This is a genomic window from Streptomyces sp. NPDC055506, from assembly GCF_053643595.1.
On record NZ_JBSHKH010000026.1, the window covers coordinates 1 to 57,171 of the forward strand.

General features: G+C 71.2%; 51 protein-coding genes and 1 pseudogene (1 of these 52 only partly in view). 33 read left to right on the forward strand and 19 right to left on the reverse strand.

What is annotated here, in order from left to right; genetic code table 11:
• Positions 1 to 71 precede the first annotated feature (71 nt).
• A complete protein-coding gene (gene ileS, locus ACWIF2_RS12840; protein WP_454360202.1) occupies positions 72 to 3,215 on the reverse strand; it encodes an isoleucine--tRNA ligase in 3,144 nt (1,047 codons plus the stop codon).
• A gap of 615 nt (positions 3,216 to 3,830) precedes the next feature.
• Between ileS and ACWIF2_RS12845 the strand changes: the two genes are divergently transcribed.
• The 6 genes from ACWIF2_RS12845 to ACWIF2_RS12870 all read left to right on the forward strand — a co-directional run bounded on the left by ACWIF2_RS12845 (position 3,831) and on the right by ACWIF2_RS12870 (position 9,856).
• The gene (locus ACWIF2_RS12845; protein ID WP_454360203.1) at positions 3,831 to 5,216 is read left to right on the forward strand and encodes a TraR/DksA family transcriptional regulator; all 1,386 of its coding nucleotides are present in this window, start codon (positions 3,831 to 3,833) and stop codon (positions 5,214 to 5,216) included.
• An 89-nt stretch (positions 5,217 to 5,305) separates the two neighbouring features.
• Entirely contained in the window at positions 5,306 to 5,920 is a 615-nt protein-coding gene (lspA, locus tag ACWIF2_RS12850; protein ID WP_454360204.1) for a signal peptidase II, read from the forward strand.
• Between the two features lie 45 nt (positions 5,921 to 5,965).
• Positions 5,966 to 6,910: an RluA family pseudouridine synthase gene (locus tag ACWIF2_RS12855; RefSeq protein ID WP_114251536.1), complete on the forward strand. Its 945-nt coding sequence runs from the start codon at positions 5,966 to 5,968 to the stop codon at positions 6,908 to 6,910.
• Positions 6,907 to 7,377, forward strand: a complete 471-nt coding sequence (locus ACWIF2_RS12860; RefSeq protein ID WP_454360205.1) for a GNAT family N-acetyltransferase — start codon at positions 6,907 to 6,909, stop codon at positions 7,375 to 7,377. The genes ACWIF2_RS12855 and ACWIF2_RS12860 overlap by 4 nt, the downstream gene beginning before the upstream one ends.
• Positions 7,378 to 7,472: 95 nt before the next feature.
• A complete protein-coding gene (locus tag ACWIF2_RS12865) occupies positions 7,473 to 9,059 on the forward strand; it encodes a Na+/H+ antiporter (protein WP_454360206.1) in 1,587 nt (528 codons plus the stop codon).
• Between the two features lie 56 nt (positions 9,060 to 9,115).
• Positions 9,116 to 9,856, forward strand: coding sequence for an SDR family NAD(P)-dependent oxidoreductase (locus tag ACWIF2_RS12870; protein ID WP_454360207.1), 741 nt, complete (start codon positions 9,116 to 9,118; stop codon positions 9,854 to 9,856).
• A gap of 74 nt (positions 9,857 to 9,930) precedes the next feature.
• Here the strand turns inward: ACWIF2_RS12870 and ACWIF2_RS12875 are convergent, their stop codons facing one another.
• A complete protein-coding gene (locus ACWIF2_RS12875; RefSeq protein WP_454360208.1) occupies positions 9,931 to 11,061 on the reverse strand; it encodes a mechanosensitive ion channel family protein in 1,131 nt (376 codons plus the stop codon).
• Between the two features lie 62 nt (positions 11,062 to 11,123).
• Between ACWIF2_RS12875 and ACWIF2_RS12880 the strand changes: the two genes are divergently transcribed.
• Positions 11,124 to 11,738, forward strand: coding sequence for a dienelactone hydrolase family protein (locus ACWIF2_RS12880; protein WP_454360265.1), 615 nt, complete (start codon positions 11,124 to 11,126; stop codon positions 11,736 to 11,738).
• 15 nt (positions 11,739 to 11,753) lie between these two features.
• On the opposite strand, the gene ACWIF2_RS12885 is transcribed toward ACWIF2_RS12880, so the two are convergent.
• From ACWIF2_RS12885 to ACWIF2_RS12905, 5 genes are all read right to left on the reverse strand, one after another.
• Positions 11,754 to 12,110: a hypothetical protein gene (locus ACWIF2_RS12885; protein ID WP_454360209.1), complete on the reverse strand. Its 357-nt coding sequence runs from the start codon at positions 12,108 to 12,110 to the stop codon at positions 11,754 to 11,756.
• 115 nt (positions 12,111 to 12,225) lie between these two features.
• The gene (locus ACWIF2_RS12890; RefSeq protein ID WP_454360210.1) at positions 12,226 to 13,896 is read right to left on the reverse strand and encodes an alkaline phosphatase D family protein; all 1,671 of its coding nucleotides are present in this window, start codon (positions 13,894 to 13,896) and stop codon (positions 12,226 to 12,228) included.
• A 92-nt stretch (positions 13,897 to 13,988) separates the two neighbouring features.
• Positions 13,989 to 14,807: a thioredoxin domain-containing protein gene (locus ACWIF2_RS12895; protein WP_454360211.1), complete on the reverse strand. Its 819-nt coding sequence runs from the start codon at positions 14,805 to 14,807 to the stop codon at positions 13,989 to 13,991.
• Between the two features lie 102 nt (positions 14,808 to 14,909).
• Complete coding sequence (locus ACWIF2_RS12900; protein ID WP_454360212.1) at positions 14,910 to 15,605, reverse strand: hypothetical protein; 696 nt, start codon at positions 15,603 to 15,605, stop codon at positions 14,910 to 14,912.
• An 81-nt stretch (positions 15,606 to 15,686) separates the two neighbouring features.
• Positions 15,687 to 17,012, reverse strand: coding sequence for a DUF2252 domain-containing protein (locus tag ACWIF2_RS12905; protein ID WP_454360213.1), 1,326 nt, complete (start codon positions 17,010 to 17,012; stop codon positions 15,687 to 15,689).
• A gap of 216 nt (positions 17,013 to 17,228) precedes the next feature.
• Here ACWIF2_RS12905 and dnaE point away from each other — a divergent pair, with 216 nt between their 5' ends.
• Complete coding sequence (gene dnaE, locus ACWIF2_RS12910) at positions 17,229 to 20,768, forward strand: DNA polymerase III subunit alpha (RefSeq protein WP_454360214.1); 3,540 nt, start codon at positions 17,229 to 17,231, stop codon at positions 20,766 to 20,768.
• A 95-nt stretch (positions 20,769 to 20,863) separates the two neighbouring features.
• Here dnaE and ACWIF2_RS12915 read toward each other — a convergent pair whose 3' ends face one another.
• Positions 20,864 to 21,025, reverse strand: coding sequence for a hypothetical protein (locus ACWIF2_RS12915; RefSeq protein WP_454360215.1), 162 nt, complete (start codon positions 21,023 to 21,025; stop codon positions 20,864 to 20,866).
• 222 nt (positions 21,026 to 21,247) lie between these two features.
• Between ACWIF2_RS12915 and ACWIF2_RS12920 the strand changes: the two genes are divergently transcribed.
• From ACWIF2_RS12920 to ACWIF2_RS12935, 4 genes are all read left to right on the forward strand, one after another.
• A complete protein-coding gene (locus ACWIF2_RS12920) occupies positions 21,248 to 22,459 on the forward strand; it encodes an NYN domain-containing protein (RefSeq protein ID WP_454360216.1) in 1,212 nt (403 codons plus the stop codon).
• A 122-nt stretch (positions 22,460 to 22,581) separates the two neighbouring features.
• A complete protein-coding gene (locus tag ACWIF2_RS12925; RefSeq protein WP_382499059.1) occupies positions 22,582 to 23,556 on the forward strand; it encodes an ABC transporter ATP-binding protein in 975 nt (324 codons plus the stop codon).
• A gap of 107 nt (positions 23,557 to 23,663) precedes the next feature.
• Entirely contained in the window at positions 23,664 to 24,485 is an 822-nt protein-coding gene (locus ACWIF2_RS12930) for an ABC transporter permease (protein WP_454360217.1), read from the forward strand.
• A gap of 56 nt (positions 24,486 to 24,541) precedes the next feature.
• Positions 24,542 to 25,255, forward strand: coding sequence for an AAA family ATPase (locus ACWIF2_RS12935; RefSeq protein WP_454360218.1), 714 nt, complete (start codon positions 24,542 to 24,544; stop codon positions 25,253 to 25,255).
• A 109-nt stretch (positions 25,256 to 25,364) separates the two neighbouring features.
• On the opposite strand, the gene ybaK is transcribed toward ACWIF2_RS12935, so the two are convergent.
• The 4 genes from ybaK to ACWIF2_RS12955 form a co-directional block, all read right to left on the reverse strand.
• A complete protein-coding gene (gene ybaK / locus ACWIF2_RS12940; RefSeq protein WP_454360219.1) occupies positions 25,365 to 25,868 on the reverse strand; it encodes a Cys-tRNA(Pro) deacylase in 504 nt (167 codons plus the stop codon).
• Positions 25,869 to 25,879: 11 nt separating this feature from the next.
• On the reverse strand, positions 25,880 to 26,620 hold the full coding sequence (locus tag ACWIF2_RS12945; RefSeq protein WP_189729016.1) for an LON peptidase substrate-binding domain-containing protein: 741 nt from the start codon (positions 26,618 to 26,620) through the stop codon (positions 25,880 to 25,882).
• Between the two features lie 11 nt (positions 26,621 to 26,631).
• Positions 26,632 to 27,663: a hypothetical protein gene (locus ACWIF2_RS12950; RefSeq protein ID WP_454360220.1), complete on the reverse strand. Its 1,032-nt coding sequence runs from the start codon at positions 27,661 to 27,663 to the stop codon at positions 26,632 to 26,634.
• Between the two features lie 121 nt (positions 27,664 to 27,784).
• Complete coding sequence (locus ACWIF2_RS12955; RefSeq protein ID WP_454360221.1) at positions 27,785 to 29,362, reverse strand: oxidoreductase; 1,578 nt, start codon at positions 29,360 to 29,362, stop codon at positions 27,785 to 27,787.
• 178 nt (positions 29,363 to 29,540) lie between these two features.
• Here ACWIF2_RS12955 and hisD point away from each other — a divergent pair, with 178 nt between their 5' ends.
• From hisD to hisF, 8 genes are read left to right on the forward strand one after another with little or no spacing between them, the layout of a single operon-like run.
• A complete protein-coding gene (gene hisD, locus ACWIF2_RS12960) occupies positions 29,541 to 30,866 on the forward strand; it encodes a histidinol dehydrogenase (RefSeq protein ID WP_454360222.1) in 1,326 nt (441 codons plus the stop codon).
• A complete protein-coding gene (locus ACWIF2_RS12965; RefSeq protein WP_454360223.1) occupies positions 30,863 to 31,969 on the forward strand; it encodes a histidinol-phosphate transaminase in 1,107 nt (368 codons plus the stop codon). Before hisD ends, ACWIF2_RS12965 begins: the two co-directional genes overlap by 4 nt.
• Positions 31,966 to 32,559 carry an imidazoleglycerol-phosphate dehydratase HisB gene (hisB, locus tag ACWIF2_RS12970; protein WP_030248649.1) on the forward strand — a complete coding sequence of 198 codons (594 nt, stop codon included), beginning with the start codon at positions 31,966 to 31,968 and terminating at the stop codon, positions 32,557 to 32,559. Before ACWIF2_RS12965 ends, hisB begins: the two co-directional genes overlap by 4 nt.
• Positions 32,556 to 32,720, forward strand: coding sequence for a hypothetical protein (locus ACWIF2_RS12975; protein WP_355826654.1), 165 nt, complete (start codon positions 32,556 to 32,558; stop codon positions 32,718 to 32,720). Before hisB ends, ACWIF2_RS12975 begins: the two co-directional genes overlap by 4 nt.
• Positions 32,717 to 33,361, forward strand: a complete 645-nt coding sequence (hisH, locus tag ACWIF2_RS12980) for an imidazole glycerol phosphate synthase subunit HisH (RefSeq protein WP_454360224.1) — start codon at positions 32,717 to 32,719, stop codon at positions 33,359 to 33,361. The genes ACWIF2_RS12975 and hisH overlap by 4 nt, the downstream gene beginning before the upstream one ends.
• Before the next feature lies 1 nt (position 33,362).
• Entirely contained in the window at positions 33,363 to 34,091 is a 729-nt protein-coding gene (priA, locus tag ACWIF2_RS12985; protein ID WP_454360225.1) for a bifunctional 1-(5-phosphoribosyl)-5-((5-phosphoribosylamino)methylideneamino)imidazole-4-carboxamide isomerase/phosphoribosylanthranilate isomerase PriA, read from the forward strand.
• Complete coding sequence (locus ACWIF2_RS12990; RefSeq protein WP_454360226.1) at positions 34,088 to 34,492, forward strand: RidA family protein; 405 nt, start codon at positions 34,088 to 34,090, stop codon at positions 34,490 to 34,492. The genes priA and ACWIF2_RS12990 overlap by 4 nt, the downstream gene beginning before the upstream one ends.
• Positions 34,489 to 35,244, forward strand: a complete 756-nt coding sequence (gene hisF, locus ACWIF2_RS12995; protein WP_454360227.1) for an imidazole glycerol phosphate synthase subunit HisF — start codon at positions 34,489 to 34,491, stop codon at positions 35,242 to 35,244. The genes ACWIF2_RS12990 and hisF overlap by 4 nt, the downstream gene beginning before the upstream one ends.
• A 69-nt stretch (positions 35,245 to 35,313) precedes the next feature.
• Here hisF and ACWIF2_RS13000 read toward each other — a convergent pair whose 3' ends face one another.
• The gene (locus ACWIF2_RS13000; protein WP_454360228.1) at positions 35,314 to 35,949 is read right to left on the reverse strand and encodes a TIGR03085 family metal-binding protein; all 636 of its coding nucleotides are present in this window, start codon (positions 35,947 to 35,949) and stop codon (positions 35,314 to 35,316) included.
• Between the two features lie 83 nt (positions 35,950 to 36,032).
• Between ACWIF2_RS13000 and hisI the strand changes: the two genes are divergently transcribed.
• From hisI to lgt, 11 genes are all read left to right on the forward strand, one after another.
• Complete coding sequence (gene hisI, locus ACWIF2_RS13005; protein ID WP_454360229.1) at positions 36,033 to 36,419, forward strand: phosphoribosyl-AMP cyclohydrolase; 387 nt, start codon at positions 36,033 to 36,035, stop codon at positions 36,417 to 36,419.
• Between the two features lie 11 nt (positions 36,420 to 36,430).
• Complete coding sequence (locus tag ACWIF2_RS13010) at positions 36,431 to 37,912, forward strand: anthranilate synthase component I (protein WP_454360230.1); 1,482 nt, start codon at positions 36,431 to 36,433, stop codon at positions 37,910 to 37,912.
• Positions 37,913 to 37,953: 41 nt separating this feature from the next.
• Positions 37,954 to 38,595, forward strand: a complete 642-nt coding sequence (locus tag ACWIF2_RS13015; RefSeq protein WP_454360231.1) for a TIGR02234 family membrane protein — start codon at positions 37,954 to 37,956, stop codon at positions 38,593 to 38,595.
• Positions 38,596 to 38,719: 124 nt separating this feature from the next.
• On the forward strand, positions 38,720 to 38,971 hold the full coding sequence (locus tag ACWIF2_RS13020; RefSeq protein ID WP_454360232.1) for an HGxxPAAW family protein: 252 nt from the start codon (positions 38,720 to 38,722) through the stop codon (positions 38,969 to 38,971).
• An 83-nt stretch (positions 38,972 to 39,054) separates the two neighbouring features.
• The gene (locus tag ACWIF2_RS13025; protein WP_454360233.1) at positions 39,055 to 39,489 is read left to right on the forward strand and encodes a DUF2752 domain-containing protein; all 435 of its coding nucleotides are present in this window, start codon (positions 39,055 to 39,057) and stop codon (positions 39,487 to 39,489) included.
• Positions 39,490 to 39,674: 185 nt separating this feature from the next.
• Positions 39,675 to 40,484: an indole-3-glycerol phosphate synthase TrpC gene (gene trpC / locus ACWIF2_RS13030; protein WP_454360234.1), complete on the forward strand. Its 810-nt coding sequence runs from the start codon at positions 39,675 to 39,677 to the stop codon at positions 40,482 to 40,484.
• 21 nt (positions 40,485 to 40,505) lie between these two features.
• Entirely contained in the window at positions 40,506 to 40,730 is a 225-nt protein-coding gene (gene trpM, locus ACWIF2_RS13035; protein WP_454360235.1) for a tryptophan biosynthesis modulator TrpM, read from the forward strand.
• Between the two features lie 59 nt (positions 40,731 to 40,789).
• Entirely contained in the window at positions 40,790 to 42,076 is a 1,287-nt protein-coding gene (gene trpB, locus ACWIF2_RS13040; RefSeq protein WP_454360236.1) for a tryptophan synthase subunit beta, read from the forward strand.
• Positions 42,073 to 42,891: a tryptophan synthase subunit alpha gene (gene trpA / locus ACWIF2_RS13045; RefSeq protein ID WP_454360237.1), complete on the forward strand. Its 819-nt coding sequence runs from the start codon at positions 42,073 to 42,075 to the stop codon at positions 42,889 to 42,891. Before trpB ends, trpA begins: the two co-directional genes overlap by 4 nt.
• 86 nt (positions 42,892 to 42,977) lie before the next feature.
• Entirely contained in the window at positions 42,978 to 43,754 is a 777-nt protein-coding gene (locus tag ACWIF2_RS13050) for a DsbA family protein (RefSeq protein WP_454360238.1), read from the forward strand.
• A gap of 84 nt (positions 43,755 to 43,838) precedes the next feature.
• Positions 43,839 to 44,783 (forward strand): prolipoprotein diacylglyceryl transferase, encoded by a 945-nt coding sequence (gene lgt / locus ACWIF2_RS13055; protein WP_454360239.1) that lies wholly within the window; start codon positions 43,839 to 43,841, stop codon positions 44,781 to 44,783.
• A 66-nt stretch (positions 44,784 to 44,849) separates the two neighbouring features.
• On the opposite strand, the gene ACWIF2_RS13060 is transcribed toward lgt, so the two are convergent.
• The 6 genes and pseudogenes from ACWIF2_RS13060 to ACWIF2_RS13085 form a co-directional block, all read right to left on the reverse strand.
• Positions 44,850 to 45,674 carry an HpcH/HpaI aldolase/citrate lyase family protein gene (locus ACWIF2_RS13060; RefSeq protein ID WP_454360240.1) on the reverse strand — a complete coding sequence of 275 codons (825 nt, stop codon included), beginning with the start codon at positions 45,672 to 45,674 and terminating at the stop codon, positions 44,850 to 44,852.
• Positions 45,671 to 46,870 (reverse strand): CaiB/BaiF CoA transferase family protein, encoded by a 1,200-nt coding sequence (locus ACWIF2_RS13065; RefSeq protein ID WP_454360241.1) that lies wholly within the window; start codon positions 46,868 to 46,870, stop codon positions 45,671 to 45,673. Before ACWIF2_RS13065 ends, ACWIF2_RS13060 begins: the two co-directional genes overlap by 4 nt.
• Positions 46,867 to 48,314 (reverse strand): annotated as a pseudogene (locus tag ACWIF2_RS13070) (ADP-ribosylglycohydrolase family protein). Before ACWIF2_RS13070 ends, ACWIF2_RS13065 begins: the two are co-directional and overlap by 4 nt.
• A complete protein-coding gene (locus tag ACWIF2_RS13075) occupies positions 48,302 to 49,471 on the reverse strand; it encodes an ADP-ribosylglycohydrolase family protein (RefSeq protein ID WP_454360242.1) in 1,170 nt (389 codons plus the stop codon). Before ACWIF2_RS13075 ends, ACWIF2_RS13070 begins: the two are co-directional and overlap by 13 nt.
• Positions 49,472 to 49,478: 7 nt before the next feature.
• Positions 49,479 to 50,621: an ADP-ribosylglycohydrolase family protein gene (locus ACWIF2_RS13080; RefSeq protein WP_454360243.1), complete on the reverse strand. Its 1,143-nt coding sequence runs from the start codon at positions 50,619 to 50,621 to the stop codon at positions 49,479 to 49,481.
• A gap of 65 nt (positions 50,622 to 50,686) precedes the next feature.
• On the reverse strand, positions 50,687 to 51,703 hold the full coding sequence (locus ACWIF2_RS13085; RefSeq protein WP_454360244.1) for an ADP-ribosylglycohydrolase family protein: 1,017 nt from the start codon (positions 51,701 to 51,703) through the stop codon (positions 50,687 to 50,689).
• A gap of 226 nt (positions 51,704 to 51,929) precedes the next feature.
• Between ACWIF2_RS13085 and ACWIF2_RS13090 the strand changes: the two genes are divergently transcribed.
• Positions 51,930 to 52,661: a VIT1/CCC1 transporter family protein gene (locus ACWIF2_RS13090; protein ID WP_454360245.1), complete on the forward strand. Its 732-nt coding sequence runs from the start codon at positions 51,930 to 51,932 to the stop codon at positions 52,659 to 52,661.
• Positions 52,662 to 53,045: 384 nt separating this feature from the next.
• Positions 53,046 to 57,171: the 5' portion of a glutamate synthase large subunit gene (gene gltB / locus ACWIF2_RS13095; RefSeq protein ID WP_454360266.1), read on the forward strand. Its footprint extends 485 nt past the window's final position; only the first 4,126 of its 4,611 coding nucleotides appear in the window; it begins with the start codon at positions 53,046 to 53,048; its stop codon lies off the right edge, out of view.

Sequence of the window (57,171 nt, forward strand, 5' to 3'; positions counted from 1 at the left end):
TCGTGCGTACGCAACGCCGAAGGCCCGGTCCCGCCAAGATCTTTGGCGGGACCGGGCCTTCGGGCTGAGCGTTACGCCTTGCGCAGGCGGAACGTCAGGGACAGACCCTCGTCGGTGAAGGTCTCGCCGTAGGCGTCGTCCGCCTCGCCCTGAGCGAAGTCCGTGGCGAGGACCTCGTCGGCGATCAGGCCGGCGTGACCGGTCAGGGCCGCGACCGTCGCCTCGTCCGTGGCGGTCCAGCGCAGCGCGATGCGGTCGGCCACGTCGAGGCCGCTGTTCTTGCGGGCCTCCTGGATCAGCCGGATCGCGTCACGGGCCAGACCCGCACGCCGGAGTTCCTCGGTGATCTCCAGGTCGAGGGCGACCGTGGCACCCGAGTCCGACGCCACCGACCAGCCCTCGCGCGGCGTCTCCGTGATGATCACCTCGTCGGGGGCGAGCGTGATGGTCTCGCCGTCGACCTCCACCGACGCCGTCCCCTCGCGCAGGGCCAGGGACAGGCCGGCCGCGTCCGCGTTCGCGATGGCCTTGGCCACGTCCTGGACGCGCTTGCCGAACCGCTTGCCCAGGGCGCGGAAGTTGGCCTTGGCCGTGGTGTCGACCAGGGAGCCGCCGACGTCGCTCAGCGTCGCGAGCGATTCGACGTTCAGCTCCTCCGTGATCTGCGTGCGCAGTCCGGCGTCCAGCGCGTCGAAGCCCGACGCGGCGATCAGGGCCCGGGAGAGCGGCTGCCGCGTCTTGACGCCCGACTCCGCGCGCGTGGCACGGCCCAGCTCCACGAGCCGGCGCACCAGCACCATCTGCTTCGACAGCTCCGGGTCGATGGCCGTGAGGTCCGCCTCGGGCCAGGAGGACAGATGAACCGACTCCGGGGCGCCCGGGGTGACCGGAACGATCAGGTCCTGCCAGACCCGCTCGGTGATGAACGGGGTCAGCGGGGCCATGAGCTGCGTCACCGTCTCGACGACCTCGTGCAGCGTGCGCAGCGCCGCCTTGTCGCCCTGCCAGAAGCGGCGACGGGAGCGGCGGACGTACCAGTTCGACAGGTCGTCGACGAACGCGGACAGCAGCTTGCCGGCGCGCTGGGTGTCGTAGGCGTCGAGGGCCTGGGTGACCTGGTCGGTGAGCGCGTGCAGTTCGGACAGCAGCCAGCGGTCCAGCACCGGGCGGTCGGCCGGGGCCGGGTCGGCCTCGGACGGGGCCCAGCCCGACGTACGGGCGTACAGGGCCTGGAAGGCGACCGTGTTCCAGTAGGTGAGGAGCGTCTTGCGGACGACCTCCTGGATGGTGCCGTGGCCGACCCGGCGGGCCGCCCAGGGGGAGCCGCCTGCCGCCATGAACCAGCGGACCGCGTCGGCGCCGTGCCGGTCCATGAGCGGGATGGGCTCCAGGGTGTTGCCCAGGTGCTTGGACATCTTGCGGCCGTCCTCGGCGAGGATGTGGCCGAGGCAGACCACGTTCTCGTAGGACGACTTGTCGAAGACCAGGGTGCCGACCGCCATCAGCGTGTAGAACCAGCCGCGGGTCTGGTCGATGGCCTCGCAGATGAACTGCGCCGGGTAGCGGGCCTCGAAGGTCTCCTTGTTCTTGTACGGGTAGCCCCACTGCGCGAACGGCATCGAACCCGAGTCGTACCAGGCGTCGATGACCTCGGGCACGCGCGTGGCCGTGCTGCCGCACCCGTCCTGCGGGCAGGCGAAGGTGACCGCGTCGATGTAGGGGCGGTGCGGGTCCAGGCCCGACTGGTCGGTGCCGGTCAGCTCGGTCAGCTCGGTGAGGGAGCCGACGCAGGTGAGGTGGTCGTCCTCGCAGCGCCAGATGGGCAGCGGCGTGCCCCAGTAGCGGTTGCGGGACAGCGCCCAGTCGATGTTGTTGTCCAGCCAGTCGCCGTACCGGCCGTGCTTGACCGTGTCCGGGAACCAGTTGGTGTTCTCGTTCTCCGCGAGGAGACGGTCCTTGATCTCCGTGGTGCGGATGTACCAGGAGGGCTGCGCGTAGTAGAGCAGCGCGGTGTGGCAGCGCCAGCAGTGCGGGTAGCTGTGCTCGTACGGGATGTGCCGGAAGAGCAGGCCGCGGCTGTCGAGGTCCTCGGTGAGCTTCTCGTCGGCCTTCTTGAAGAAGACGCCGCCGACGAGCGGGACGTCCTCCTCGAAGGTGCCGTCCGGGCGGACCGGGTTCACGACCGGCAGGCCGTAGGAGCGGCAGACCTTGAGGTCGTCCTCACCGAAGGCGGGGGACTGGTGGACCAGACCCGTGCCGTCCTCGGTCGTGACGTACTCGGCGTTGACGACGAAGTGGGCCTCGGCCGGGAACTCCACCAGCTCGAACGGGCGCTGGTACGTCCAGCGCTCCATCTCGGCGCCCGTGAAGGTCTGGCCGGTGGTCTCCCAGCCCTCGCCGAGGGCCTTGGCGAGCAGCGGCTCGGCGACGACCAGCTTCTCCTCACCGTTGGTCGCCACGACGTAGGTGACCTCGGGGTGGGCGGCGACGGCCGTGTTGGAGACCAGGGTCCAGGGCGTGGTCGTCCACACCAGGAGCGCGGCCTCGCCGGCCAGCGGGCCGGAGGTGAGCGGGAAGCGGACGAACACGGACGGGTCCACGACCGTCTCGTAGCCCTGCGCCAGCTCGTGGTCGGACAGGCCCGTGCCGCAGCGGGGGCACCAGGGGGCGACGCGGTGGTCCTGGACCAGCAGGCCCTTGTTGAAGATCTCCTTCAGCGACCACCAGACCGACTCGATGTACGCCGGGTCCATGGTGCGGTAGGGGTCGTTGAGGTCGGTCCAGAACCCCATGCGGGTGGTGAGCTCTTCGAAGGCGTTGGTGTGCCGGGTGACCGACTCGCGGCACTTCGCGTTGAACTCGGCGATGCCGTACGCCTCGATGTCCTGCTTGCCGGAGAAGCCGAGCTCCTTCTCCACCGCCAGCTCCACCGGGAGGCCGTGGCAGTCCCAGCCGGCCTTGCGGGCGACGTGGTAGCCGCGCATGGTGCGGAACCGGGGGAAGACGTCCTTGAAGACGCGGGCCTCGATGTGGTGGGCGCCGGGCATGCCGTTGGCCGTGGGCGGGCCCTCGTAGTAGACCCACTCCGGGCGGCCCTCGGACTGCTCCAGGCTCTTGTTGAAGATCTTCTGCTCGTCCCAGAAGGCGAGCACGGTGTGCTCGAGGGCGGGCAGGTCGACCTGGGCGGGTACCTGGCGGTACGTCGGCGATGTCATCAGCGGGCTTCCTCCGGCGGACTTGCTGCCTTCCGTCCGGAGGGACGAGAGCTACGTCATTGCCTGCGCCGCCTTCGGCGCGCTCCCGCGGTACCACCCTCCTTGGCCCTCCGGTGCGGGGTGTGCGCCGGTGAGCCCCCTCATTGGGGTCGCGATGCCGGCTCTACTGGCCGCTGCTGTTCGGCTGCGGCTTTCTTCCGGCGGCTCCGGGGTGATCTTCACGTCGCGCTCGCCCCCGGGCTTCCACCGTCCCCGGGTCGCTCTGGGCTGCCTACGCCGCTACTCGTCCCCATCCACGCTTTTCGCTCCGCCCAGTGTACGGCGCCGGGCGGACAGCGGCCGACCGCTTTTCGGGGCCGCTGGGGACGGGGTGGTGCAAGAGGTGACGTTTGGGTTTGATGACCCGAATGGAGTGGTATAGGTGTTCGGATCCTGGGACGTCCGGCTCGGCGGATTACCGGGCGGGGAGCTGGGCACAACGGATGCAGGTTCGCCGCGCGGCATGCGCGAGGCGGGCGAATCGGGCGGTGTGCCCCGTTGCCGCGGGACTCAAGTCGATTTATCGTCCCAGCACGATTCGCGAGCAAGATCACAATATGTGAAGGGGCCGCGGCCATGGTGGCGAAGAAGACCGCCGTACAGCAGCCGGCGTCCGGCAGGTCCGCGGAGGCCTCCGGCGGTGCGCCCAAGGACCCGGGCGGGAAGAAGACCGCCCAGGGAGGCTCGGCGGGGCGGGCGGCGAAGGGGGCGACCGAGAAGGCGACCGAGGGGACGAAGGCGGCTGTCACCAGGACCAAGGCGGCGGTCAAGAAGGTGACGGCCAAGAAGACCGCGGCGGGAAAGGCCGTGGCCAGGAAGGTCGTGGCGAAGACGGCGGCGGCCGCCGCGGCCAAGGGGCCGGGCGAAAAAACCGAGGCCGGGAAGACGGCGGTCGAGAAGACTGGGGCCGACAGGGCTGAGGCCGATAAGGCTGAGGCCGCGAATGCAGGGCTCGAGGGGACTGCGGCCAAGAAGGCGGGGACCAAGAAGACGGCGGTCAGGAAGTCGACGGCCAAGAAGGCCGCGGCCGACAAGGCCGCCGGCGCGAAAGTCGCGGGCAAGAAGGCGGCGGCCAAGAAGGCGGCTGCCGATGCGGAGCAGAAGGCCGCGGGTAAGAAGGCGGCTGCCGGCGAGGCCGGGGAGAAGAAGGCCGCAGGCAAGAAGGCGGCTGCTCAGGAGACGGCGGGGAAGAAGGCTGCTGTCGGCGAGAGCGCGGGGAAGAAGGCAGTGGCCAAGAAGGCCGCCGTCGGTGAGGTCGCGGAGAAGAAGGCCGCGGTCAAGAGGGCGAAGGCCGCCAAGGCCGTCGCCGCTGAGAAGGGCGTCGGGGCCGAGGGCGTGCGCGCCGGAGGCAAGAGCACCACCACGAAGAGCGCGGCCGGGAAGGGCACTGCCCGGACCGGAGCGGTCACACAGGACAAGGCCGGCCACAGCACGGCCGAGAAGGCGGGCGCGGCCGAGGCCGCGACGCAGACGGGAGCGACCACGGTGGGTGCGAAGAAGACTCCTGGCGCGGCGACGGCGGCCAAGACCGCCGTCCCGAAGGCACGGGTCGCCGCGGCGGAGCCCGGTGAGCTCGCGGTACGCCCCGGGGAGGACCCCTGGACGGAAGCGGAGGTCGAGGAGGCGCGTGCCGAGCTGACGTCCGAGGAGACTCGGCTGCGTGAGGAGATCACGTCGTCGGAGCGCTCGCTCGCCGGTCTGATGCGCGACTCCGGGGACGGAGCGGGCGACGACCAGGCGGACACCGGCACCAAGAACATCACTCGCGAGCACGAGCTGGCCCTGGCCGCCAACGCGCGCGAGATGCTCATCCAGACCGAGCGCGCCCTGGACCGCCTCGACTCGGGCACCTACGGCCTGTGCGAGAACTGCGGCAACCCCATCGGCAAGGCCCGGATGCAGGCCTTCCCGCGGGCCACGCTGTGCGTGGAGTGCAAGCAGAAGCAGGAGCGCAGGTACTGACCGACGGCCGAATGCCGCCTGAGCACGTGGGGCCCACAGGGTGTGTCGTACCCTCGTCCTCAGTCAGGCACCTAGGTTGAGGGACTCACGTGGCAGAGGCGGAGCGCATCATCGGTACGCCGGACACACCGGATGCCGCCGGGGACGGGCGGGAGCGGCCCGAGGACACGGCGTCGGGGGAGCGCTCCGACTCCGAGGCCACGGACACGCGGCCCCGGGGCAAGCGCCGTATCGCGGTGCTGTTCGCCGTCGCCTCGTTCGCGTACGCCCTCGACCTGATCACCAAGATGATCGTGGTGGCCAAGCTGGAGCACCACCCGCCGATCGAGATCATCGGGGACTGGCTGAAGTTCGAGGCGATCCGCAACGCGGGTGCGGCCTTCGGCTTCGGCGAGGCCTTCACGGTGATCTTCACCATGATCGCGGCGGCCGTGATCGTCGTCATCGCCCGGCTCGCCCGCAAGCTCTACAGCCTGCCCTGGGCGCTCGCGCTCGGAATGCTGCTCGGCGGGGCGCTGGGCAACCTCACGGACCGGATCTTCCGGGCGCCGGGTGTCTTCGAGGGCGCGGTCGTGGACTTCATCGCGCCCAAGCACTTCGCCGTCTTCAACCTGGCCGACTCGGCGATCGTGTGCGGCGGCATCCTGATCGTGCTGCTGTCGTTCAAGGGGCTCGACCCGGACGGCACCGTCCACAAGGACTGACAGGCGCCGTACGGGGCTGTCGGACCCGTCCGGCATACTCGACGGGTGAGCACGATTCCCGAGATCCGTACCCTGCCCGTGCCCGATGGCCTGGAGGGCGAGCGCGTCGACGCCGCCATCTCCCGCATGTTCGGCTTCTCCCGGACCAAGGCGGCCGAACTCGCCGCCGCGGGGAAGGTCACGGTCGACGGGTCGGTGGTCGGCAAGTCGGAGCGTGTGCACGGCGGCGCCTGGCTTGAGGTGGAGATGCCGCAGGCGCCCGCGCCGGTGCAGGTGGTGGCCGAGCCGGTCGAGGGCATGGAGATCGTGCACGACGACGATGACGTGGTCGTGATCGTCAAGCCCGTGGGTGTCGCCGCGCACCCGTCGCCGGGCTGGACCGGGCCGACCGTCATCGGGGGCCTGGCCGCCGCCGGGTACCGGATCTCCACCTCCGGCGCCGCGGAGCGCCAGGGCATCGTGCACCGCCTCGACGTCGGCACCTCCGGCCTGATGGTCGTGGCCAAGTCGGAGTACGCGTACACCTCGCTGAAGCGCCAGTTCAAGGAGCGCACGGTCGACAAGCGGTACCACACGCTCGTCCAGGGCCACCCCGACCCGACCAGCGGCACCATCGACGCGCCCATCGGCCGTCACCCGCACCACGACTACAAGTGGGCGGTCACCGCCGAGGGCAAGCCGTCCGTCACGCACTACGACCTCATCGAGGCCTTCCGCGCGGCATCGCTCCTCGATGTGAAGCTGGAGACCGGCCGCACCCACCAGATCCGCGTCCACATGGCCGCCCACCGGCACCCCTGCGTCGGCGACCTGACCTACGGCGCCGACCCGACCCTCGCCAAGCGCCTCGGCCTGACCCGCCAGTGGCTGCACGCGGTGCGCCTCGGCTTCGAGCACCCCGGGGACGGGCAGTGGGCGGAGTTCTCCTGCGACTACCCGGAGGACCTGCAGAAGGCCCTGGACCAGGTCCGGGAGGAGACGTACGCATGAGCACTGCGCGCTACGCGGTGCGCGTCGCGGAGGACCCCGCCGACCGTGAGGCGTGCTTCGCGGTGCGCAAGGAGGTCTTCGTCGGCGAGCAGGGCGTGCCGGAGGACCTCGAGTACGACGCGTACGACGCGGGGGCGGTGCACGTCCTGGCCGTTCAGGAGGACGGCCTGCCGCTCGGGACCGGGCGGCTGTTGTACGGCGAGGCGGCCGTGGCGCAGACCGGGGCCGACCCGTCCGTGGGCTCCCTGGGCCGGCTCGCCGTGACCGGCCGGGCGCGCGGCCTCGGTGTCGGGGTCGCCCTGGTGCGGGCCATCGAGGACGCCGCACGGGCGCGCGGGCTCGCGGCCGTGGACCTGCACGCCCAGACGCACGCGCTCGGCTTCTACGCACGGCTCGGCTACGAGGCGTACGGGCCGGAGTACCTGGAGGCGGGCATCCCGCACCAGGGGATGCGGCGTTCGCTCTAGCCGCTCGCCGCGGGTGCCGAAACGGTTTGTCCGTGGAGTTGCGTGGCAGGCTTGAGGTCAGTCGTGTGACCGTCTGACCTCCCGGAGCGCTGACCGTGGATCAGTTGGCCCTGTTGTTCGTGCTGCTGCTCGGGGCCGTGATCAGCGTCCCGGTCGGGGACCGGCTGGGAGTGCCCGCGCCGGTGCTGATGACGCTCCTGGGCATAGTCCTCGCGCTGCTCGAGTTCGTACCGAACGTCGAGATCCCGCCGGACCTCATCCTGCCGCTGCTGCTGCCGCCCCTGCTGTACGCCGCCGTGCGCCGCACGTCATGGCGGCAGTTCGCGGCGAACAAGAGACCGATCTTCCTGCTGGCCGTGGCGCTGGTGTTCGTCACCATGGCCTGTGTGGCCGCCACCGCCGACGCGATCGTGCCGGGGCTGCCGCTGGCCGCGGCGTTCGCGCTCGGTGCGCTGGTCGCGCCGCCGGACCCGGTCGCGGCGACCGCCGTCGCCGGGCAGCTCGGGCTGCCGCGCCGGCTGGTGTCGATCCTGGAGGGCGAGGGGCTGTTCAACGATGTGACGGCCATCGTCCTCTACCACGTGGCGATCGCCGCCGCCGTCAGCGGGACGTTCTCGCCCTGGCAGGCCGGGCTCGATCTGGTGCTGTCGGCCGTGGTGGGGGTGGTCGTGGGCATCGGGCTGGGCTGGGGCGCGAACAAGCTGATGGAACTGCTAGGGGACGCGACCCTGCAGATCGGGCTGACCCTGCTGGTGCCGTACGCCTCGTACGTCATGGCCGAGGAACTGCACGGGTCCGGGGTGCTCGCCGTGCTCACCACCGCGGTGTTCCTCGCGGAGTACGGGTCCGACGCCGACGACGTCATGACACGGCTGGCCGGGCACACGTTCTGGAACATCGTCGACACCCTTGTCACCGGCGTCGCCTTCGGGCTCGTGGGTCTTGAGCTGCACAACGCCATCCGCACCGCGTCGGGCCGGTGGGGCGAACTGCTCGGCTGGGCGGCGGTGGTGGTGGCCGTCGTCGTGTTCGTACGGCTGCTGTGGCTGCTGCCGGCGACGTGGCTGACCAAACGGCTGCACGCGCGGCGGGACTACGACGAGGACATCCCGGTGAGCTGGCGCGAGACGGTGGTCATGTGGTGGTCGGGGATGCGCGGAGTGGCCTCGGTGGCGCTGGTGCTGGCCATTCCGCTGGAGACGGACGCGGGGGCGCCGTTTCCCAACCGGGACGAGCTCATCTTCATCGCGTTCGGGGTGATCGTGGCGACGCTGGTGGTGCAGGGGCTGACGTTGCCGTGGCTGGTGCGGCGGCTGGGCGTGAAGGCCGACACGGACCAGGAGAAGGAACTCGCGAAGGAACTGGCGATCCGGGCGTCCAAGGCGGCGAAGCGGAGGCTGCGCGAGATCGAGGAGGAAGAGGAGCTCCCGGAGGAGTTGTCCGAGCAGATGCTGCGGCGGGCCTTCGACATCGGGGTGCGGATCAGTCCGGAGGTCGCTGAGGACGAGCGGCGGGAGGCTTCCCGGGAGCGCGCGCGGCGGGTGAAGCGGGTGCGGCGGATCCAGCAGGAGATGCTGAGCGCGGCTCGGCACGAGGTGCTGGCGGCGCGGAGCGAGCCGGGGGCCGATCCGGAGGTCGTGGACCGGGTGTTGCGCCATCTCGACGTGCGGTCGATGCGGTGAGTGGTTTCCCGGCGGGGTCTTCGCCGTCGGCGGCTGACGGGTCGTAGGGTCGTCGTATGGCGCGCAATGTTGTGATCAGTGGTGGAGGGACCGGGATCGGGCTCGCGGCGGCGCGGGCCTTCGCCGCGGGCGGGGATCAGGTTCTGTTGCTCGGGCGGCGGGCCGACGTGCTGGAGAAGACCGGGGTGCCGGGGGCGCGGACGTATGCGGCGGATCTCACCGAGCCGGCGGACGTGCGGGGTGTGGCCGCTTTCGTGGAGCGGGAGTTCGGGGCCGTGGACGTCCTCGTGCACAGCGCCGGGGGCAACGGGCTGCTCGAACCGGGCCCCGGGCCTGACGATCCGCTGGAGGCCGTCGCGCACAGCTGGACCGTGAACTTCCGGCTCAACACCCTGACCGCCGTACTGCTCACCGAGGCTCTGAAGCCGCGTCTCGCCGAGCCCGGCGGGCGGGTGCTGTTCCTCGGTTCCATCGCCGCCTACCGGGGATCAGGAAGCGGTGCGTACGCGGCGGCCAAGGCGGGACTGCATCCCTACGCCCATGATCTGGCCCGGCAGCTGGGGCCGCGCGGCATCACGGTGAACGTGGTCGCGCCCGGCTATGTCGAGGACACCGAGTTCTTCGGGGACGCGATGAGCGAGGAGCGGCGGGCGCGGCTCGTCGAGGAGACCTCGACCGGGCGGGCCGGGACCCCCGGTGACGTCGTCGAGACCCTGCACTGGCTGGCCTCCCAGGGTGCCGGGCACATCACCTCCCAGATCATCCAGGTCAACGGCGGGGCCGAACGCGGTCACTGATCGCACGGGAAGGGGCTGCCCACGATACGGGCAGCCCCTTCCTGTCGGCCTTCCCACCGGCGTCGTCGGCTTCGTCAGCGCTCCGGCCTCGCCGAGCCGTGATAGCGGCGCTGCTGGGGCGGGACGCCGTCCTGCGACGGGCGGTGGCCGTTGCCGTTCCAGGACGGCGGCAGGATCGCGTCCGCCGTGTTGACCCGGGGGAGGGCGTACGGGTGCTCGTCGCTCAGCCAGCGGATCATCTCCTCGCGCACCGTGACCCGCACCGTCCAGATGTCGTCCGCGTCCTTGGCCGTCACCAGGGCCCGCACCTGCAAGGTGCTCGGGGTGGTGTCCGTGACGCACAGGTTGTAGGCGCGGCCGTCCCAGGCCGGGCACTCGCGCAGGATGTCGCGGAGCTTCTCGCGCATCTCGTCCACGGGGGCCGTGTGGTCGACGTGCCAGAAGACGGTGCCGGTCATCTGCGGGGTCCCGCGCGACCAGTTCTCGAACGGCTTGGACGTGAAGTACGAGACCGGCATGGTGATCCGGCGCTCGTCCCAGGTGTGGACGGTCAGGAACGTCAGCGTGATCTCCTCGACGGTGCCCCACTCGCCGTCCACCACCACGGTGTCGCCGATGCGCACCATGTCGCCGAAGGCGATCTGGAACCCCGCGAACATGTTGCTCAGCGTGGACTGGGCGGCGACACCGGCGACGATGCCGAGGATGCCGGCCGAGGCCAGCAGCGAGGCGCCCGCCGCCCGGAACGCCGGGAAGGTCAGCAGCATGCTCGCCGCGGCCACCACGCCGACGACCGCGGACACCACCCGCATGATCAGCGTCACCTGGGTGCGCACGCGTCGGACCCTGGCCGGGTCGCGGTGGGCCCGGGCACTGGCGTACCGGCTGTAGGACGTCTCGACGATCGCCCCCGCGATACGGATCACCAGCCAGGCGGCCGATCCGATGAGCAGCAGCGTCAGCGCCTGGCCGAGGCCCTCGCGGCGGTCTTCCAGTAGTTGTGCCTCGTCGTACGACCCTCTCAGGAGGGCCGCGAAGAGCACGAGCTGGTAGGGGATGCGCCCGCGGCGGAGCAGACCCCACAGCTGGGTCTCGTGGTGTCGTTCGTCGGCCTTGCGCAGCAGGTAGTCGGTGGCCCAGCCGATCACCAGCGTGAGCACCACCGAGCCACCGACCACGATCAGCGGTCGCAGCAGGTTCTCCATGCCCCCGAACCTAACCGGCTCGCGGCGGGCATGAACCTGTGACTTCCGTCCGGTCGTGGGTACTGCCGCGAACTCGGGTTGTCACACCCGGCTGGCACCATGGCTTCATGAACATCATGCTGTTTCACTCGACCCAGGGGCTGCGGCCCGCGGTGCTCCAGGCCGCTGACCGGCTGCGCACGGCCGGACACGAGGTGTGGACGCCCGACCTCTTCGAGGGGCGCACCTTCGAGACGGTCGAGGAGGGCATGGAGCAACAGGAGAAGATCGGCAAGGACGAGCTGCTGAAGCGGGCCGTGCTGGCGGCGGCGCCCTACTCCGAGCGCGGGCTGGTGTACGCGGGATTCTCGCTCGGCGCCTCGATCGCCCAGACCCTCGCCCTCGGCGACGACAAGGCGCGCGGGCTGCTGCTCCTGCACGGCACGTCGGACATCGCGCCGGATGCCACGGCCGACGACCTGCCGGTCCAGCTGCATGTGGCGGAGCCGGATCCCTTCGAGACGGACGACTGGCTCAGCGCCTGGTATCTGCAGATGGGCCGGACCGGCGCGGACGTCGAGGTGTACCGGTATGCCGGGGCCGGCCATCTCTACACCGACCCCGACCTGCCGGACTACGACGAGGAGGCCGCCGAGGCCACCTGGCGGGTGGCGCTCGGCTTCCTCGACAGCTTGTAGCCGGCGGTCATCCGGCTAGCGGGGGAAGCACTCCTTGGGCGGGTTCTCCAGGGAGGCGAAGTGCCCGGACCAGATCCAGCCCACCGGGTGCGAGTCGTAGGTCCGGAACCACCTCGCCCCCGAGGGGGTCGTCGTGGTCGAGCACTGGATGCGCTCCTTGGTGCCCGCCTTGTCCACGCGGTACCGCTCCGACGAGGAATCGGGCTTGGCGTAGACGGGGGCGCCGTCCGGGTTCAGCACGGACAGAGTGACGTAGGCCGGTGCCGCGGGGGCGGATTCCTGTGCCTGGGCGGCGGTGGCGGTACCTCCGGCGAGGGCCAGAGCGGCCACGACCACCGCGGACTTCGTCGAGACACCTTGGAAGGTGACCATGTGACTCCTTACAAGTACGCGTCGGTAGCGCTGACGAATCGTCAACCTACGGAGAAAGACGTAGGAGTCGCTCGTACAGTTGATGCCGTGAGGCGTCTTCTTCATAGACGGCCGCTCACACCGGGTCGTAGACCCGCTCCAGCTTCTGTGTGCCGTTGCGGGTGCGGTAGGAGCGGGTCCACTTGGCGGTCGCGTCGCGGTTCGCGCGGTCCGAGAGGACGTAGTAGTCCATCTGCGCCCGCTCGGCCGTGATGTCCAGGACGCCGTAGCCGTGGCGGTCGGTGTCGACCCAGTGGACGTGCCGGTTGGCGGCGCGGATGACGGGTGAGGCGACCGCGGAGACCGTGCCCTCCGGGACCTTGACGATGTCGTCGAGGTTGTCCGAGGTGACCGAGGTGACGACGAACTCCGTGGCGGCGGACGGGGACAGCGGGTACGTGCCGGCGTCCACCGGTACGTCGTTGGCCCAAGCCATGTGGATGTCGCCGGTGAGGAAGACCGTGTTGCGGATCGCGTTGGCGCGCAGATGGGCGAGGATCTCGCGGCGGTCGTCGGTGTAGCCGTCCCACTGGTCGGTGTTGAGGGCCAGGCCCTCCTGCGGCAGACCGAGCAGCTTGGCGAGGGGCTTCAGCAGATCGGCGGAGAGCGAGCCGATGGCGAACGGCGAGATCATCACCGAGTTGCCGACCAGCCGCCAGGTGGTGTCGGACGCCTTCAGTCCCGCCTTGAGCCAGTCGAGCTGGGCCCGGCCGGTGAGCGTGCGGTCCGGGTCGTCGACCTCGCCGTTGCCCACCTTGACCTGCTGCGAGCGGAAGGACCGCAGGTCCAGCAGCGAGAGGTCGACCAGCTTGCCGAAGCGCAGCCGGCGGTAGGTGGTGCCCGCGATCGCCGGGCGCACCGGCATCCACTCGAAGTAGGCCTGCTTGGCCGCGGCCTGGCGGGCGGACCAGGCGCCCTCCGCGCCCTCCGTGTGGTTCTCGGCACCGCCCGACCAGGCGTCGTTGGCGAACTCGTGGTCGTCCCAGATCGCCACGACCGGGGCGGTGGCGTGCAGGGCCTGGAGGTCCGGGTCGGTCTTGTACCGGGCGTGCCGGATCCGGTAGTCGGCGAGCGTGACGATCTCGTGAGCCGGGGCGTGCGGGCGTACGACCGTGCCGCGCGTGCCGTACTCGCCGGTGCCGTACTCGTAGATGTAGTCGCCGAGGTGCAGCCAGGCGTCCAGGTCGCCGCGGGCCGCGAGGTGGCGGTACGAGGAGAAGTAGCCGGCTTCCCAGTTGGCGCAGGAGACCACGCCGAAGCGGAGGTTCGTCACGGCCGCGTCGGCCGCCGGGGCGGTGCGGGTGCGCGCGGCGGGGGAGTCGGTGCCGCCGGAGGAGAAGCGGAACCAGTAGTCGGTGGCGGGTCTGAGACCGCGGATGTCGGCCTTCACCGTGTGGTCGGAGGCGGCCGTCGCGGTGGTGGAGCCCTTGGCGACGATCGTGGTGAACGCCCGGTCCTCGGCGACGACCCAGCTCACCTCGGTGTCCGGGCCCAGCCCGGAGCCGGGTATCGCCTCCGGGACGGGGGTCACACGGGTCCACAGCAGGACGCCGTCGGGCAGGGGGTCACCGGAGGCGACGCCGTGCAGGAAGGCGGGAGCCTGGCCGGCGGCGCGCGCGGGCAGTGAGGCGGCGAGCGGCCCGGCCAGGACAGCGGTCGCCGCCGCGGCCTTGACGACCGTACGGCGGCGGGGGTTGAGGGAGTTGACGCCCTCGGACGTTTTCGACGATCTGTATCGACTGGTCACGGACGATCAGGTTACTGATCGGTACGCACCAGAGCGGGCGAACTCCGGAAGTTCGCCCGCTCTTCACGTGGTGGCCCGTGCCGGACCGGCCGTCACTTCTTGAGGGCCTCGCCGACCACCCTGTTGAAGTCGGCCACGGTCATCAGCGGTGTGCCCTGGCTGTCGGCGGTGAGCTGCTTGCCGTCCATGACGAAGCCCGGGGTGCCCGTCACACCGTCCTTGTTGTCGTCGAAGGTCTTCGACATGGCCATCGCCCAGGCGTCGTAGGTGCCCTTCTCGACCGCGTCCTGGAACTTCTTGTTGTCCTTCAGCTCGGGGACGGTGTCCGCGACCTTGATCAGGTAGCTGTCGTCCTTGAACTTGTCGGTCGTCTCCTCCGGGTGGTACTTCGCCGAGTACAGCGCCGCCTTGTAGTCGAGGAACGCGGCGTCGCTCACGTTCAGCGCGGCACCCAGGGCGCTCAGCGCGTTCTTGGAGCCCTCGCCGTTGTCCTTGTTGTCGATGAAGGTGGCGCCGATGAACTGCATCTTGTACTTGCCGTCGTCGATGTCCTTCTTCACGGTCGGACCGACGGTCTGCTCGAACTGGGCGCAGACGGGGCAGCGCGGGTCCTCGTAGACCTTCAGGGTCTTCTTGGCCGAGTCCTTGCCGATGACGACCGTGGTCCCCTTGGTGCCGGTGGTGTTGGCCGGCGTGACGACCTTGGCGTCCTTCTGGCCCTCCCAGTAGCCGGGCTTGTTGGCCTGGACGACCGCGTAGCTGATGCCGCCGGCTATCGCCAGGACGCCGACGATGGAACAGGCGACGACGATCTGCCGCTTGACCTTCGCGCGCTTGGCCTCGCGCTCGCGCTCGGCGCGCAGCCGCTCGCGGGCCGCCGTCTTCGCCGCCTGGGTGTTCCGCTTGCTCATGGTGATGTTCTCCGTAGGGGGACGCGCACACGTGGGTGTGCGGAATGCGTAAGGGGGAGTGCCTGTGCTCGATAGCTCGAAAGCTCGAAGTGCGGGAGCGCCTCAGACGAAGGCGGGCGAGCACGGCGGTCCACGCCGTCCCAGGGAGTACGTGAGGATCCGGTCGCGGGCGGTGGGCGTGCGGTCGGCGGCGGGCGACGGCAGGCACCGCCCGGCCGGAGCCCGCTCCACGGCGACCGCCAGCAGCAGCGGCCGGACTCCGGTGGAGACCGCCGCCGCCACGGCCCGCAGCAGCTGGGCCAGGGCCCGCTCGCCGCGGCGCAGCCAGACGGCGGCGACCAGGCCCACGCCGATGTGCGCGCCGAGCAGCAGCCATGCGGTGGCCGGATCGGCATGCGCGACAGCGGCCGCGAGCCGGTCGGTGCCGGTGGCCCCGGCCATCCGGGCCAGGGGGGTGCCGACCTCGCCGCCCCCGCACAGCACATCCAGGCCGACCGAACGCAACGGACCGGCGACCGGGCCGCCCGCCCTGCCGTAACAGGCGTGCTGACCTGTGGTGAAAACCGTGTCTGCGGCCAGTTCCAGCGGGATCAGCAGGGCCGCGATCCTCCCGAAGGAGCGCTCGCGGCCGGCCAGGGCGTACGCGATCACGAACACGGCGGCGGCGACCGCGGCCACCGTGCCCATCGGGAGCGGGGCCTGGGACAGCAGCACGTGCGACGCGGTGCTGAGCGTCACGACCACTGCCGTGAACAGCGCCGCGCGTACGGCTCTGAGCTGGATCCCGGATATGTCCATAGCGAAAGGAGAGTCTGTCATGGGAGCCGGTAAGGGACCCCTAAAGGATGCCTGTGGGAGAGCGGACGGCGAAAGCCCCGGCTACAGGCCCGGAATCCGGCCGTTGCGGAACAGGTCCACGAAGGTCTGGTGGTCACCGCGCGCGCGTGCGCCGTAGCTGTGCGCGAAGTCGACCAGCAGCCCCGGGAAGCCGTCCTCGTCGGCCGCGATCGCCGCGTCGATGGCCCGCTCCGTGGAGAACGGCACCAGGGACTCCCCGGACTGGTCGTCCGCCGCCGAGTGCATCGTGGCCGTCGCCCGGCCGAGGTCGGCCACCACCTGGGCGATCTCCTCCGGGTCGTCGATGTCGCCCCAGTCGAGATCCACCGCGTACGGCGAGACCTCGGCGACCAGCTGGCCCGAGCCGTCCAGCTCCGTCCAGCCCAGCCACGGGTCGGCGTGGGCCTGGAGGGCGCGCTGGGAGATGACCGTGCGGTGCCCCTCGTGCTGGAAGTAGTCGCGGATCGCCTGGTCCGTGATGTGCCGGGAGACGGCCGGGGTCTGGGCCTGCTTGATGTAGATCACGACATCGTTCTCCAGGGCGTCGCTGTGGCCCTCCAGGAGGATGTTGTACGACGGCAGCCCCGCCGAGCCGATGCCGATGCCGCGCCGGCCGACGACGTCCTTCACCCGGTAGGAGTCCGGGCGGGCCAGGGAGCTGTCCGGCAGCGTCTCCAGATAGCCGTCGAAGGCGGCGAGGACCTTGTAGCGCGTGGCCGCGTCCAGCTCGACGGAGCCGCCGCCCGGCGCGAAGCGGCGCTCGAAGTCGCGGATCTCCGTCATCGACTCCAGCAGGCCGAACCGGGTCAGCGAGCGGGCGTCACGCAGCGCGTCCAGCAGCGGGCCCTGCGCGGTGTCCAGCGTGAACGGCGGCACCTCGTCGCTCTTCGCACCCGTCGCCAGGGCGTGGATGCGCTCGCGGTAGGACACCGCGTAGATCGTCACCAGCTCGGAGATCTGCTCGTCGCTGAGCGCCTTCGCGTACCCGATCAGCGCGATGGACGCGGCGAAGCGCTTCAGGTCCCAGGTGAAGGGGCCGACGTAGGCCTCGTCGAAGTCGTTGACGTTGAAGATCAGCCGGCCGTTCGCATCCATGTACGTGCCGAAGTTCTCCGCGTGCAGGTCGCCGTGGATCCACACGCGCGAGGTGCGCTCGTCCAGGTACGGGCCGCCCCGCCTCTCCGCCTCCAGGTCGTTGTAGAAGAGGCACGCCGTACCCCGGTAGAAGGCGAAGGCCGAGGCCGCCATCTTCCGGAACTTCACACGGAACGCGGCCGGGTCGGCGGCCAGCAGCTGGCCGAAGGCGGTGTCGAAGACGGCGAGGATCTCCTCACCGCGGTGCTCGTCGTCGAGCTGCGGGAACGACATCGCTGGGTGCCTCCTGGTGCAGATGTTTCAGGGCGGCAGGTCCGCCCTTTGACTAACGCGCGGCGGGGCGCGGGAGTGCCCCGGACCCTCGCATGAAGGTACGCGGGTCAGCCCTCGGAGTGTCAGTGCCGAGGCATAGACTTCGACGCTGTCCCCCAGACTGTGCGCAGCCTGTCGGACCCCATTCGACGTATGTTTTCTCTGGAGGCCGCTGCCGTGTCAAAGCCGCCGTTCACGCACCTGCACGTCCACACCCAGTACTCGCTGCTGGACGGTGCCGCGCGGCTGAAGGACATGTTCAACGCGTGCAACGAGATGGGCATGTCGCACATCGCCATGTCCGACCACGGCAACCTCCACGGGGCGTACGACTTCTTCCACTCCGCGCAGAAGGCCGGGGTCACGCCGATCATCGGCATCGAGGCGTATGTCGCGCCCGAGTCCCGCCGCAACAAGCGCAAGATCCAGTGGGGCCAGCCGCACCAGAAGCGGGACGACGTCTCCGGTTCCGGTGGTTACACCCACAAGACGATGTGGGCGGTGAACAGCACCGGCCTGCACAACCTCTTCCGCCTGTCCTCCGACGCCTACGCGGAGGGCTGGCTCCAGAAGTGGCCCCGGATGGACAAGGAGACCATCTCCCAGTGGTCCGAGGGCATCGTCGCCTCCACCGGCTGCCCCTCCGGAGAGGTCCAGACCCGGCTGCGCCTCGGCCACTTCGACGAGGCCCTCAAGGCCGCCGCCGACTACCAGGACATCTTCGGCAAGGACCGCTACTTCCTGGAGCTGATGGACCACGGCATCGAGATCGAGCGCCGGGTCCGCGACGGCCTGCTGGAGATCGGCAAGAAGCTCGGCATCCCCCCGCTGGTCACCAACGACTCGCACTACACCTACTCGCACGAGGCGTCCGCCCACGACGCCCTGCTGTGCATCCAGACCGGCAAGAACCTCTCCGACCCCGACCGCTTCCGGTTCGACGGCACCGGCTACTACCTGAAGTCCACCGACGAGATGTACGCCATCGACTCCTCGGACGCCTGGCAGGAGGGCTGCGCCAACACCCGGCTGGTCGCCGAGATGGTCGACACCACGGGCATGTTCGAGAAGCGCGACCTGATGCCCAAGTTCGACATCCCGGAGGGGTACACCGAGGTCACCTGGTTCAAGGAGGAAGTACGCCGCGGCATGGACCGCCGCTTCCCCGGCGGCGTCCCCGAGGACCGCCAGAAGCAGGCTGACTACGAGATGGACACCATCATCTCGATGGGCTTCCCGGGCTACTTCCTCGTGGTCGCCGACTTCATCATGTGGGCCAAGAAGCAGGGCATCGCGGTCGGCCCCGGCCGAGGATCCGCGGCCGGCTCGATCGTCGCCTACGCGATGGGTATCACCGACCTCGACCCCATCCCGCACGGCCTGATCTTCGAGCGCTTCCTCAACCCCGAGCGCGTCTCCATGCCCGATGTCGACATCGACTTCGACGAGCGCCGGCGCGTCGAGGTGATCCGGTACGTGACGGAGAAGTACGGCGCCGACAAGGTCGCCATGATCGGCACCTACGGCACCATCAAGGCCAAGAACGCGATCAAGGACTCCGCGCGCGTGCTGGGCTACCCGTACGCGATGGGCGACCGCCTCACCAAGGCCATGCCCGCCGACGTCCTCGGCAAGGGCATCAACCTCGACGGCATCACCAACCCCGAGCACCCCCGTTACTCGGAGGCGGGCGAGATCCGGGGGATGTACGAGAACGAGCCGGACGTGAAGAAGGTCATCGACACCGCCAAGGGCGTCGAGGGCCTGGTCCGCCAGATGGGTGTGCACGCCGCCGGCGTGATCATGTCCAGCGAGACGATCACCGACCACGTCCCCGTCTGGGTCAGGCACACGGACAAGGTCACCATCACCCAGTGGGACTACCCGAGCTGTGAGTCGCTCGGCCTGCTGAAGATGGACTTCCTCGGCCTGCGCAACCTGACGATCATGGACGACGCCGTCAAGATGGTGAAGTCCAACAAGGGGGTCGACATCGATCTCCTGAGCCTCCCGCTCGACGACCCCACGACCTTCGAACTGCTCCAGCGCGGCGACACCCTCGGTGTCTTCCAGTTCGACGGCGGCCCGATGCGCTCCCTGCTCCGGCTGATGAAGCCGGACAACTTCGAAGACATCTCCGCCGTGTCGGCCCTGTACCGCCCGGGCCCGATGGGCATGAACTCCCACACGAACTACGCCCTTCGAAAGAACGGCCAGCAGGAGATCACGCCCATCCACAAGGAGCTCGAAGAGCCCCTCAAGGAGGTCCTGGACGTCACCCACGGCCTGATCGTCTACCAGGAGCAGGTGCAGAAGGCCGCCCAGATCATCGCCGGCTACTCGCTCGGCGAGGCCGACATCCTCCGCCGCGTCATGGGCAAGAAGAAGCCCGAGGAGCTGGCTAAGAACTTCGTCCTCTTCCAGGAGGGCGCCCGCAAGAAGGGCTTCAGCGACGAGGCCATCCAGGCCCTGTGGGACGTACTGGTCCCCTTCGCCGGCTACGCGTTCAACAAGGCGCACTCCGCCGCGTACGGCCTGGTCTCGTACTGGACCGCGTATCTGAAGGCGAACCACCCCGCCGAGTACATGGCCGCCCTGCTCACCTCGGTGAAGGACGACAAGGACAAGTCGGCCGTCTACCTCAACGAGTGCCGCCGCATGGGCATCAAGGTGCTCCCGCCGGACGTCAACGAGTCGATGTCCAACTTCGCGGCCCAGGGCGACGACGTGATCCTCTTCGGCCTCTCCGCCGTCCGCAACGTCGGCACGAACGTCGTCGAGTCGATCATCAGGTGCCGCAAGGCCAAGGGGAAGTACGTCTCCTTCCCGGACTACCTCGACAAGGTGGAGGCGGTGGTCTGCAACAAGCGCACCACCGAATCGCTGATCAAGGCCGGCGCCTTCGACGCCATGGGCCATACCCGCAAGGGCCTGACCGCGCACTACGAGCCGATGATCGACAACGTGGTCGCGGTCAAGCGCAAGGAGGCCGAGGGCCAGTTCGACCTCTTCGGCGGCATGGGCGAGGCCGAGACCAGCGAGCCGGGCTTCGGTCTCGACGTGGAGTTCTCCCCCGACGAGTGGGACAAGACCTATCTGCTCGCCCAGGAGCGGGAGATGCTCGGTCTGTACGTCTCCGACCACCCGCTGTTCGGCCTGGAGCACATCCTGTCCGACAAGGCGGACGCGGGCATCTCCCAGCTGACCGGAGGTGACTATTCCGACGGCTCCGTGGTGACCATCGGCGGCATCATCTCCGGCCTCCAGCGCAAGATGACCAAGCAGGGCAACGCCTGGGCCATCGCCACCGTCGAGGACCTCGCCGGTTCGATCGAGTGCATGTTCTTCCCCGCGACCTACCAGCTCGTGTCGACGCAACTCGTCGAGGACGCCGTGGTGTTCGTCAAGGGACGCCTCGACAAGCGTGAGGACATCCCGCGGCTGGTCGCGATGGAGCTGATGGTGCCGGACCTGTCGAACGCGGGTACCAACGCGCCCGTGATCCTCACCATCCCGGCCACCCGGGTCACCCCGCCGCTGGTCAGCCGTCTCGGCGAGGTGCTCAGCCACCACAAGGGCGACAGCGAGGTCAGGATCAAGCTCCAGGGGCCGACCAAGACCACCGTGCTCCGTCTGGACCGGCACCGGGTGAAGCCGGACCCGGCGCTCTTCGGTGACCTGAAGGTGCTGCTCGGACCGTCCTGCCTGGCGGGCTGAGGCTCTCGATGCGCGTGAGGGGCGTACCCGGTACCGGGTACGCCCCTCACGCATATGCGCAAGTGAGTGGGTCTCAACGACCCGTCACGCAGATGTCAGTTGTGGCCGAAGCTGCGCTTGCGCTTGTGGGTCGCCACATCGCCGGGGGCCGCCTCGACCTCGGGCTGGTGCTCCGTCTGCGCCACGGGACCGCGGTCCGTCCGCGGACCACGCTCGGCGGGACGCTGCTTGCGTTCACGGTTCTTGTTCTTGGCCATGGTGATGCCTCCTGTGGGGGATCTAGGGGCCAGGGCCGGGACCAGATTCACACAGGCCGACAACGATCGCATGTCGGACAATTACCGTGCGTGACAGGGCTGGTCGGAGAGGGAACCCCGGAAACGCCACGCCGAAGATCGAGTTCCGGCCGTTAACCTCCGCGCCGTCGGGCAGACTCGAAGCAAGCCCGAAGCAAACCTCCTGGGAAGAGGGTGAGTCGTGTGGACCGCTGCATCGTCCTGGTGGACGCCGGGTATCTGCTGGGAGCGGCGGCGAGTCTCCTCGCCGGGGAGCCCTCACGATCCCGCATCACCGTCGACCACACGGCCCTCATCCAGGGGCTGCGCGAACGCGCCGAGTCCGATACGCAGCAGCCCCTGCTGCGCATCTACTGGTTCGACGGCGCCCCCGACCGCGTCCCGCAGCCCGAGCACCGCCGGCTGCGCGTGATGCCCCGGGTCACCGTCCGGCTGGGCGCGCTGACCCGCAGCGACGGCCGCTGGGCGCAGAAGGGCGTGGACGCCGCGATGCACGCCGAGCTCACCGAGCTGGCCCGCAACCGCGCCTGCTCCGACGTCGTCCTCGTCACCGGCGACGGCGACCTGCTGCCCGGCATGATGGCCGCCAAGGAGCACGGTGTCGCGGTCCACCTGTGGGCCGTCCAGGCCGCCGACGGCGACTACAACCAGTCCGAGGACCTGGTCGCCGAGGCCGACGAGCGGCGCGTACTGGACCGGACGTGGATCACCAAAGCGGTCCGCGCCAAGGACTACACCGGCGTGTGCGCCCCGCAGCCCGTGCCCCGGCCCGAGATCGCCGCGATCCTCTCCGCGCCGCTGCCCGAGTCCTCCCTCGCCGCCTCGGCCGAGCGGCCCGCCCCGCCGCCCCCGCACCCCGTGGCGGGCCCCGGGCAGAACGGCACCGAGGAGCGGGGCCCCGCCCCAAAGGGCGTCCCCACGCCCAAAGACCTGGCGGCCCTGCGCGCCCCTGGAACCCAGCCCGCCCAGCCCCCCGCCTCCGCCACCCTCCGCTGGTCCTCCGACAAGGGCTGGGTCGACCGGCCCACGGCCGAGCCCCCAGAAGCCGCCTCGATGCCGACGCTCGCCCAGCTGACCACGGCCGAGCAGCGGTGGGCCGACCGCGAGGAGGACATCACCACGGTCGGCGGCGACCCGTACGAGGTGGGGCAGGTCTTCGCGCGGCGCTGGGTGGAGCGCCTCGGCGACCAGGGCCAGCTGCCGAAGCTCTCCGGGATGTACCCGCGCATCCCGCACCGGGTCGACGGGGAGCTGCTGCGCTACGCCGCCCGTTTCGGGCTGCTCGCCCACAAGGACGACCAGATCGACGAGCGGGACCGGTACGCCATCCGGGCCGGTTTCTGGCGGGAGATCGGCGTGCGCACGGGCGTGGAGCACACGCCCGTCGGTGACTGAGTCCTTGCGAGCGGATTTCCCGGAATCGACCGACCCGAGAACCGGCCGGGGTTCCCGACCCCGTAGTCTCGTCCCTTGTGAGTAAGCGCGCGGCACAGGCATTTCGGCACGATGGTGACGTCGTGTGCGCGGTCCGCGGGCTGACCAAGACCTATCCGGCCGTCCGGGGCCGGCGCGGCGCGCCCGGAACACCCGAGGTCCGGGCCACGGACGACGTACGACTGGACATCCGGCGCGGCGAGATCTTCGGCCTGCTCGGGCCGAACGGCGCCGGCAAGTCCACCCTCGTTCGGCAGCTCACCGGGCTGATGCGGCCCGACCGCGGCAGCGTGGAGATCCTCGGCCACGACATCGTCCGCCACCCGGAACGGGCCGCGCGCATCCTCGCCTACCTCGGCCAGGAGTCGACCGCCCTCGACGAGCTCACCGTGTCACTCGCCGCCGAGACCACCGGGCGGCTGCGCGGCCTGGACGTACGGGCCGCGCGGGCCGAGCGGGACGACGTACTGGACGAGCTGGGCCTCGCGCCGCTCGCCGGGCGGCCGCTGAAGAAGCTCTCCGGGGGCCAGCGGCGCCTGGCGTGCTTCGCCGCGGCCTTGGTGGGGGAGCGGTCGCTGCTCGTGCTCGACGAGCCGACCTCCGGCATGGACCCGGTGGCGCGGCGGGCCGTGTGGTCCGCCGTCGACCGGCGACGCGCCGAGCGCGGGACGACCGTGCTGCTCGTCACCCACAACGTCATCGAGGCCGAGACCGTACTGGACCGGGTGGCCGTCCTCGACCGGGGGAAGGTGATCGCCTGCGACACCCCGGCCGGGCTCAAGGAACAGGTCGCCGGTGAGGTGCGGGTGGAGCTGGTGTGGCGGGACGCGGCACCGCTGCACGTCCCCGAGGTGGCCGCGCTGCGGGACCGCGTCGTGGAGTCGGGCCGCCGCTGGACGCTCCGGCTCGGGCCCGAGGAGGCCCGGGCGGTCGTCGCCACCGTCACCGGTGGGGCCGCCTTCGCCGCCCTGGACGACTTCACGCTGGCCACGCCGAGCCTGGAGGACGTGTATCTCGCCCTGGGCGGTGCCGTGCAGCAGGGGCTGGTGAAGGCGTGAGGAGCACCGGGGCCCTGAGCGCGGAGGGCTTGAGCACGCAGGCCGCCGCATACGTACCGAACAGGGCGACTGCCGCAGTGGACCCGAGCGAAGGGGAGCAGCGCGACGTGAGTGTCGTACCCGCCGATGTCCTGCCGGGCAGTGCCCTGGCCGCGGAGGAGCCCGCCGCGAGCGCGGCCGAGCTCGGGCCCAGGGCGCGGCTGTGGCCCTCGCTGGCGGCCGTGTACCGGGCACAGCTGTCCCGGGCGCGGGTCGCGCGGATCCCGCTGCTGTTCGTGGCGACCTTCCAGTCGATCGGGATCATGATCCTGATGCGCGGCGTCGTGGACGACGGGGCCGAGGCGCAGGCGGTCGTCGCCGGGTCTTCGGTCCTGGTCGTCGCCTTCGTCGCGCTGAACCTGCTCGCGCAGTACTTCGGGCAGCTGCGGGCCAGTGGCGGACTCGACCACTACGCGACCCTGCCGGTGCCGCCGGCGGCGGTGGTGCTGGGCGCGGCGGGCGCGTACGCCTCGTTCACCGTGCCGGGAACCATCGTGACGGCGGTGTTCGGCTGTGCCCTGTTCGGGCTGCCGCTGGCCCATCTGTGGGTCCTCATGGCAGTGATCCCGCTCGCGGGCGCCGCGCTCGCCGGGCTGGGGGCGGCGCTGGGGCTGCTGGCGCCCCGGCCGGAACTGGCCACGCTGCTCGGTCAGCTGGGCATGTCGGCGGCGCTGCTGCTGGGCGTGCTGCCGGCGGACCGGATGCCGGAGGTCGTGCGCTTCGCACGGGACCTGCTGCCGTCGACCTACGGGGTCGAGGCCTTCGCGCGGACGTTCGGTCCGCATCCCGACTGGGCCTTCGTGCTCGGTGACCTCGCCGTGTGCGGGGTGGTGGGCGTCGTCTCGCTGGCCGTGGCGACCTGGGCGTACCGCCGGGCGGCCGTCCGTTGAGCGCGGAGCGGTCGTCCGGTGACGCGGCGCACAAGCGGGACTGGCACGATGGCAGGGTGACCGCACCACTGACTCCGCCACCACCACCGCATGAACGTTCCGCGCAGGACGCGTGGCAGCCGCCGGCCGCCGCACCCGGGGCGAACGGGCCCCAGGCTCCCGGGTCCCAGCACGCCGAGTACGCCGAAGGCGCCGGGCACGGCTGGTACGGACAGGACGGCCCCGGAATGAAGACCGAAGTGCGGGAAGCCGCCGTGATCTCGCTCGCCGTGGCGCTGGGCGGGGTGCTGCTCGGAGTGCTCTGGTGGTGGCTCGCGCCGCACGTGCCGCTGGTCGGTGACGTGGCCGAGGGCAACTGGGTCGTCTACCTCAAGGACACCGAGGGCGAGCAGGCCGTCGGGGTCGACGGCACGTTCACGCTGCTCGCGCTGGGCTTCGGGGTCGTCAGCGCGCTGGTCGTGTTCCTGCTGCGGCGGCGCGGGGGTGTGCCGCTGGTGGTGGGACTGGCCGTCGGAGGGCTGCTCGGGTCGTTGCTGGCGTGGCGGCTCGGGGTGTGGCTCGGGCCCGCGGAGGATGTCATCGCGCGGGCGCGGGATGTGGGGCGGGGGGTGACGTTCTCCGCGCCGTTGAAGCTGGGGGCGAAGGGGGCGTTGCTGGCCTGGCCGCTTGCCGCGCTGGTGTTGCATCTGGGGCTTACGGCGTTGTTCGGGCCTCGGGATCCTGAGCCGGAGTTCGAGCACGGGCCTTATGAGGCACCGCCTGCCGCGTAGGTGCTCGGCGTCTTGGCTGGGGCGGGGGGTTTCGCAGCCCGGCGTGGCGGGGTGCCGCTGCGCCCACCCGTGCCGCCCCCAGCGGCACGCATGCCCGCAGCTAAGCGGACTAAGGCCGACCGATGGGGGCCAGGACCGCTTCTGTCAGCTTCTGGAGGGACTCCGGTGACAGCTCCACCTCCAGCCCCCTCCTGCCCGCCGAGACGCAGATCGTCGGGTGGGTCGAGGCCGACTCGTCGAGGACCGTCGGGAGTTTCTTGCGCTGGCCCAAGGGTGAGATGCCGCCCCTGACATAGCCCGTGGTGCGTTCCGCCAGGGTCGGGTCGGCCATCGTGGCGCGTTTGCCGCCGACCGCTGCCGCCAGCGCCTTGAGGTCCAGTTGGCCCGCCACCGGGACCACGGCCACTGTCAGCGCGCCGTCGACGTCCGCCACCAGCGTCTTGAACACCCGGTCCGGTGAGACGCCCATCGCCTCGGCCGCCTCCTCGCCGTAGGAGGGGTGGGCGGGGTCGTGGTCGTAGGAGTGGACCGTGAACTCCACGCCCGCCGCCGTGAGGGCGACCGTCGCGGGCGTGCCCCCCGGCTGCTGTTGCTTCTTCGACTTCTTCGCCATGCCGGTCCGCTTCAGTTGAGGCTCATCGGGCCGCGCGTCAGTTCCGACGCCGGCAACGACGGCAGATTACGGATGATGGCCGTCTCCGAGCGAAGGAGTTTCAGCTCGTCGCGCAGGCGGGACGCCGTGTCGGGGGCCTGCAGCAGGCGCTGCTTGGACGGGGTGTCCAGCATCATCGCCGCCGCCACCAGATACGACACCACGCCCGGTTCGTCGGGCAGCTCGGCGCCGGTCGCCAGGGAGCGTTCCCGCGCGCCGGCCAGCCGCTTCTGGTACTGGCGGAAGGACCGCAGCACCCCCTCGGCCAGCGGCGCGGCCTCGTCGCCGGGCTCCTCGGGCAGCGTCTCCAGCTCGGCCGTCAGAAAGGGGCCGGACGCGTCGACGGACAGCAGCCGCACCCGGGAGGTGCCGGTCGCCAGCACCTCGAAGGAGCCGTCGGTCCGCTCCCGGATCGTCGCCGCGTCCGCCACACAGCCCACCTTGTGGAACGCCTTGACCGGGTCCGCGCCAAAACCGGCCAGCGGGCCCCGGTCGGGCAGGGCTGTCGGGTCGGGCATGCCGGGCGCGCTCGGGGCCACCTCGTGGCCGTCGCGGATCGCCACGACGGCGAACCGGCGCGGCTCGTCCTCCGGGGTCTTCAGCAGCTCGCGCATCATGGCGCGATACCGCTCCTCGAAGACGTTGAGCGGGAGCACGAGCCCCGGGAACAGCACCGAGTTCAGGGGGAAGAGGGGGAGCCGGACGGTGGTCACGACGCAAAAGCCTAATGGTCGCCGGGGCGGACTCGTCCGCCCCGTTCACTCCGTGGATGCCAGGGCGGCTGACCTGCCGTCGCGGCCCGGACCTCGTCACGTACCCGCAGGAAGTGTCCGAGCGGGTCGTCGGACACCTGGTCCCAGGGGAACGAGGTGGCGTACGGGCCGTTCAGCCGCAGCTGCTGGGCGGCGTCCTGCCAGCGCTCCAGGCACACCAGGACGAAGATCAGCAGGTTCCGCATCCGGGCGGGCCAGGGGTCGGCCGCCGGCAGCAGCGGGGACAGCGCGATCGCCCGGTCGGCGGCCGCGTCCAGTCGCTCGCGCGGCACCTCGGGTCCGCAGCCGTCGGTCAGATAGCCGAAGGCCGCCCGCAGCGGGAGCGCCTGGGCGAGCGCGTCGGCGGGCGCGTCCTGTGCGGCCCGGTCGGCGAAGTCGAAGCACTCCTGGTGCGAACCGTGCCAGTAGGCGGCCAGATAGCGCAGGGCCGCCACATGGGAGCCGTAGTGGTGCGGGGAGCGGCGTACGGCCGCCGCCCACAGCTCCTCGAAGTACTTGTGCCCGGCCTGCGCGCCCCGCGCGTGGTCGAGCGCGAGCCGCCAGGGCACCGGGTCCCGCTGGTCGCCCCGGGCCGCGGCCGTGAGCAGCGGGCTCACCTCGCGCAGCAGCTCGGTGCGGGCCGGCGAGAGCCAGGCGCGGTCCACCGCCAGCTGGGCCCCGACCAGCAGCGCGTCGGGGTCGTGCGGGGCGGTGGCGAGCCAGGCGTCCAGCCATTCGGGGCGCGAGTGGGCGAAGGCGGCCAGCCGGGTCACGTACCGGTCGCGTCGCTCCCACTCGGCCGCCGCGCGGGTGGCGTGGAGCAGCCCGGCGGCCGGTCCGTGATCGCCGCGGGCGGCGGCGACGAGCGCCGGACTCAGCCGTGCGTCGGGCGCGTCGAGCAGCACCTCGTCGTCGGCGTACGGCCCGCCGACGAGGTGGGGGGCGGTCCTTGTCATCCGGCTCGCGCGGATGAACGGGAGCTGCAGAGCCATGGTGTCGACCATTGAAAGACCGCTGGTCACAGCGGCGCCAGATCGTTCGGGGAACTCGCCGAAAGTTGTACGCCCGATGGTCAAGAGAAGGTAAAGGTGTGACAGTTCAACAACTGTGGTCACACCGGCAACATCAATTGCGCCGCAGCAGTCGTGTGGCCCCCGCCGCCACCGTCGTCGCCAGGATCCAGCCCAGCAGGATCATCGCGGTCGCCAGCCACTGCCAGCCGCCGCGCAGCTGCCAGAAGCCCACCTGGCCCAGGTCGATGACCGGCAGCAGCAGATCGAGCGTGAAGAGCGTGGGGCTCCACTCCGGATGCTCGCCCCGCTTCAGCGGCGGATGGCCGGCCTGCGCGAAGGCGAACGAGCCCGCCGCCCACAGCACCGCCATCCACACCGCCGCCCGGCCCGGCCGGTACCCGTAGGCGACCGTCCAGTCCTGCACATAGCCCCACAGTTTGGCGGCCGGCGGCAGGCTCTCGCGGTGCCGGCGCTGCTTGGCGAGCAGCACCTCGCGGGCGTCCTCGTCCTCCCCGCCGGCCCGCAACACGGACGCGAGACGCTCGTACGGCTCCGGGTTGTACTCGGCGGTCGCCGCCGCCACCCAGTCCAGCCGCTCGGCCAGCGGGAACGGGCCGCGCGGCACGAGGTTCTCGTAGGCGAAGCCGCCCATGTGCAGCCGCCCCGGGCCGGGCCAGGCGTCCGCCCGGTCCATCAGGTTGATGATCTTCGCCCCCGACAGCACCACGCGCCCGCGCGCCGGATGCTCCCCGAGGAACCGCAGCTCGGGCGTCTGCACCCGGCGCAGCGACAGCTCCTGGTCCTCGGTGAGGGCGAACCGGGCCCGCTCGAAGTCGACGGCGTCGCCGAACCGCCCGTCGTCGAGCCGTATCCCGCCCTCGCACTCGAACCGCTGGATCCGTGTGCCGCGCGCCGGGGTCATCCCGCTCATCGCCTGGGCGCCGACCCCCGCCGGGGTCAGATACAGGCTGCGCTCGACCGTCAGCTGCGGGGCGTTCAGCGCGAGCCGCGCGTAGGGGTTGGTCAGCCGCGCGCCGCGCAGGCTCAGCGAGACGCCGACGGTGGCGGCGCGCAGGCTCAGCTCGCCGTGCGACTCCAGCAGCTCGGCCTGTAAGTCCTGGCCGACGGTCAGGCCGTCCGCGGCGATCGACCGTCCGCTGCGGTCCCGGTGCGCGATCGCCTGGTTGAGCATCAGGTCCGTGCCGATCTGCGCGTCCGTGATCCGGATGCCGCGGTGGAAGCGGCAGCGCGGCAGATGCAGATCGCCCTCGGTGTGCACCCGGGCCGCCTCGAGGCGCGGCACCGAGCAGTCCACCATCCGCAGGGTGGTGAAGCGGGCCTCCGGCAGCAGCACGTCCTGCTCGAACCGGCACTGGCGCATCTCGACGTACGGCACCACCGTGCCCCCCGCGAGATCCAGCGAGCCGCTGATCCGGATGCCGGCCAGCTTCAGCGCCGACACCCGGCCGGCCAGGGCGGGCGGGCCGTCGAGAAGCAGCCAGCAGACGACCCGGGCCCGCACGGTCCGCTCCTCGCCCCAGGGCCGGCCGCCGTGCGGATCGTCCACCAGCGGGTCACCGCTGCTCAGGTCGTACACGCTGCCGTCTCGGAAGGCCTGCCACATACCGGCCTCGACCGCGGTCAGGTCTTCGGGCACATCCCCGGCGCGCACGCCGGCCCCCTGGGTCACGTCGTTCCCTTCCTCCCCGGGTACTCGCGGGTTGGTCTCTTCGTACAACTGTTCATGCCCGCTGGGTGACCCACCGAACGCGAAACGTGAAGGGGATCTTCCGGCTTCCCCCCGCGTTCTGTATCAGCCATTGATACGCGCGGACGACGCGTCACCCAGGTCTGAGAGAATTGAGCACGTGATCTCCCGAATCGATCTGCGCGGCGACGCCCTCCCCGAGGGCACCGCTCTGCGTGACCTGCTGCCCCGAGCCGACTTCGACGTAGCGGCCGCCCTGGAGAAGGTGCGTCCGATCTGCGAGGACGTGCATCATCGGGGCGACGCGGCGCTGATCGACTTCGCCGAGCGGTTCGACGGGGTCAGGCTCGACCAGGTACGGGTACCGGCCGCCGCGCTCACCCGCGCGCTGGAGGAGCTCGACCCGGCCGTGCGCGCGGCCCTGGAGGAGTCCATCCGCCGCGCCCGGATCGTCCACCGCGCGCAGCGCCGCGACACGCACACCACCCAGGTGGTGCCCGGCGGTGCCGTGACCGAGAAGTGGGTCCCGGTCGAGCGGGTCGGGCTGTACGCGCCCGGCGGCCGTTCCGTGTACCCCTCCTCCGTGATCATGAACGTGGTGCCCGCGCAGGAGGCCGGCGTCGAGTCGATCGCGCTCGCCTCTCCCGCCCAGTCCGAGTTCGGCGGCCTGCCGCACCCGACGATCCTCGCCGCCTGCGCGCTGCTCGGCGTCGACGAGGTGTACGCGGCGGGCGGTGCCACGGCCGTCGCGATGTTCGCCTACGGCACCGAGTCCTGCGCGCCCGCGAACATGGTCACCGGCCCCGGCAACATCTGGGTCGCCGCCGCCAAGCGCTACTTCACCGGCAAGATCGGCATCGACGCCGAGGCCGGCCCGACCGAGATCGCGGTCCTCGCCGACGACACGGCCGACCCGGTGCACGTCGCCTCCGACCTGATCAGCCAGGCCGAGCACGACCCGCTGGCCGCCGCCGTGCTCGTCACCGACTCCGTCGAGCTCGCGGACGCCGTGGAGAAGGAGCTGGAGCCGCAGATCGCGGCCACCCGGCACGTCGACGACCGGATCGTCCCGGCCCTGTCCGGCAAGCAGTCCGCGATCGTGCTGGTCGACGGCGTCGACGAGGGCCTCAGGGTCGTCGACGCGTACGGCGCCGAGCACCTGGAGATCCAGACGGCCGACGCCGCGGCGGTAGCCGACCGGGTCCGCAACGCCGGCGCGATCTTCATCGGCCCCTGGGCCCCCGTCTCCCTCGGGGACTACGCGGCCGGCTCCAACCACGTCCTGCCCACCGGCGGCTGCGCCTGCCACTCCTCGGGCCTGTCCGTCCAGTCCTTCCTGCGCGGCATCCACATCGTCGACTACACACGGGACGCGCTGGCCGAGGTCGCGCACCATGTGGTGACGCTGGCGGAGGCGGAGGACCTGCCGGCACACGGCGCGGCGATCAAGGCGAGGTTCGGGTGGAAGGTTCCAGAAGGCAAGTGACAGGCATCGACGATCTCCCCGTACGGGACGAGCTGCGCGGCAAGTCCCCCTACGGCGCGCCCCAGCTGGACGTCCCCGTACGGCTGAACACCAACGAGAACCCCTACCCGCTGCCCGAGCCGCTGGTCGAGCGCATCGCCGAGCGGGTCCGTGAGGCGGCCCGGAACCTCAACCGCTACCCGGACCGGGACGCGGTCGAGCTGCGCACCAAGCTCGCCCAGTACCTGACGGACACCTCCGGCCACGAGGTCGGCCTGGCCAACGTCTGGGCCGCCAACGGCTCCAACGAGGTCATCCAGCAGCTGCTGCAGACCTTCGGCGGGCCGGGCCGTACGGCGATCGGCTTCGAGCCGTCGTACTCGATGCACGGGCTCATCTCGCGCGGCACGGGCACGGGCTGGATCTCCGGGCCCCGGGGCGAGGACTTCACGATCGACCTGGCGGCGGCCGAGAAGGCGATCGCAGAGAACCGGCCCGACGTCGTCTTCGTCACCACCCCCAACAACCCGACCGGCAACGCCGTCCCGCCCGAGACCGTCCTCGCGCTGTACGAGGCCGCGCAGGCGGCCAAGCCGTCGATGGTCGTGGTTGACGAGGCGTACATCGAGTTCAGCCACGGCGACTCGCTGCTGCCGCTGCTCGACGGGCGCCCGAACCTGGTCATCTCCCGCACGATGTCGAAGGCGTTCGGCGCGGCGGGCCTGCGCCTCGGCTACCTCGCCGCGCACCCGGCCGTGGTGGACGCCGTCCAGCTCGTCCGGCTGCCCTACCACCTGTCGGCCGTGACCCAGGCGACCGCCCTGGCCGCCCTGGAGCACACCGGAACGCTGCTGGGCTACGTCGAGCAGCTCAAGGCCGAGCGGGACCGGCTGGTGCGCGAACTGCGCGCGACCGGCTACGACGTCGTCGAGTCCGATGCCAACTTCGTGCAGTTCGGCAGGTTCGAGGACGCGCACACGGCCTGGCAGAAGATCCTCGACCAGGGCGTTCTGGTCCGGGACAACGGCATCCCCGGGTGGCTGCGGGTGTCGGCCGGAACCCCCGAAGAGAACGACGCGTTCCTCGACGCGGTTCGCGCACTGAAGAAGGAGCAGAGTCAATGAGCCGCACCGGACGCGTGGAGCGGACGACCAAGGAGACCACGGTCCTCGTCGAGATAGACCTCGACGGCACCGGCAAGACGGAGATCTCCACCGGCGTCGGCTTCTACGACCACATGCTCGACCAGCTCGGCCGGCACGGTCTGTTCGACCTGACCGTGAAGACCGAGGGCGATCTGCACATCGACTCGCACCACACCATCGAGGACACCGCCCTCGCGCTCGGCGCCGCCTTCAAGCAGGCCCTCGGCGACAAGGTGGGGATCTACCGCTTCGGCAATTGCACGGTCCCGCTGGACGAGTCCCTCGCGCAGGTCACCGTCGACCTGTCCGGCCGCCCCTACCTCGTGCACACCGAGCCCGAGAAGATGGCGCCGATGATCGGCGAGTACGACACCACGATGACGCGGCACATCCTGGAGTCCTTCGTGGCCCAGGCCCAGATCGCGCTGCACGTGCACGTGCCCTACGGGCGTAACGCGCACCACATCGTGGAGTGCCAGTTCAAGGCGCTGGCCCGGGCTCTGCGCTACGCGTCCGAGCGTGACCCGCGCGCGGCCGGCATCCTCCCCTCCACGAAGGGCGCCCTGTGAACGGCATCTCGACCTTGCTGATCGTCGTCGGCCTGTTCCTCGCCGGCGGGATCTACTCCTTCGTCAAGCAGAAGATGCCCAAGGGCCTGATCGTGCTGCTGTCGATCGGTGCCGCGATGTGCCTCGTGGCCGGCGTGGTGAGGCTGGAGGTGTGGAATTGAGCACCCCTCAGAAAAGCGTGGTGGTCTTCGACTACGGCTTCGGCAACGTCCGCTCCGCCGAGCGGGCCCTCGCGCGCGCGGGAGCCGACGTCGAGATCACGCGTGACTACGACAAGGCCATGAACGCCGACGGGCTGCTCGTCCCGGGCGTCGGAGCCTTCGCCTCCTGCATGAAGGGGCTGCGCGAGGCGCGCGGCGACTGGATCGTCGACCGCAGGCTCTCCGGCGGCCGTCCGGTCATGGGCATCTGCGTCGGCATGCAGATCCTCTTCGCGCGCGGCATCGAGCACGGCGTGGAGACCGACGGCCTCGACGAGTGGCCCGGCTCGGTCGAGCCGCTCCAGGCCGACGTCGTACCCCACATGGGCTGGAACACCGTGGAGGTCGCGGCCGGCTCGCAGCTGTTCGCCGGCCTGGAGGCGGACGCCCGCTTCTACTTCGTGCACTCCTACGCCGTCCACGACTGGTCGCTGGAGACCCACAACCCGACCCTCGCGCCCCCCAAGGTGACCTGGTCGACCCACGGCAAGCCGTTCGTCGCGGCCGTCGAGAACGGCGCCCTGTGGGCCACGCAGTTCCACCCCGAGAAGTCCGGCGACGCCGGAGCGCAGCTGCTGAACAACTGGATCGGAACCCTCTGAGATGGCTTCGAAGCTCGAACTCCTCCCCGCCGTAGACGTCCGTGACGGCCAGGCGGTCCGCCTGGTGCACGGCGAGTCCGGCTCGGAGACCTCCTACGGCTCGCCCCTGGAGGCCGCCCTCGCCTGGCAGCGGTCCGGCGCCGAGTGGCTGCACCTGGTCGACCTGGACGCCGCGTTCGGCACCGGGAACAACCGCGAGCTGATCGCCGAGGTCGCGCAGGCCATGGACATCAAGGTGGAGCTGTCCGGCGGCATCCGCGACGACGACACCCTCGCCGCCGCCCTGGCCACCGGCTGCAAGCGGGTGAACCTCGGCACGGCCGCACTGGAGACCCCCGAGTGGGTCGCCAAGGTCATCGCCGAGCACGGCGACCAGATCGCCGTCGGCCTCGACGTACGCGGCACGACCCTGCGCGGCCGGGGCTGGACCCGCGACGGCGGCGACCTCTACGAGACGCTGGCGCGCCTCGACCAGGAGGGCTGCGCCCGGTACGTCGTCACGGACATCGCCAAGGACGGCACGCTCCAGGGCCCGAACCTGGAGCTGCTGCGCAACGTGTGCGCCGCCACCGACCGCCCTGTCGTGGCCTCCGGCGGCGTGTCCTCGCTGGACGACCTGCGGGCCATCGCCGAGCTCGTCCCCCTCGGTGTCGAGGGCGCGATCGTAGGGAAGGCGCTGTACGCGAAGGCGTTCACCCTGGAAGAGGCCTTGGAGGCTGTGTCGTCATGACCACCCGGCGCGTGCAGAGCGGAAGTCCCTGGGAAGAGTCCTTCGGTTTTGCACGCGCCGTCGAGGCGGGCGACCGGGTGCTCGTCGCGGGCACGACCGCCTTCAAGGGCGATGTGCTCTACGGCGAGGGCGACCCGTACGAGCAGGCCAAGGTGGCCTTCACCACCGCCCTGGAGGCGATCGCCGAGTTCGGACTCACGGCCGATTCCGTGATCCGCACCCGGGTGTATCTGGCCCACGCACGGGACGTCGACGCCGTGGGCCGGGCCCACAAGGAACTGTTCGACGCCGTACGGCCGGTCACGACCCTGCTGGTCGTGGAGGGCTTCATCGACTCCCGGGTGCTGGTGTCGGTCGAAGTGGAAGCATTCAGAGGGAACCAGAGGAGCACGAACCCATGACCCTGGCGGTCCGAGTCATCCCCTGCCTGGACGTGGACAACGGCCGGGTCGTCAAGGGCGTCAACTTCCAGAACCTGCGCGACGCGGGCGACCCCGTCGAGATGGCCAAGGTGTACGACGCCGAGGGCGCCGACGAGCTGACGTTCCTGGACATCACCGCCTCGTCGGGCAACCGCGAGACGACGTACGACGTGGTGCGCCGCACCGCCGAGCAGGTCTTCATCCCGCTGACGGTCGGCGGCGGCGTCCGCACGGCCGAGGACGTGGACAAGCTGCTGCGGGCGGGCGCGGACAAGGTCGGCGTCAACACGGCGGCGATCGCCCGCCCCGAGCTGATCCGCGAGATCGCCGAGCGCTTCGGCCGTCAGGTGCTGGTCCTCTCGGTGGACGCCCGCCGCACCGAGTCGGGCTCCTTCGAGGTGACCACCCACGGCGGCCGCAAGGGCACCGGCATCGACGCCGTCGAGTGGGCGCACCGGGCCGCCGAGCTGGGCGCGGGCGAGATCCTGCTCAACTCGATGGACGCGGACGGCACGAAGGACGGCTACGACCTGGAGATGATCCGGGACGTACGCAAGCACGTGACCGTCCCCGTCATCGCCTCGGGCGGCGCCGGCAAGCTGACCGACTTCGCGCCGGCCGTCGAGGCCGGCGCGGACGCGGTACTGGCCGCGTCGGTCTTCCACTTCGGGGACCTGCGCATCGGCGAGGTCAAGGAGACGCTGCGGGAGGCGGGCCACCCGGTGCGGTGACGCCCCTCGCTGGGAACTCCCTGACCCCTTCGCTGGGACTCCCAGCCCTCTTCGCTGGGAGTCCCTGCCTCAGATGCCCAGCTGCTTCGTCTCGTGCAGCTTCGCGATCGCGTTCTCGTCGCCGTCCAGGTCGACCTTGGCCGCGCTCTGCCGGCCGTAGGAGAACAGGACCAGCTCGGAGGGCTCGCCGGTCACCGTGACGACCGGGGTGCCGCGCTGGGCGACTGCCGTCTGGCCGTCGGGGCGGCGCAGGACCAGGCCCGTCGGGACGCCGCGGCCCATCAGCCGGGCGGTGCGCTCCAGACGGGACCACAGGGCGTCCTGGAAGACCGCGTCGAGCTCGCGCGCGGACCAGTCGGGCTGGGCCCGGCGGACGTCCTCCGTGTGGACGTAGAACTCGATGAGGTTGGACGCCTCGTCGACCGGCTTGAGGGAGAAGGGCGAGAAGCGCGGCGGGCCCGTACGGATCAGCTGGATCAGCTCCTCGTACGGCTTGCCGGTGTACTCGCCCATCACCCGGTCCAGGCGGGACGCGAGCTGCTTGATCAGTATCCCGCCGGCGGCGTCGGGGCGGCGCTCGCGCACCACCACGTGCGCGGCGAGGTCCCGGGTCGTCCAGCCCTCGCACAGGGTGGGCGCGTCCGGGCCCGCGGTCTCCAACAGATCGGCGAGGAGAAGTCGTTCACGCTTGGCATGGGTCGACATGCGGCAAGCCTACGACCGTGCACCGGGTCCGGACAGTGGACACTCCACCGGCCCTGTCAGTGGCGCCCGGCACAATGGACCACATGACCAGCATGCCCAGCCGCCTCGACCCGGAGATCGCCGCGCGCCTCAAGCGCAGCGCCGACGGCCTCCTGCCCGCCATCGCCCAGCAGTACGACACCGGAGAGGTGCTGATGCTCGGCTGGATGGACGACGAGGCCCTGCATCGCACCCTGACCACCGGCCGCTGCACGTACTGGTCCCGCAGCCGCCAGGAGTACTGGGTCAAGGGCGACACCTCCGGGCACTTCCAGTGGGTCAGGTCCGTCGCCCTGGACTGCGACGCCGACACCGTGCTCGTCAAGGTCGACCAGGTCGGCGCCGCCTGCCACACCGGAGCCCGCACCTGCTTCGACGAGGACGTGCTGCTCAAGGACGGCGGTTCGGACCCCGCCGCCGCGGATCAGTAAGGTCAGCCGCCATGGACCTCGAGACGTTCCGCAAGCTCGCCACCGACCGGCGGGTCATCCCGGTCACCCGCAAGCTCCTCGCCGACGGCGACACCCCGGTCGCGCTCTACCGCAAGCTCGCCGCCGAGCGCCCCGGCACCTTCCTGCTGGAGTCCGCCGAGAACGGCCGCTCCTGGTCCCGGTACTCGTTCGTCGGAGTCCGCAGCGCCGCCACCCTGACCACACGCGACGGACAGGCGCACTGGCTCGGCACCCCGCCCGTCGGCGTCCCCACCGACGGCGACCCGCTCGCCGCCCTGCGCGCCACCATCGAGGCCCTGCACACCCCGCACCAGGAGGGCATGCCGCCCTTCACCGGCGGCATGGTCGGCTACCTCGGCTACGACATCGTCCGCCGACTGGAGAAGATCGGCCCCGGCGAGCGGGACGATCTGAAGCTGCCCGAGCTGACCATGCTCCTCACCAGCGACCTCGCCGTCATGGACCACTGGGAGGGCTCGGTCCTGCTGATCGCCAACGCGATCAACCACAACGACCTCGACACCGGCGTCGACGAGGCGTACGCGGACGCGATCGCCCGTCTGGACGCCATGGAGGCGGACCTCTCGCGCGCGGTGGCCCAGCCCCCCGCCGTCCTGCCGCCCTCCGAGCTCCCCGAGTACTCCGCGCTCTGGGGCGGCCCCGACTTCCAGGAGGCCGTCGAGGACATCAAGGAGCGCATCCGGGCCGGCGAGGCCTTCCAGGTGGTGCCCTCCCAGCGCTTCGAGACACCGTGCACGGCGAGCGCGCTGGACGTCTACCGGGTCCTCAGGGCGACCAACCCGTCGCCGTACATGTACCTGTTCCGCTTCGACGGGTTCGACGTCGCCGGCTCGTCCCCCGAGGCCCTGGTCAAGGTCGAGGACGGACGGGCCATGGTCCACCCCATCGCGGGCACCCGCTGGCGCGGCGCCACCCCGCAGGAGGACCAGGCCCTCGCCGACGAACTCCTCGCCGACCCCAAGGAGCGCGCCGAGCACCTCATGCTCGTCGACCTGGGGCGCAACGACCTGGGGCGGGTCTGCGAGCCCGGCTCGGTCGAGGTCGTCGACTTCATGTCCATCGAGAAGTACTCGCACGTCATGCACATCGTCTCGACGGTGACGGGCCGCGTCGCCCCGGGCCGCACGGCCTTCGACGTCCTCACCGCCTGCTTCCCGGCCGGCACCCTCTCCGGCGCCCCGAAGCCCCGCGCCATGCAGATCATCGACGAACTCGAACCGTCCCGGCGCGGGCTGTACGGCGGCTGCGTCGGCTATCTCGACTTCGCGGGCGACTCCGACACCGCCATCGCCATCCGCACGGCCCTGCTGCGCGACGGCACCGCCTACGTCCAGGCGGGCGCGGGCATCGTCGCCGACTCCGACCCGGTCGCCGAGGACACCGAGTGCCGCAACAAGGCGGCGGCGGTCCTGCGGGCCGTCCACACGGCGAACCGGCTGGGAAAGGCCTGAGATGAACCCCGGGTGACGGTTCGCCCGGGGTTCAGGCGATAGTGGAGTACGTGACTGCTGTACCGCACCCACGTTCCCAAGCCTCCGGATCCGCCCGGGCCGGCCGCCTGAGCCTCGCCGTCGCACTGCTGTGCGGCGCGCTCGGCGCTGCCGTGGCGCTGCTCGCCACCCGGCAGAGCTGGTCGGAGGGCACCGCGACGGTGGCCGGTGGCGCCTTCCCCCTGACCGCCACGGGCAGCGACGTCACGGGCGTGCCCGCGGCGCTCGCCGTCGTGGGCCTCGCCGCGCTCGTCGCCGTCTTCGCCGTCCGCCGGGGCGGCCGCGTCGTGGTGGCCGCCCTGCTGGCGCTCTCCGGCGCGGGCACCGTCGCCGCCGCCCTGCTCGGTGCCTCCGACAGCTCCGCACTCGACGAGAAGGCCGCCGAGGTCTCCGGCGACACCTCCGCCTCCGTCGCGGCCCTCAGCCACACCGCCTGGCCCTACGTCGCGGCAGTCGGGGGCGTCCTGCTCCTCCTGGCCGGACTGCTCGCCCTGCGCTACGGCCGGCTGTGGCCCGCGATGTCCGGCCGCTACGAGCGGGACGGCACGCCCCGGCCGCGCCGCAAGGCCCCCGCCGTCGACCCCGACCGGCCCGAGGACCTGTGGAAGGCACTCGACCGGGGCGAGGACCCGACCGGGGCGTGACGCCTTCCCCGAGCGGGGCCCGGGGAAGCGGAGGGAGCACCCCCGCTCACCGGACGCGCGCCCGTGCGGGACAATGGGCGCGAGCGTCCTGCTCAGACACGCACACAGCAACGAGGAGCAAGCAATGGCGGGCAGCAGCCACGGTCACACCCCGGCCGCCTGGACCGGTGTCACGATCGCCTTCATCGGTTTCTGCGTCGCGGGCGCGTTCATGGTGTTGGACCAGCCGGTGGGCTTCTGGGCGGGCATGGTCGTCGTGCTGCTCGGCGGTGTCGTCGGCGCGGCCATGCGGGCGATGGGCATGGGCCAGCCCAAGGACCTGCACCAGCCGCACGTGATGACGGGCGACCGCGAGCCGGCTCGCGCCGAGGGCTGAACCCCGCGGAACACCGCGTTCTCGCGTGAGGGGCGGCCGGCACTCGGGTGCCGGGACCGCCCCTCACGCGCGTGCGGGGCACAATGCGTACCGTGAACACCGACAGCCGAAGGGTGACGCGCGGCGTCCCGAGCCGCCTGGCCGCCCCCGCCGGGGTGCTCGCGGCCGTGGCCGCCGCCTTCGCCTACGTGGGCACGGTGGACCCCAACGAACCCGGCCACTACCCCGTCTGCCCGCTGCTGCGCTACACCGGCCTGTACTGCCCCGGCTGCGGCGGACTGCGCAGCGCGCACGCCTTCGTCCACGGCGATCTCGCGGCGGCGCTCCAGGACAACGCGCTCGCCGTCCTCGGCTATCTGGGCTTCGCCGTACTGTGGACCGTATGGGTGGTCCACGCCCTACGGGGGCGCCCGCTGCGGATCGATCCACGGCCGGTGCTGGTGTGGAGCCTCGGCGCGTTGCTGCTGGTCTTCACGGTTGTCCGGAACCTGCCCTTCGGTGGCTGGCTCCACCCTTGATCCATGGGCAGACGTCCAGTATGGGGGCACCTCCCGCCCGAGCATGCGAAGCTGGTTCGAGGGTGGGGGAGGGACCGGCGTCAACCGGATGCGAGGCCTACGCCCTGCTGCGGATACCATCGCAGTGACCATCGGTTTTCGACTGGTCGCTGGAACTGTCAAGCGTCTGGAAGGGGGCCGCTCGCGTGAGTGTGCTCGACGAGATCATCGACGGAGTCCGTGCCGACCTCGCGGAGCGGCAGGCGCGCGTCAGCCTCGACGAGCTCAAGGAGCGCGCGGCGAAGGCTCCCGCGGCCAAGGACGGCGCGGCCGCGCTCCGCGGCGACGGCGTCAAGGTCATCTGCGAGGTCAAGCGCTCCAGCCCGTCCAAGGGCGCGCTGGCCGCGATCGCCGACCCGGCCGGGCTCGCCGCCGACTACGAGGCGGGCGGCGCGGCCGTCATCTCGGTGCTGACGGAACAGCGGCGCTTCGGCGGCTCGCTCGCCGACCTCGAGGCGGTCCGCGCCCGCGTGGACATCCCGGTCCTGCGCAAGGACTTCATCGTCACGTCGTACCAGCTCTGGGAGGCCCGGGCCTACGGCGCCGACGTCGTCCTGCTGATCGTCGCGGCCCTCGAACAGCCCGCCCTGGAGTCCCTCATCGAGCGCGCCGAGTCCATCGGGCTCACGCCGCTGGTCGAGGTGCACGACGAGGACGAGGTCGAGCGGGCGGTCGACGCGGGAGCCCGCGTGATCGGCGTCAACGCGCGCAACCTCAAGACCCTCGAGGTCGACCGCGGCACCTTCGAGCGTGTGGCCCCCGAGATCCCCGACCACATCATCAAGATCGCCGAGTCCGGCGTCCGCGGCCCGCACGACCTCATCGCCTACGCCAACGCCGGCGCCGACGCGGTCCTGGTCGGCGAGTCCCTCGTCACCGGCAAGGACCCCAAGACGGCGGTCTCCGACCTGGTGGCGGCGGGCGAACACCCCGCACTCCGGCACGGCCGGAGCTGATCACCCGCTAGGCTTGCCCCGATGACTCTCACCATGACGACCGTGGACCGGTACGCCCGCCTCGCGCGCGGCTGCCGCCCCCGCGGCTGCCGAGCCCCCGCGCGCCGCGTACACGGCCGCCGGGTCCGCTACGTCATCGGTGACGAACCGGGCCAGGTCAACGGCATGCGATGGCAGCGCCCCTCTTTTGCTTTTGGGGGCGCGGGGAACTGCGCGAACGGCCACAGCGGTTCCGCAGTCGACTGACAACCCTTGCCCCCACGGCGACTAGTGCATTCCACACACACTCACCGTGAGGTATTCGCATGCCCAGCCAGTTCTTCATCCCCGACCCGGAGGGTCAAACCCCCAGCCCCGAAGGCTACTTCGGGGCGTTCGGCGGCAAGTTCATCCCCGAGGCCCTCGTCGCCGCAGTCGACGAGGTAGCCGTCGAATACGACAAGGCCAAGCACGACCCCGAGTTCGCCAGGGAACTCGACGACCTCCTGGTCAACTACACCGGCCGCCCCAGCTCCCTCACCGAGGTCCCCCGGTTCGCCGAGCACGCCGGCGGCGCCCGGGTCTTCCTGAAGCGGGAAGACCTCAACCACACCGGCTCCCACAAGATCAACAACGTGCTCGGCCAGGCCCTGCTCACCAAGCGCATGGGCAAGACCCGCGTCATCGCCGAGACGGGCGCCGGCCAGCACGGCGTCGCCACGGCCACCGCGTGCGCGCTCTTCGGTCTCGAGTGCACGATCTACATGGGCGAGATCGACACCCAGCGCCAGGCCCTCAACGTCGCCCGCATGCGCATGCTCGGCGCCGAGGTCATCGCCGTGAAGTCCGGCAGCCGCACGCTGAAGGACGCCATCAACGAGGCCTTCCGCGACTGGGTCGCCAACGTCGACCACACGCACTACCTCTTCGGTACGGTCGCCGGCCCGCACCCCTTCCCGGCCATGGTCCGCGACTTCCACCGGGTCATCGGCGTCGAGACCCGCCGTCAGCTCCTGGAGCGCGCCGGGCGCCTCCCCGACGCGGCCGTCGCCTGTGTCGGCGGCGGCTCCAACGCCATCGGCCTCTTCCACGCCTTCATCCCGGACATGGACGTACGCCTCATCGGCTGCGAGCCGGCGGGCCACGGCGTCGAGACCGGCGAACACGCGGCCACCCTGACCGCCGGCGAGCCCGGCATCCTGCACGGCTCGCGCTCCTACGTTCTCCAGGACGAGGAGGGCCAGATCACCGAGCCGTACTCGATCTCGGCCGGTCTGGACTACCCGGGCATCGGCCCCGAGCACTCCTACCTCAAGGACTCCGGCCGCGGCGAGTACCGCGCGGTCACCGACGACGCGGCCATGCAGGCCCTGCGCCTGCTGTCCCGCACCGAGGGCATCATCCCGGCCATCGAGAGCGCCCACGCGCTGGCCGGTGCCCTGGAGGTCGGCAAGGAGCTGGGCAAGGACGGGCTGATCGTGGTCAACCTGTCCGGCCGCGGCGACAAGGACATGGACACCGCAGCCCGCTACTTCGGCCTCTACGACACCGACGCCGAGGTCGCCGCCGACGCGGACACCGACACCGCCGAGATCGAGGGGGACGCCAAGTGAGCGGGAACATCCAGCTGTTGGGCGACACGCTCGCCACGGCGAAGTCCGAGGGCCGGTCCGCCCTCATCGCCTACCTCCCGGCCGGGTTCCCGACCGTGGACGGCGGCATCGAGGCGATCAAGGCCGTCATCGACGGCGGCGCCGACATCGTCGAGGTGGGCCTGCCGCACAGCGACCCCGTCCTCGACGGCCCCGTCATCCAGACCGCCGACGACATCGCCCTGCGCGGCGGCGTCAAGATCGCCGACGTGATGCGCACCGTCCGCGAGGCCCACCGGGCCACCGGCAAGCCCATCCTGGTCATGACGTACTGGAACCCCATCGACCGCTACGGCGTCGAGCGGTTCACGGCCGAGCTCGCCGAGGCGGGCGGCGCCGGGTGCATCCTGCCCGACCTGCCCGTGCAGGAGTCGGCGCTGTGGAGGGAGCACGCGGAGAAGCACGGGCTGGCCACGGTCTTCGTCGTCGCCCCCAGCAGCAAGGACCAGCGGCTCGCGGACATCACCGCCGCAGGCAGCGGCTTCGTCTACGCCGCATCCCTCATGGGCGTCACCGGCACCCGCGCGACCGTCAGCTCGCAGGCCGAGAACCTGGTGGAACGCACCCGCGCCACCGGCACCGGCCTGCCGGTCTGCGTGGGTCTCGGCGTCTCCAACGCCACCCAGGCCGCCGAGGTCGCCCGCTTCGCCGACGGCGTGATCGTCGGCTCGGCGTTCGTCAAGGCCATGCTGGACGCGCCGGACGACGCGGCCGGAGTCGAGGCCGTCCGGGCGCTCGCCAGCGACCTCGCGAAGGGCGTGCGCGGACAGGCGTAAGAAACCGGGAAGTCATACCGGTCCCTCTTACGGGTGGACCTGGGGCTGGGGAGGCGCGCTGCGCCTCCCCGGTTCGTTTCCGGGGTGTGAGCGAGAAGAACCGTGAGGGAAAGCGCACCGCCCGGGAGAAGCTGGCGGTCGAGCGCGAGAAGCAGAAGTCCGCGGACAAGCGCCGGCGCGCACTGATCGTGGGCGGGGCCGTCGTCGCCGTCCTGGGGCTCGCGGCGGTGATCGGCGTCGTCGCCGCCAACGCCGGCAAGGAGGACGAAAGCGAGGCGTCGGGCCCGGTCGTGGCTCCCTCGGGAGCACAGGGCAAGGACGGCCTCGCCATCCCGGTCGGCAAGGACAGCGCCAAGTCCACGCTCACGGTGTGGGAGGACTTCCGCTGCCCGGCCTGCAAGTCCTTCGAGACGACGTACCGGCCGGTGATCCACGAGCTGACCGAGGCCGGTGCGCTGAAGGTGGAGTACCACCTGGTCACCCTCATCGACGGCAACATGGGCGGCACCGGCTCCCGCAACGCGGCCAACGCCGCGGCCTGCGCCCAGGACGCCGGGAAGTACCCCGCGTACCACGACGTGCTCTTCGACAACCAGCCCCCCGAGGTCGACGACGCCTACGCCGACAACGACAAGCTGATCGAGCTGGCCGGCAAGGTCGACGGCCTGGACACCCCCGCCTTCCGCAAGTGCGTGCAGAACGGCACGCACAACGGCTGGGTCGCCAAGTCCCACGAGGCGTTCAACAAGGGCGGCTTCTCGGGCACGCCGACCGTGCTGTTCAAGGGCGAGAACATCTACCAGGACCGGGCGATGACCCCGGCGAAGCTGAAGAAGATGGTGCTGGAGGCGAACAAGGGGTAAAGGCTTTTCTCACGCCCCCGTTATGGACCCGTAGCCGGGCTGCCTGCCGTGGGCCCGGTGCGGCAGGGTAGCGTCGACCTTGCCATGGAACTTGCCTTCATTCCCAGCCCGTCGCGCGGGGTGCTGTACCTCGGCCCCATTCCGCTGCGCGGCTACGCGTTCTGCATCATCATCGGCGTCTTCGTTGCCGTCTGGCTCGGCAACAAGCGCTGGATCGCCCGGGGCGGGCGGGCCGGCACGGTGGCCGACATCGCGGTCTGGGCCGTGCCCTTCGGCCTGGTCGGCGGCCGGCTCTACCACGTGATCACGGACTACGAGCTGTACTTCAGCGAGGGCCGTGACTGGGTGGACGCCTTCAAGATCTGGGAGGGCGGTCTCGGCATCTGGGGCGCGATCGCGCTGGGTGCGCTGGGCGCGTGGATCGGCTGCCGCCGCCGGGGCATCCCGATGCCGGCCTACGCCGACGCCGTCGCCCCCGGTATCGCCCTCGCACAGGCCATCGGCCGCTGGGGCAACTGGTTCAACCAGGAGCTGTACGGCAAGCCGACCGACCTGCCGTGGGCCCTGGAGATCACGTCCTCGGCGGACGGGCGGGTGCCGGGCACCTACCACCCGACGTTCCTGTACGAGTCGCTGTGGTGCATCGGCGTCGCGGTCCTGGTCATCTGGGCCGACCGCCGCTTCCGGCTCGGCCACGGGCGGGCGTTCGCGCTGTACGTCGCCGCGTACTGCGCGGGGCGCGGCTGGATCGAGTACATGCGCGTCGACGACGCCCACCACATCCTGGGCCTCCGGCTGAACGTGTGGACCGCGATCTTCGTGTTCCTGCTCGCGGTCGCCTACCTGGTGATCTCGTCGAAGAAGAGCCCCGGCAGGGAAGAGGTCGTGGAGCCCGGTGCGCAGGCCTCCGTCGGTGAAGCCGACAAGGGCGAGAAGACCGATGACGCCGCCGACGAGGACGGCGAGGCCGAGGGCGAGGCCACGGACGACGAGGCCAAGGACGGGGCCGGGTCGGCCAAGAAGACCTGACCGTCCGCCGTACCCGTACGTGTGACCGAGGGCGCCCGGAGATGTTCCGGGCGCCCTCGGTGTGTCTCAGCGGCGGCGGGCCAGGGACAGGGTGCGCTGGGCCGCCGTCACCACCGCCGCGTCGACGAAGCTCCCGTCCGGGAGAGCCTGGGCGCCCTGCTGCGTCGCCGCCGCCTTGAGGATCGTCTCCGCCTCCTCGATCTCCTCCGCGGTCGGCAGATAGGCCTGTTCGATGACCGGCAGCTGACGGGGGTGGATCGCGGCGCGGCCCAGGAAGCCCAGGGCACGGCCGTGGGCGCAGGAGGCGGCCAGGCCCGCCAGATCGCGGACGTCCGGGTGGACCGACTGCGCCGGCGGGGGCAGGCCGGCCGCCCGGGCGGCCACGATCACCCGGGAGCGGGACCAGTCGAGACCCGCGTCGTCCCGTACGCCCAGGTCGGCCCGCAGGTCCGCCTCTCCGAGCGCGATGCCCCGCAGGGACGGATGGGCCGTGGCGACGGCGTACGCCTGTTCCACACCGAGGGCCGTCTCCAGGAGGGCGTACAGGGGCAGCCCAGGAGGGACGGCGCGCTCGGCGATCCGCACGACCTCCGCGGGCGAGGTGATCTTGGGGAATCGCAGGGCGCAGAGGCCGGGAGCGCGGGACACGGCCGCGATGTCGGGCGCGGCCCACGGGGTGTCCAGGGCGTTGACGCGGACGTGGACCGGGACCGGCGGCAGGTCGCCGAGCAGGTCGGCGGTGGCGGCGCGGGCGTAGGCCTTGCGGTCCTGGGCGACCGCGTCCTCCAGGTCGACGACGACGATGTCGGCGCCGCAGACGAGCGCCTTCGCCACCACCTGTGGGCGGTCGCCCGGGGCGTACAGCCAGGTGAGCGGGTAGGCCGCCGTCATAGGGCGCCCTCCGCGCGCAGCGCCGTGACGTCGGCCGGGGACAGGCCCAGCTCGGTCAGGACCTCGTCCGTGTCGGCGCCGTGCGGGCGGCCGGCCCAGCGGATCGCGCCGGGCGTCGCGGAGAGACGGAAGAGGACGTTCTGCATGCGCAGGGGGCCCAGTTCCGGGTCGTCGACCGTGGTGATGGTGTTCAGGGCCTGGTACTGCGGATCCGCCATCACGTCCCGGACGTCCTGGACCGGGGCCACCGCCGCCTCCGCCTTCTCGAAGGCCGCCAGGACGTCCGTGCGGGTGCGCGCGGCGATCCAGGAGCCGACGGCCTCGTCCAGGAGGTCGGCGTGGCCGGCCCGGTCGGCGCCCGTGGCGAACCACGGCTCGTCGATCAGCTCCGGGCGGCCGACCAGGTGCATCACGCGCTCCGCGACCGACTGGGCCGACGTCGAGACCGCGACCCAGGTGCCGTCCGCCGTGCGGTAGACGCCGCGCGGGGCGTTGTTGGGGGAGCGGTTGCCGGTGCGGGGCTGGACGTGGCCGAGCTGGTCGTACCAGAGGGGCTGGGGGCCGAGGGCGGCCAGGATCGGTTCGATCAGGGCCATGTCGACGACCTGGCCCTCGCCGGTGCGCTCGCGTGCCGCCAGCGCGGTCATCACCGCGTACGCCGTCGTCAGGCCCGCGATGGAGTCGGCCAGGCCGAACGGCGGCAGGGTCGGGGGCGCGTCCGGTTCGCCGGTGATCGCGGCGAAGCCGCTCATCGCCTCGGCGAGGGTGCCGAAGCCGGGGCGGTGCGCGTAGGGGCCGAACTGGCCGAAGGCGGTGACGCGGGCCAGGACCAGGCGGGGGTTGGCGGCCGACAGTTCCGGCCAGCCCAGGTCCCACTTCTCCAGGGTGCCGGGGCGGAAGTTCTCGATGACCACGTCGGCCGTGGCGGCGAGGCGCAGGAGGGTGGTGCGGCCGCCCGGTTTCGACAGGTCCAGGGTGATGGTGCGCTTGTTGCGGCCGAGCGTCTTCCACCACAGGCCGATGCCGTCCTTCGACGGTCCGTGGCCGCGGGAGGGGTCCGGTTTCGACGGGTGCTCGACCTTGACGACCTCCGCGCCGAAGTCGCCGAGCAGGGTCGCGGCGAGCGGGCCGGCGAAGAGGGTGGCGAGGTCGAGGACGCGGAGGCCGGTGAGGGGAGCGGTCGTGGCGGCGGTCATGGGCGGTGGGTCTCCCGGTGCGTGAGGTGGGCGAGTGCGTCGAAGCCGATGCCGTCGAAGTCGCCGATGGATGTGGCGAGACGGTTCTTCAACGGGGCCGTCCAGCGGTCGGGGAGCGCCGCGGGGTGCCCGGCCAGCAGACCGGCGACGCTGCCGGCCGTCGCGCCGTTGGAGTCGGTGTCCCAACCGCCGCTCACGGCACGGCAGATGGACCCGGTGAAGTCGCCGTTCGCGTGGGTGAGGGCGGCGGCGATCAGGGCGGTGTTGGGGACGGCGTGCACCCAGTGGTGGGTGTCCGCGTGGGTGGCGTGCAGTGCGTCGACGACCGTGTCGAAGTCGCTGTGCTCCTGGGCCAGTCGGACGGCGTGGCGGACGGCTCGGGCGAGGCGGGAGCGTGGGGGGACGACGGTGAGGCCGGTGCGCAGGCAGGCGTGGATGTCGTGTTCGCCCGTCGCGGCGGTCGCGAGGGTGGCTGCCGCGAACATAGCCGCGTAGACGCCGTTGGCGGTGTGGGTGAGCGTGGCGTCGCGGTGGGCCTGCTCCGCGGCGGCGGCCGGGTCGCCGGGGTGGGTCCAGCCGTGGACGTCGGCGCGGATCAGGGCGCCGATCCATTCGCGGAACGGGTTGCGGTGGCGAGCGGTGTGCGGGGGTTCCAGGCCGGAGAGGAGATTGCGGTAGGCGATGCGCTCGGCGGTGAAGGTGCGGCCGGCGGGGAGTTCGTCGAGCCAGGTGCGGGCCACGTCCGTGGTGGTGAAGGCGCTGCCGTGGCGTTGGAGGACGAGGAGGTTGAGGAGGGGTAGTTGAGGTCGTCGTCCTCGGGCATGCCGTCGATGTTCTCGGCGAGGGAGGTGGTCGCCGAGCGGCGGTTCCAGGGGTGTGCGGTGAGGAGGTCTTGGGGGACGCCTCGGGCTGTGAAGTAGGTGGTGAGGGGCCAGTTGCCGGTGGACTTGGCCAACTGGCGGATGGCTTCCAGGGGGAGCTTTTCTACTGGCTTGCCCAGGAGGCAGCCCACGGCGCGGCCGAGCCAGGCGGCTTCCAGGCGCTGCGGGGTGGTGGCCGGGGTCGGGGTTGGGGCGCTCGCCCGCGCTGGCGGGGTGCCGCTGCGCCCACCCGTGCCGCCCCAGCGGCACGATTGCCCGCAGCTAAGCGGGTCGTAGGCTGTCGGCCAGTTCGGGCACAGGCGTCTGATCTCCTCCAGGTCCGTTGGTTCGTCGTCGGCCAAGGCGCTCGGCAGGTCCGCCAGTTCGTCCAGGAGGTCCTCTGCCAGCTGGCGGAGGTAGCGGGACGCCGGGGTCGGGGACGCGCCTGCCGCGAGGGGGGCCTCCGGGCCGCCTGCCGCTCGCCAGCGGGCCGCGATCGCCTTCGGCTCGCGGCCGTCCTGGGATGCCTGGCGGAGTTCGTGGCCGATCAGGTCCTCCGGCTGGACCCAGGTCAGTCGGAGCATTCCGGGCCTCCGAGGGACGCGAACGCCTCTTCGTGGGCGCGACGGCGGGACACGTCCCGGGCGAAGATCTCGCGGGCGACGGCGGTGAGGGTCGTAGCCGGTTCCCAGAGGTCCAGGCGGCTGGCCTCCGCGACCGTCTTGGACCAGTCCTGGGGGATCGGCGAGCCGAGGGCGCCGGCGATGGCCCCTGCCATCGTGGCGATGGAGTCGCAGTCACGGCCGTAGTTCACCGCGCCGAGGACCGCGTGACGGTAGTCGCCCCGGGCCACGAGCAACATGCCCAGGGCTACGGGTAGTTCCTCGATCGCGTGCAGTCGGGAAGGGCGGCGGGCGCCGAGGGAGGGGGACCGGTAGTCGGGGCCGACCGTGTCGTAGGGGGCCACCGCCTCGCGCAGGGGGCGTAGCGCCGACTCGAAGTCCGTGTGCCGGGAGGCCTCCTCACAGACCCGCTCGATGGCGGTGCGGGTGCCGTCCTTCGCGAGGGAGAGGCACGTCGAGACTACCGAGTCCGGGGTCGCCCCGGGCGTGCACGCCGCCGCGACCGCCGCGGCCAGGACGCCCGCCGCCTCACGGCCGTACGACGACTGGTGCGCGCCCGCGATGTCGAGGGCCTCGGCGTAGGCGGCACGGGGGTCGGCCGCGTTGACCAGGCCGACCGGGGCCATGTACATCGCCGCGCCGCAGTTGACGATGTTGCCGGTGCCGGCCTCGCGCGGGTCGGCATGGCCGTAGTGGATTCTCGTCACCAGCCATTTCTCGGCCAGGAAGATCCGTTGGAGGGGGAGGGCCTCGGTCTCCAGTTCCGGGATCCAGCGTGGCTCGGTCATCAGGTCGGGGACCAGGTGGTCGGCGACCGCGTAGGCGTCCAGGTGGTCGCGGACCCGGGCGTAGACGCGGACCAGGGCGTGGGTCATCAAGGTGTCGTCGGTGACGTGGCCGTCGCCCTTGTGGTACGGGGCGAGGGGGCGGGCCGTGCGCCAGGCGTCGCCGTGCCAGGGGCCGACGATGCCGTGGACGCGGCCGCCGTGGCGTTCCAGGATCTGCTCGGGTGAGTAGCCCTCGACGGGGCCGCCGAGGGCGTCGCCGACGGCGGCTCCTACCAGGGCACCGGTGATCCGCTCGTCCAGTGGGGCGTTTTGGTGGGATTTGGGCTTCATGGCCGCATCATCCACCTGGGCGGGACGGTTGTGCGGCTTCCAGGAGTTCGGCGAGTTCCACGAGGTCGGTGCCGGTGAGGCGGGGCAGGACGCAGCCGGAGAGCGTGCGGCAGGTCTCCCGCCAGGAGGTCGGGATCGATGCGCCGCCGCCCAGCGCGCCGGTGAGGGCGCCCGCCAGGGCCGGGGCGGAGTCCGCGACCCGGGACAGACAGGCCGCCGCCGGGACCGCCTCCGTGATGCGGCCGCGGGCGGCGGTGGCCAGGGCGAGGGCGACCGGCACCGTTTCGGCGGCGGCGATGCCGTAGCTGTAGACGTGGTCGACGATCTGGTGTTCCAGGTGCGGGACCAGGGCGAAGGCGCTGTCCGCCGCGGCGGCGAGACGCAGTGCGTGCCGGGCGTTGCGGCCGATCTCCGTCTCCTCGGGGAGTTCGGCGAGGGCCGCCGTGACACAGGCGTCGACGTTCGCCCCGGCCAGGGCGAGGGCAAGGGCCGCCGCCATCGCGCGGGCGCCGTGCACGCCGTCGCCGTCCTGGGTGTAGCGGGCGTCGAACTCGGCGAGGGCGGCGGCGCGGCCGGGGTCGCCCGGGTGGGCCATGGCCAGGACGCAGGCACGTACGCAGGCCGCGTCGTCGAAGTAGTGCGGGTTGTCGTGGCCGGTGGCGGGCGGTCGCAGGCCGGTGGCGAGGTTGCCGAGGCCGGCGCGGACGGAGATGCGGGCGCGCAGGGGGAGGACGGCGGACTCGATCTCGGGGGCGCGGTCCGTCGCGGCGGCGACCTCGCTGGCGATGGCGTTCCAGGTGAGGTCGATCGCGGCGCGGGTGCGGCGTTCCCGGCTGAGGTCGTTCAGGACGGTGTCGTCGCCGGCGCGGAGGAGGGCCTCGGCGGCGAAGGCCGCCCATTCGGCGTCGTCGGAGGGGCCGAGGCGGAGGGGTTCGGGGGGTTGGTTGAGGGCGATGGGGACGGGGAGGGTGGTGGTGGCGTTGTGTTCGGCGAAGGTGTCCAGTTCGCGGGTGAGGCGGCGGGTCCAGTCGGGCATGCGGGCGGCTCTGTGACGGGCGGCGGGCCAGCCGGCGGCGTCTCCGGCGGCGAGGCCGAGCAGGAGGCCTTCGGCCTTTTTGTCTTCCGCCCGCGCACTGCCCGTAACTGTCACCCGAGGGGTCCTGGTCTCCCGTGGGGCGTCTTCGCCGTCGGCGGCTGACGGTGGTGCCAGGGGGGTCATGCTCGTACCTCCGTCTCGCTGTCCGCTGTCAGCAGGTCCGCCACGTCCACCACGTGGTAGCCCGCCATCGCCGGGAGGCATCGGCCGCGGACCGGGCCGATGGGGGTGGTCCAGGCCTGCGGGATCGCCGAGACGCCCCGTGTCGCGCCCGCCAGGGCACCCGCCACCGCCGCCGTCGTGTCCGCGTCGCGGCCCATGTTCACCGCTGTCAGGACGGACTGCTCGAAGTCGCCGTCGGCCGCCGCGTACGCGCCGAAGGCGAGGGCGACCGCCTCGGGGGCCAGGTCGGTCCAGGGGTAGCCGCCGATGACGACCGCGGAGCGGACCGCGCGTTCGCCGCGGTGGGCCACCGCCACCGCCCGGCGCAGACAGCGGGCCGTCCACGAGTCGTCGGGCACGACCGCGAGCGCGGCGGCCACCACCGCGATCGGCGGGGCGCCCGCCATCGCCGCCGCCACACCCGCCGCCACCGCCTGGCCGCCGTAGATGCCCTCGCCGTCGTGGCTCACCGAGCCGTCGATCGCCACCAGACGGGCCGCTTCCGCCGGGCGGCCCGCCGCGAACACCCCGAAGGGGGCCGCGCGCATGGCCAGGCCGTCGCTCCAGGCATGCCGGTGCTGGGCGGAGATGGGCGCGGCGAGTCCTCGGCGGAGGTTCTCCAGCGTGCCGCGTTCGCTGAAGCCGGCGCCCCGGAAGGGGCCCTCGTCGCGGTCGGCGATCCACTCGTGCCAGGCCGCCTCCACATGCGCCGGCGTGAGTGCCGAGCCGTGCCGGGCCAGGAGGAGGCCGGAGAAGATCGCGTACTCGGTGTCGTCCGTGCCCGACGGGTTATCAGAGACGTAGCCGGTGATGCGGCCCCACCGGGCGCGGATCTCGGAGGGCTTCATGTTCTCGGCCGGGGCCCCGAGGGCGTCACCGACGGCCAGGCCCAGCAGCGCGCCCCGTGCCCGTTCGCGGAGTCCGGCGGCGTCCCCGGGCGCCGGGACGGAGGGGATGCAGGCGATCGATGCCATACGGCATGTGTCCCACTCCGGCGACCGCCCCGAGCCTCGGGAGCCACAGCATCACCCGGTCGACATCTGCGCGGGGTCATGATCAAGTGAGCGGAAAAGGGTAAAGCCGCAGGTTAGCGCAGCCTTTCCTTGCTGGCGGCGCCGGAATTCACGGCGTACTTTGGGTGTTGTAAAAATCTGGAACTCGTCCAAAGAAGCCGTTGAGCAAGGAAATCGGGGATCTTTCATGGCCATCATCGAGACCGAGGCGACGCTGCACGAGGCGCACCGGGACAACCACACGCACCGGGACGTGAACGGCGGCTGGCTGCGTCCCGCGGTGTTCGGCGCCATGGACGGCCTCGTCTCCAACCTGGCCCTGATGACCGGTGTCGCGGGCGGGGCCGTAAGTCAGCAGACCGTCGTCCTGACCGGACTCGCGGGTCTGGCCGCCGGCGCCTTCTCCATGGCCGCAGGCGAGTACACCTCGGTGGCCTCGCAGCGCGAGCTCGTCGAGGCCGAGCTGAACGTGGAGCGGCGTGAGCTGCGCAAGCACCCGCAGGACGAGGAGGCCGAGCTCGCCGCGCTCTACCGGTCGAGAGGGGTCGAGCCGAAGCTGGCCGACGAGGTCGCCCGGCAGCTGTCGAAGGATCCGGAGCAGGCCCTTGAGATCCATGCCCGGGAGGAGCTGGGTATCGACCCGAGTGATCTGCCCTCGCCCACCGTGGCCGCGGTGTCGAGCTTCGGCTCATTCGCGCTGGGCGCGCTGATCCCCGTACTGCCGTATCTGCTGGGTGCGAGCACCCTGTGGCCCGCGGTGCTGCTGGCGCTGCTGGGGCTTTTCCTGTGCGGCGCGGTGGTGGCCAAGGTGACGGCACGCACCTGGTGGTACAGCGGGCTGCGGCAGCTGTTCCTCGGTGGCGCGGCGGCCGGTGTGACGTACGCCCTGGGCGCCTTGTTCGGAACGGCCGTAGGATAGCTCGGCTCGGACTTATGCGTTGGGCCGTATAAGTAGCCGTTACTCGCTGGTTTCGGATGTGCAACCACGGGGCATGAGCCGTAAGCGCTGCGGGCAATGACGCTCGCCGCGCACCCCCAGCGGGAGGGGCGAAGACGCCTTTTCCGCCATCGGGCCCGACGGGCATCGATCTCACCCGGTCGTTCCGTACTGGCTCCCCATAGCTTCCACCGTCGGCGCGGAACCCCCACCGTGTACCTGCGGTGTCCGCATGCTGGAACGGATTATCCCGCTTCCCGAGAACCGCTCCATCATGTAACCTGCACGAAATTTTGCGATCACGCAGAGGGCCAGCGTCGTCCCTCGGCACCTTGCATATGCCACATGACGACGACGGGAGAGCCGATGCGTACGCCGCGCCAGCCGTCCCAGCACTCCGCGAATGGCCAGAACTGGTCGTTCATGGATGCTCGCCCTGCTGCGCAGGGTATGTACGACCCCCGCAACGAGCACGACGCCTGTGGCGTCGGCTTCGTCGCCACCCTCACAGGCGAGGCGTCCCACACCCTGGTCGAGCAGGCCCTGACCGTCCTGCGCAACCTCGAACACCGCGGTGCCACCGGCTCCGAGCCCGACTCCGGCGACGGCGCCGGCATCCTGTCGCAGGTCCCGGACGCCTTCTTCCGTGACGTGGCCGGATTCGAGCTGCCCGAGGCCGGCGGATACGCCGTCGGTATCGCCTTCCTGCCGGAGGACTCCACCGCCGACGCCGTCTCGAAGATCGAGACGATCGCGTCCGAGGAGGGCCTCACCGTGCTCGGCTGGCGCGAGGTGCCGGTCGCTCCCCAGCTGCTGGGCGCCACCGCCCGGTCGACCATGCCGGTCTTCCGCCAGATCTTCGTCGGAGACGGTGCCGCGGTGCCCTCGACGGGTATCGCCCTCGACCGCAAGGCCTTCGTGCTGCGCAAGCGCGCCGAGCGCGAGGCCGGTGTGTACTTCCCGTCGCTGTCCGCGCGGACCATCGTCTACAAGGGCATGCTGACCACCGGCCAGCTCGAGCCCTTCTTCCCGGACCTGTCCGACCGCCGGTTCGCCTCCGCGGTCGCGCTCGTGCACTCCCGGTTCTCGACGAACACCTTCCCGTCGTGGCCGCTGGCCCACCCCTACCGCTTCGTCGCGCACAACGGTGAGATCAACACCGTCAAGGGCAACCGCAACTGGATGGTCGCCCGCGAGTCGCAGCTGGTCTCCGACCTGTTCGGGTCGGACGACAAGGCCCTCGAGCGGATCTTCCCGGTCTGTACGCCGGACGCCTCCGATTCCGCCTCCTTCGACGAGGTCCTCGAACTCCTGCACCTGGGCGGCCGTTCCCTGCCGCACTCCGTGCTGATGATGATCCCGGAGGCGTGGGAGAACCACGACTCCATGGACCCGGCCCGGCGCGCCTTCTACCAGTTCCACTCCACGATGATGGAGCCCTGGGACGGCCCGGCCTGTGTCACCTTCACCGACGGCACCCAGGTCGGCGCGGTGCTCGACCGCAACGGTCTGCGCCCCGGCCGCTACTGGGTCACCGACGACGGCCTCGTCGTCCTCGGCTCCGAGGTCGGCGTCCTGGACATCGACCCGGCCAAGGTCGTCCGCAAGGGCCGCCTGCAGCCCGGCCGCATGTTCCTCGTGGACACCGCCGAGCACCGCATCATCGAGGACGACGAGATCAAGGCCGAGCTCGCCGCCGAGAACCCGTACGCGGAGTGGCTGGAGGCCGGCGAGATCGAGCTGGGCGACCTGCCCGAGCGCGAGCACATCGTCCACACCCACGCCTCGGTCACCCGCCGCCAGCAGACCTTCGGTTACACCGAGGAGGAGCTGCGCGTCCTCGTCGCGCCGATGGCCAAGGCCGGTGCCGAGCCGATCGGCTCGATGGGCACCGACTCGCCGATCGCGGCGCTCTCGGACCGCCCGCGCCTGCTCTTCGACTACTTCACCCAGCTGTTCGCGCAGGTCACCAACCCGCCGCTGGACGCGATCCGCGAGGAGCTCGTCACCTCGCTGCGCTCCTCGCTGGGCCCTCAGGGCAACCTGCTCGACCCGCACGCGGCCTCCTGCCGCAGTGTCGTGCTGCCCTTCCCGGTCATCGACAACGACGAGCTGGCCAAGCTCATCCACATCAACGCCGACGGCGACATGCCCGGCTTCAAGGCCGCGACGCTGTCCGGCCTGTACCGGGTGCACGGCGGTGGTGACACCCTGGCCGCGCGCATCGAGGAGATCTGCGCCGAGGCCGACGCCGCGATAGAGAACGGCGCCCGGCTGATCGTCCTGTCGGACCGCCACTCGGACGCCGAGCACGCGCCGATCCCGTCGCTGCTGCTCACCGCTGCCGTCCACCACCACCTCATCCGCACCAAGCAGCGCACCCAGGTGGGCCTGCTGGTCGAGGCCGGTGACGTCCGCGAGGTCCACCACGTCGCCCTGCTCATCGGCTACGGCGCCGCCGCCGTCAACCCGTACCTGGCGATGGAGTCCGTCGAGGACCTGGTCCGCGCCGGCACCTTCCTGCCCGGCATCGAGTCCGAGAAGGCCATCCGCAACCTCATCTACGCCCTTGGCAAGGGCGTGCTGAAGGTCATGTCCAAGATGGGCATCTCGACCGTCGCCTCCTACCGAGGCGCCCAGGTCTTCGAGGCCGTCGGCCTGGACGAGACCTTCGTCGAGAAGTACTTCAACGGCACGGCCACCAAGATCGGCGGCGTCGGCATCGACGTCATCGCCAAGGAGGTCGCCGCCCGCCACGCCAAGGCCTACCCGGCCTCCGGCATCGCCCCGGCGCACCGCGCGCTGGAGATAGGCGGCGAGTACCAGTGGCGCCGTGAGGGCGAGCCGCACCTGTTCGACCCGGACACGGTCTTCCGCCTCCAGCACTCCACGCGCGCCGGCCGCTACGACATCTTCAAGAAGTACACCGAGCGCGTGAACGAGCAGTCCGAGCGGCTGATGACGCTGCGCGGCCTGTTCGGCTTCAAGACCGAGGGCCGGCAGCCCATCTCCATCGACGAGGTCGAGCCGGTCTCCGAGATCGTCAAGCGGTTCTCGACGGGCGCCATGTCGTACGGCTCCATCTCCCAGGAGGCGCACGAGACCCTCGCCATCGCCATGAACCAGCTGGGCGGCAAGTCCAACACCGGTGAGGGCGGCGAGGACCCGGAGCGTCTGTACGACCCGGCCCGCCGGTCGTCCATCAAGCAGGTCGCCTCCGGCCGCTTCGGTGTGACCTCCGAGTACCTGGTCAACGCGGACGACATCCAGATCAAGATGGCCCAGGGCGCCAAGCCCGGCGAGGGCGGCCAGCTGCCCGGCCACAAGGTCTACCCGTGGGTCGCCAAGACGCGTCACTCGACGCCGGGCGTCGGCCTCATCTCGCCGCCGCCGCACCACGACATCTACTCCATCGAGGACCTGGCCCAGCTGATCCACGACCTGAAGAACGCGAACCCGCAGGCGCGGATTCACGTCAAGCTGGTCTCCGAGGTCGGCGTCGGCACGGTCGCCGCGGGTGTCTCCAAGGCGCACGCGGACGTCGTCCTGATCTCCGGCCACGACGGTGGCACGGGCGCCTCGCCGCTGACGTCGCTCAAGCACGCCGGCGGTCCCTGGGAGCTCGGCCTGGCCGAGACCCAGCAGACGCTGCTGCTCAACGGCCTGCGCGACCGCATCGTCGTGCAGACCGACGGCCAGCTCAAGACCGGCCGTGACGTGGTCATCGCCGCGCTGCTCGGCGCCGAGGAGTTCGGTTTCGCGACCGCGCCGCTCGTCGTCTCCGGCTGCGTCATGATGCGCGTCTGCCACCTGGACACCTGCCCGGTCGGCATCGCCACCCAGAACCCGACGCTGCGCGAGCGCTACTCCGGCAAGGCCGAGTACGTCGTGAACTTCTTCAAGTACATCGCCGAAGAGGTCCGCGAGATCCTCGCCGAGCTGGGCTTCCGCTCCATCGAGGAGGCCGTCGGCCACGCCGAGGCCCTCGACGTCACCCGCGCGGTCGACCACTGGAAGGCACAGGGCCTGGACCTGGAGCCGCTGTTCCACGTGCCCGAGCTGCCCGAGGGCGCGGTCCGCCACCAGCTGATCGCCCAGGACCACGGTCTGGAGAAGGCGCTCGACAACCAGCTGATCAAGCTGGCCGCCGACGCCCTGTCCGCCTCGGACGCCACCGAGGCCCAGCCGGTGCGCGCCCAGGTGCAGATCCGCAACATCAACCGCACGGTCGGCACCATGCTCGGCCACGAGGTGACGAAGAAGTTCGGCGGCGCGGGCCTGCCCGACGACACCGTCGACATCACCTTCACCGGTTCCGCCGGCCAGTCCTTCGGCGCGTTCGTGCCGCGCGGTGTGACGCTGCGCCTGGAGGGCGACGCCAACGACTACGTCGGCAAGGGCCTCTCCGGCGGCCGGGTGATCGTCCGCCCGGACCGGGGCGCCGACCACCTCGCCGAGTACTCGACGATCGCGGGCAACACCATCGCCTACG

Excerpts from the sequence above, each read along its gene's own strand:
- ACWIF2_RS12870 (WP_454360207.1), top strand. The coding sequence starts at position 9,116 with ATGGCGCGCAATGTTGTGATCAGTGGTGGAGGGACCGGGATCGGGCTC.
- trpB (WP_454360236.1), top strand. The coding sequence starts at position 40,790 with ATGCCCAGCCAGTTCTTCATCCCCGACCCGGAGGGTCAAACCCCCAGC.
- hisB (WP_030248649.1), top strand. The coding sequence starts at position 31,966 with ATGAGCCGCACCGGACGCGTGGAGCGGACGACCAAGGAGACCACGGTC.
- ACWIF2_RS12875 (WP_454360208.1), bottom strand. The coding sequence starts at position 11,061 with ATGGAGAACCTGCTGCGACCGCTGATCGTGGTCGGTGGCTCGGTGGTG.
- ACWIF2_RS13020 (WP_454360232.1), top strand. The coding sequence starts at position 38,720 with ATGGCGGGCAGCAGCCACGGTCACACCCCGGCCGCCTGGACCGGTGTC.
- ACWIF2_RS13025 (WP_454360233.1), top strand. The coding sequence starts at position 39,055 with ATGCGTACCGTGAACACCGACAGCCGAAGGGTGACGCGCGGCGTCCCG.
- ybaK (WP_454360219.1), bottom strand. The coding sequence starts at position 25,868 with ATGGCGAAGAAGTCGAAGAAGCAACAGCAGCCGGGGGGCACGCCCGCG.
- ACWIF2_RS12905 (WP_454360213.1), bottom strand. The coding sequence starts at position 17,012 with ATGTCGTTCCCGCAGCTCGACGACGAGCACCGCGGTGAGGAGATCCTC.
- ACWIF2_RS12900 (WP_454360212.1), bottom strand. The coding sequence starts at position 15,605 with ATGGACATATCCGGGATCCAGCTCAGAGCCGTACGCGCGGCGCTGTTC.
- ACWIF2_RS12990 (WP_454360226.1), top strand. The coding sequence starts at position 34,088 with ATGACCACCCGGCGCGTGCAGAGCGGAAGTCCCTGGGAAGAGTCCTTC.
- priA (WP_454360225.1), top strand. The coding sequence starts at position 33,363 with ATGGCTTCGAAGCTCGAACTCCTCCCCGCCGTAGACGTCCGTGACGGC.
- ACWIF2_RS13090 (WP_454360245.1), top strand. The coding sequence starts at position 51,930 with ATGGCCATCATCGAGACCGAGGCGACGCTGCACGAGGCGCACCGGGAC.
- ACWIF2_RS12860 (WP_454360205.1), top strand. The coding sequence starts at position 6,907 with ATGAGCACTGCGCGCTACGCGGTGCGCGTCGCGGAGGACCCCGCCGAC.
- ACWIF2_RS12915 (WP_454360215.1), bottom strand. The coding sequence starts at position 21,025 with ATGGCCAAGAACAAGAACCGTGAACGCAAGCAGCGTCCCGCCGAGCGT.
- ACWIF2_RS13000 (WP_454360228.1), bottom strand. The coding sequence starts at position 35,949 with ATGTCGACCCATGCCAAGCGTGAACGACTTCTCCTCGCCGATCTGTTG.
- ileS (WP_454360202.1), bottom strand. The coding sequence starts at position 3,215 with ATGACATCGCCGACGTACCGCCAGGTACCCGCCCAGGTCGACCTGCCC.
- ACWIF2_RS13065 (WP_454360241.1), bottom strand. The coding sequence starts at position 46,870 with ATGACCGCCGCCACGACCGCTCCCCTCACCGGCCTCCGCGTCCTCGAC.
- hisI (WP_454360229.1), top strand. The coding sequence starts at position 36,033 with ATGACCAGCATGCCCAGCCGCCTCGACCCGGAGATCGCCGCGCGCCTC.
- ACWIF2_RS13085 (WP_454360244.1), bottom strand. The coding sequence starts at position 51,703 with ATGGCATCGATCGCCTGCATCCCCTCCGTCCCGGCGCCCGGGGACGCC.
- ACWIF2_RS12895 (WP_454360211.1), bottom strand. The coding sequence starts at position 14,807 with ATGAGCAAGCGGAACACCCAGGCGGCGAAGACGGCGGCCCGCGAGCGG.
- ACWIF2_RS12885 (WP_454360209.1), bottom strand. The coding sequence starts at position 12,110 with ATGGTCACCTTCCAAGGTGTCTCGACGAAGTCCGCGGTGGTCGTGGCC.
- ACWIF2_RS13075 (WP_454360242.1), bottom strand. The coding sequence starts at position 49,471 with ATGAAGCCCAAATCCCACCAAAACGCCCCACTGGACGAGCGGATCACC.
- ACWIF2_RS13010 (WP_454360230.1), top strand. The coding sequence starts at position 36,431 with ATGGACCTCGAGACGTTCCGCAAGCTCGCCACCGACCGGCGGGTCATC.
- ACWIF2_RS12845 (WP_454360203.1), top strand. The coding sequence starts at position 3,831 with ATGGTGGCGAAGAAGACCGCCGTACAGCAGCCGGCGTCCGGCAGGTCC.
- ACWIF2_RS12950 (WP_454360220.1), bottom strand. The coding sequence starts at position 27,663 with ATGGTCGACACCATGGCTCTGCAGCTCCCGTTCATCCGCGCGAGCCGG.
- hisF (WP_454360227.1), top strand. The coding sequence starts at position 34,489 with ATGACCCTGGCGGTCCGAGTCATCCCCTGCCTGGACGTGGACAACGGC.
- trpM (WP_454360235.1), top strand. The coding sequence starts at position 40,506 with ATGACTCTCACCATGACGACCGTGGACCGGTACGCCCGCCTCGCGCGC.
- lgt (WP_454360239.1), top strand. The coding sequence starts at position 43,839 with ATGGAACTTGCCTTCATTCCCAGCCCGTCGCGCGGGGTGCTGTACCTC.
- ACWIF2_RS13060 (WP_454360240.1), bottom strand. The coding sequence starts at position 45,674 with ATGACGGCGGCCTACCCGCTCACCTGGCTGTACGCCCCGGGCGACCGC.